Below are 55609 nucleotides of genomic sequence, written 5' to 3' on the forward strand. Positions count from 1 at the left end.
GCCGCTTGATCTCGGCAACGCGACTGGCAAGTGCCCGGTCGAGCTCACCGCTGCTCAGTGATCCCGGAGATGCACGGCCGGCCTCCTCGCGCACAGCGCGCGCAGCAACGTCCACACCATCGCTGGCGATCGCCTTGGCCTTGGGCACCAGGGCACGGACGTTGCGCTCGAAAAGGGCGACGCGGTCTTGCTCGTCCGGGCGCAGCGCCACGGCGCGACCGTCCGTGGCGAGGCTGCCATCGTGCATGCGCACACTGCGCGGAGCCACTTCCGGGCGCTCGAACAGAAGGGCATCCGAACGCACCGTAAGGTCGTAGCTGCTGGCGACCCCACAGGACATCTGGCCGACGTCCTGAGCCGCGACACTGCCCGCAACGCAGGCAGCGACGACAAAGGCGAATACGCGGGCGGTCATCCTGCTCACAAGGCGGGCTGAGCGAACTGCTGCCTCACGGACACGCGACCCAGCGTCCAGCCAAGCCAGGCCAGCACGGGTACGGAGACCGCCTTCAGCACGATCCCCACGACGAGGATCGATCGCAGCTTCACGTCACGGAGCAGCTGTTCGGGCTCGAGACCTCCCTGGCCGAGCTCCACTCCGATCGCCTGCCACTGCTGAAAAGCGATCACCGCCGTCACGATCGCCCAGACGGCCAGCACGCCGGCCGCGATGCGCATGGCGCTTCGGCCCCATTCGCGCCACCGCAGGGTCCCCAGCGCAACGACCATGACGACAAACGCCCCGAGGGTATTGCCCACCGACCATGCCAGGAAGACACGCGGATCGGGGGTACCCGCGGCTATCGCCTCGGCGCTGATGGAACGGATGGCACCTGCGGCGGCGACGATGCCAGCGGCGTTGATCACGAAGCCCACAGCCGCAAGCAACATCACCAGCCAGACCACGATGCGCCACGGCGCGAACGGACGGGCCTGCCGTGGCCCCTTCAGTGGTTTGAACATGCTCAGGTGCCCGAAGCCTTCAGCTGCGCGAGATCGGCAAGCACCTGCCCGGAGTTCTTTTCCGGATCCACGTCCTTATAGACCCTGGCGATCTTGCCGGTCGGGTCGATCAGAAAGGTCTCGCGACGGGCGTACTTGCTGCCCTTTTCGTCGCTGAGCACGTCGTACTTCGTCGCCATGGCGCCGTCTGCGTCCGAGAGCAGCGGGAACGGGACGTGGTACTTCGCGGCGAATTCGGCATGCGACTTCACGTCGTCCAGGCTGACGCCATAGACAACGGCACCGGCCTTGTGGAGCTTGACGATGTCATCGCGGAAGGTGCAGACCTCGGTGGTGCAGCCGCCCGTGAAGTCCTTCGGATAGAAGTAGACGACCAGCCACTTGCCCTTTTCGGTGTCCAGCGAATGCCACTCGCCCTTCTGGTCCTGCAGCTTGAAATCGGGCGCCTTGTCGCCGACCGCGGGGCCGGCAGGGGTGGCGGCCCAGGCAGAGACAGTGACCAGGCAAAGAGCGAGAAGCGTAAAGAGGCGACGCATGGGGAAACCTCGTGGGTGGGAATCAGGGAAGTGTACTCGTCCGCGTGAATGCGGGTTCCGTCCCTTTCGGTTGTGGCGGCGCGTGAGATTCGCAAAAAAAAGAGGCGCCCCGGAGGACGCCCCTTTGCTGACGGAAGCGGGTATTACTTGCCGATCCGCTCGATCTCGAACTTGCTCAGGTCGACGCCGAGGTTGAAGCCACGGCCCGTGCCGGTAACGGCCAGGGAGACTTCACCCTTGGTCATCGCCGCGCTCTCGGCGCTCTTCACGACACCGGCATTGGCGCCGCCGCTGGCGTATTCGCCATAGATCTCGCTGATGCCGTGGACGTGGGTGAACTCACCCTTGCCACCTTCGATGCTGAACTTGCCGGCGGTGAGGCCGCCACCACGAACGTGGATGATCACGTCGGCGCTCTGGCCGTTATCGCAGCGGACGTGGCCACGGCCATCGGCCTTCTTGTAGATCGCAGCCCAACCCGTGGTGCTGAACGTCATGTGGCATTTGACCTCAGCGTCCGACGCCGCCTTGGCGGGCTGCGCGGAGAAGGTACCTGCAGCGGCGAGTGCCAGGACAGCCAGACCGGTAATGCGCTTGATCATGTTCGTTTCTCCGTGGGTAGATGGCAGGAAGCTGCGAGACGGATTCTGTACTCACGAATGTGAAGAAACACGGAGGCTCCCGACACCCGTTCAGGAAAGCCGAGGATTCGTCGAGGACCCGTGAACCGGCTCCCCGGGTGGCATTAGGCGGCTTACTATCGATCCAACGCCGCTCCTTGAAGGGAAATCCCATGCCCAAGCACATCCTGGTTGGCTATGACGGCTCGGAAACCGCCCGCCGCGCCTACCTTTTCGCCCTGGAGCTGGCCGCCTGCGCCGGGGCGAGGGTCCAGGTGCTCTCGGTGCTCCAGATCGACAACGGTGCCGATACGGCGGCGCTGATGATGACGGACAACGGCAGGGAGCGCCTCGAGGCGCTGAACGCCGAGGTGAAGGCCTTGAGGCCCGAGGCCGGCGTACCGGTGGCCGTCGACCTCATTCATGGAAGCCCCGGCGACGCCCTGCTCTCGTACGTGGCCCGGCACGGGGTCGACCACATCGTCATCGGGCATACCGAGCGAGGCGCCCTGGCCCGCTGGCTGGTCGGCTCGACCTCGACCGACGTGCTGGCCAAGGCCCACGTGCCCGTGACGGTGGTGAGGTAGCCGCAAGGATGCCGCGTAGCCATGCTTGCCCGGCTTTGTCACAATTCGGTCAGATGCCCTCGGGGCGATAAGACAAAGCGATCGGGGAAAACGAGTGAGCTACGCCGCCACTTTGCCATGGACGCTCGAAAAACTGGACCTCTCGCGGATCGACATCGAGAAGGTCAGGCATAACGAAGACCTGTTCCTGCTGTTGTGCAGCTCCTCGTTCGTCGAGAGCGGCTCGGACCTGTACACGCATCTCCTGGTCGACCACTTCGCCGGCGACGAGACGCTGCAAGCGTGGCTCCGTGACCACTGGGAGCACGAGGAAATGCAGCATGGCCGCGCGCTGGCGGCTTATGTGCGCCACGTCTGGCCGGAGTTCGACTGGGAAACCGGTTTCCAAAGCTTCTTCGCGCACTACGGTTCGGTCTGCACGCCCGACGAGCTCGAGCCCAACCGTGGCCTGGAACTGGCCGCGCGTTGCGTCGTCGAGACGGGAACGGCGAGCCTGTATCGTGCACTCAACGAAGTTACCGACGAGCCGGTATTGCGCGAACTGACGAACTACATCAAGAGCGATGAAGTCCGTCATTACAAGAACTTCTACCAGCACTTCCGCATCTATCGCGAGCGCGACAAGATCGGTCGCTTCAGCACCTTGCGCACCTTGCTCAAGCGCCTGAGCGAGATCAAGAACGAAGACAGCGACATCGCGCTGCGTCACGTCTTCAACGTTCGCCATCCCGACAAGGCACATGACGACGCCGAGTTCCGCCGGGTCGCGGGTCGTGCGGAAGGTCTGCTCAAGAAGCACCTCCCCGCCGAGATGACGGTAAAGATGCTCCTGCGGCCCCTCGACCTGCCGGCCCGACTCAACACCATGCTCGAGTGGCCGCTCACGCGAATCACCGAGAAGCTGTTCCTACACTGAAGCCAGCTCAGCGATGCACAAGGTGGGCGCCATCTCATCGGCGATGGCGCACTTGCCATGTAGGAGCCGATTCATCGGCGATCGGGTGCTCGCGCAGGCGTCACTTCTTCTTCGGAAGCGGCGCCCACTTGTCCCCGTCAAAACCACCGGTCTCAAACGTCAGCGTCGTCTCACCACGACTGACGGTCACCACGTCGATGGTGATCCGCTTGGTCTTCGCCATGTCCTTGATGAACTGTGCGTCGTTGCGGAATAGCAGCGCCGGCTCGCCCGTGGGTGGGCGGAAGGCCTTCAAGGTCTTCGGTTTGCCGTCGAAGGTCGCCTTCAGCGTGCAATCGCCCTTGCAGACGAAACCCTTTCCCGCCGTGGCGTAGAGGAACGCGTTCTGGCCCCAGGCCGTATGCCGGCGCAGGATCAGCCGTACCGATGCCTCCCCCGTCGGGCTGCTGGACTGGATCGTCGCCGTGCTCTGCGTACCACCCTCCATGGGTGAGGTCTGGTAGAGCCACAGGGCTGTCAGGCGCGCCTTCTCGCTGGTGGCCTTGTAGTTGGTTTCGAGGTTGTCGAGCGTCTTCTTCACCTCGGCGGCTGCGGGCGTATCCGGGTACTGGTCGACGATCTCGTGGCCGAGCTGCACGGCGGGGCCGTCGTTATGCAGCTTCAACAGCTGTTGGTAGGTCTCGAGCTTCTTCGCCGCTTCGTCGGCCTGGTTGTTCGCCGGTGCCTGCTGTGCGGCCTGGGGCTCGGACTGCTGCGAACAGGCGGCCATCGTGGCGGTGGCAAGGAGAACGGCGAGCGGAGCGAAACGGCGCATGGCGATGGCATCCCGGAGAACGAACCCCTAGCTTCGCCCTTTGGCGCGGCTGCTGGCAAGGCGGGCGTAGAATCCCCCGACTCCCCAAGGACCACCCATGTCTTCGTCGTCCCCCGAAGCGGTATCCCTCCTTCGCCATCGCGCCTTCCTGCATTTCTGGTTCGCCAAGAACGCCTCCAGTTTCGGTTTCCAGATGATGTCGGTCGCGGTCGGCTGGCAGATCTACGAGATCACCCATCGTGCCCTCGACCTCGGCCTCATCGGCCTGGTCCAGTTCGTGCCCTCAGTGCTGCTGGCCCTGCCGGCCGGCCATCTCGCCGACCAGTTCGACCGGCGCCGCATCGTCACGATCTGCCAGTCCATCGAATGGCTGGCGATCGCCCTGCTCGCTATTTTCAGTCTCACGGGGCACATCAACGAGTTGGGAATCCTCGCCCTGGTGTTCGTGATCGGTGTCGGCAAGGCGTTCGAGTTTCCCGCCCTGCAGTCGATGCTCCCGGCGCTGGTACCTGCGTCCGTGCTTCCCCGTGCCATGGCCTCAACGGCCTCAGCGGGCCAGGCGGCGATGATCGCCGGCCCCGCCCTGGGCGGCCTGCTGTATGTCGCCGGCCCCGGCACCGTCTACTCGGTCTCGGCCGTGCTCTACCTCGTCGCTTTCACCCTGATGTCGCGACTGTCCTACGACCACCAACCACCCCGTCGCGAGCCGGCCACGCTGAAGACCCTGTTCGCTGGCGTGCATTTCATACGGCATCGCCCGGCCGTCTTCGGGGTTATCTCCCTGGACCTCTTCGCGGTGCTGCTCGGCGGCGCCACGGCGCTCCTGCCGATCTTCGCCAAAGACATCCTGCATACCGGTCCGTGGGGCCTCGGCCTGCTTCGCGCCGCGCCCGCGGTCGGCGCACTGCTGATGTCCGTGTGGCTGGCGCACAACAGCCTGACGCGGCGAGTGGGGCCGATCATGTTTGCCTCCGTGGCGGGCTTCGGGGTCGCCACCATCGTTTTCGCCCTCTCGTCCACGCTGTGGCTGTCGCTGGTCGCGCTGTTCGCCCTGGGCGCCTTCGACATGGTCAGCATGGTCATTCGCGGCGCACTGGTGCAGCTGGAGACGCCTGACGACATGCGCGGGCGGGTCAGCGCGGTCAATGCCATCTTCATCAACACCTCCAACCAGTTGGGCGAATTCGAGTCCGGCATACTCGCCGCCGCGCTCGGTGCAGTAAATGCCACCCTGATCGGGGGCATCGGCACCCTGGTCGTGGTCGGTCTGTGGACCTGGTGGTTCCCATCGCTGCGACGCCGCCAGGGCCTGGTGTCGGACCCCGAGCCTATCGAAGGGGCCAGCGGCACCATCTGACACGGCGCCGAAAACGTGCTAATAAAGTGGACGTCTATACCGCCAAAGGGGATGTCCACGATGAAGCGCCTGCTCGCCGCCGCCCTTCTCACCCTTGTCGCGCCGGCCTATGCCGCGCACGAGGGTCCTGCCAGCCTCGATGCCGCACTTGCCCAGGGCAAGCGCGAGCACAAGCCGGTGCTGGTCGATTTCCAGGCGGTCTGGTGTTACTCGTGTTACTACATGGCCAGCCATGTCCTCAACGGCAAGGAATGGGACGATCTCGGCAAGAAGATCGTTTTCTACGAGGCCGATGCCGATAAGCCGGCCGACAAGGCATGGATGAACAAGCTCAACGTCCATTTCCTACCGACCTATGTCGCCATCGGTCCGGACGGCGAAGAGCTCGGACGCATACTCGCCGAACAACCTCGTGAAAAGTTCTACCCGCAGATCGCAGCACTCCTCTCCGGTGACGCACGCCTCTCACACCAGAAAGACGAAGCGGTGAAGGGATCGCTCGCATCGGTGGCCGAGGTGCTCGACACCTACCAGCAGCGCTACCAGGGCAAGGAAGGCATGGCCTGGTTCGACACCTTGCCAGCCATGGTTCGTAACGTTTCCGATCAGGACAAGCGCGTCGCGCTGGCCAAGCAGCAGCTGTTGCTGCTCGAAGGCAAGGCCGACAAGAACGATACGGCCATCGCCGCGGCAGCGACCAAGGTGCTCGCCGGAAATATCGGCTGCGATCGTCCCTATGTGCTGGATGACCTGATTGCCGCGACCGCTGCGCAACCGCCGGCGACACGGCAGGCTTCGCTCTCTCCCCAGAAACCCGCCTTCGACGACTACCTGGCGACACAGATCTTCGTCGCCTCGCCCATCTGTGCCGACCAGCGCAGCGCCGTCCTGACTGCCGCCGACCTCGACGCTGCCATCGGCGACACGACGGGCGAGCAAGCGGTACTGCGCAGGGCGATCGACCTTAGCCGCGAGAAGTTACACGGCGACCTCAAGAGCGATCGCAACGTCGCCGACAACCTTCGCGTCTATCTTGTCCGGGCGAAAGCTGGCGACGAACTCGACACACTGGAGAAGCAGCTGATCGCCGCCTATCCGAATGACTACGTGTACAACTATCGTTACGGGCGTCGTCTCGTCGAGAACGGCAAGTTCGCACAAGGCTTGCCATACCTCGAGACAGCAGCGAAGAAGGCTTACGGTGCCAACACGATCAGCGTTGCAACGTATCGGGTGAAGGCATTGCACGCGCTGAACCGTGATGCGGAAGCACGCAAGCTCGTCGCCGCGACGGTGGCCGCGCAAGGCACCGCGTTCCCGGAGCAAGTGAAGAAACTACAGGAAACCTTGCCCGCAACGTAAGCAGACACCGCTCTTGTAGGAGCCGATGCATCGGCGAAAAGGCCCAGCTACGTAGCAATCCTTATCGCCGATGAATCGGCTCCTACAACGGCATGCGGTGCATCACGTCTGCGACGTACCGTAAACCACGGAATCAAGGTGCTCCACACGCGCAATGGTGTCCAACGACACCGTCGCAGACCACTCCGGCCGATCGTTGTCGATCAGCTTCACCACACCGTTGATCCCCTCGGTGCCATCGGCATCGACGAAGGTCTGCGTGGTGGGCACGACAGCGACGATGCCCTGGATCGTCGAACCATCCTGCAGATGGATGAGGACCTTCGCGTTATCGCGCAGCTCGTGGATCAACGCCTGCAGTCGCCCGATCGTGCCCTTGTCGGTATGAATCGTGTCGGCTTCGCGGCCCATGGCAGTGTCCTCGTGATGGCAGACCACTGACGCTACTCTCCGGCCGTCGATGGAATGTGCACGGGGCGCACTGCTACGCTGCGCCCTCTTCCACGCGCGGGCCAGCCATGATCACCGTCCATCACCTGAACAACTCGCGCTCCCAGCGCGTCCTCTGGCTGCTGGAGGAACTCGGCCTGCCGTACGAGATCGTGCGCTACCAGCGAGACGCCAAGACGATGTTGGCGCCCAAGGAGCTACGCGCCATCCACCCCCTCGGCAAGTCGCCCATCCTCCAGGATGGCGAGGTGACGCTGGCCGAGTCGGGCGCCATCGTCGAATACCTTCTCGAGCGTTACGGACAGGGCCGCCTGAAGCCTGCCGTCAGTAGCCCCGACTGGCTGCGCTTCATCTACTTCCTGCACTACGCAGAGGGTTCGGCGATGCCGCCCTTGCTGCTCAAGCTGGTCTTCGTCCGCATGGAGACGGCGCCGGTGCCGTTCTTTGCCAAGCCGGTCGCCCGGATGCTCGCCAAGGGCGCGCAGAAGGCCTTCGTCGACCCCCAGCTCAAGTTGCACCTGGACTACATGGAGGGCGAAATCGGCAAGTCCGAGTGGTTCGCGGGCAATGAGTTCACAGCGGCCGATATTCAGATGAGCTTCCCCTTGGAGGCCGCGGCCAGCCGGGGCGGTCTCGACGCATCGCGGCCGAAGCTGCACGCCTTCCTTGAGCGCATCCACGCGCGCCCGGCCTACCAGGCGGCGCTCACCAAGGGCGGCAAGTACGATTTCGCGTGATAACGACGAGCCTGAATCCCTGTTCAATCGGGCACTTGCCTGTTTACACGACCCTCACGACCCGGGCCGCAAAGTCGGTTCCCGTCAGCAACGCTTGAGAGGGAGCCATCCAATGAGCAGAAATCGTGAGTTCGCGCAGCAGGTCGAAAGCGCCGTCAACGGCGTCTCCGGCCGCGTTCGCCACTACGCGGATGAGGCGACCGGCGCAGGCAGCGACCTGCTCGAGCGCACCCGTCGCGTCACCAACAAGTTCGCCAAGCGCAACAGCGGCAGCAGCCAGAAGGTTCGCTACCTGGCCGAAGATCTCGCCGATGAAGCGACGTATCAGTACCGTCGTCTGCGCAAGCAGGTGCGTCGCAACCCGGGCGTGACCATCGGTATCGCCGCCGCGGCTATCGGGACGTTTCTCCTGATTCGTCATGCGCTTCGTGACGACGATTGATTGGCTTACCTAGGTAAGGATTGGAGGCCGGGAGAGATCCCGGCCTTTTTATTGGCGTGTCATCGGACATTAGGATTGACTCTAGCTTAGGATCTCTTTCTGCATACGAAGGTGCGGACTTGGCATCGACCACGTTCGCGGCAACGTACGCACAACCATCGGCTACCGTTGTCTTATGGAGGGCCGCTGCGAGATCGATCATCTGGTGGCGGACGCTGGTTTCCAGAATCTCCCGAGTGGCGGTCGTCATTGCAGCCATCTTCTCGGCGGAGAACCTGGATCCCTTCGTGATCTTCTCTGCCTGGGCAAACTCTGCCGCGTGATTGGCTCGGAAGGCACGCGCGTATGTTGCCAGGTTCACTCCCTCCGCCCGACAAACATCAGAAAAGCTATGGACGTTGATAGTGTAGAAGCCGAGGAAGTCCGCTGCGGCATACATCTTGAGGTCTGCCTCGGGCAGCGCGTACAGTTCCGCGTCGGTGATATGGGGCATTCCGAAGGATTTCACCGGCGCATGCCGTTGCCTCCCTAACGTTGCGGCTCTCTCATACACGTCCTCCACACTTTCTCGCGACGCTTGCTGGCCACTAACGTCCGCGTTCACGGTTACGACGGATGGTGGAGAAGAGGAATGGACAGCTGCGGAGATGAGCATCAGCGGCGCATACAGTAGTGCTGGTGTAACGTTTTTCTTCGACATAGTCGCGTACCTTGAAGCGGCGAAAGGGAACGATTTGAACCGAGAAGACGATTCGTCGGCGATACACTTGCGGAACCTCACATAGCAAGTCCCTGCTGCGCCATCTGGGCGCTCCGCTCCTGACTCTGCTGAGCGATCTGATCCATCTGCTGATCGAACTGCTGGATCTGCTTGATCGACTGCTCGGACTCAGGCGGGGGAGTGCTCATATCGACGACAGCAGGTGTTGCCGTAAGGCCATGCGAGTTGATCGTCAACGTCATGCCGTCGTAGTCCATATGCAGACCGCTGAGGTTGCCAGCGTTGATCCGATGCCGGTGGCACGCGGCAGTGAACTGCATCAGGCGCTCTTCCGTTGCTTCCGGGAGAGAATTCTGCAATTTGTTGTAGAGCGCGTGATCGGCGCTGTTCGGATTGCGTGGGTCGCTGCGGGAGGGCTGAGCCAACATTGCCGGCACGGATGCCCGCGACAGGGTGTCTTGCATAGGCGACTCGTACGCGGCCATGGCGGGCGAAGGCGTCGCGATCTGGGATACGCGAGCCTCGGCAGGCATCCTGACCTGACCCGGCTGCTGCAACTCTGCGATAAAAGCTTGCCCCTGAATCCTGTTGCAAGTCGCGTCATCGGCTTGCCCCGTTACTGGCAACGCATGACTGGACTGGAACCTCGCCACGGCCGTCTGTGTCGCCACGTCGTAAACGCCGTGGGTGGCCAGCGGGTCGCCAGCCATGTCACGGATACCGAGCATGTTGAGGTTTTTTTGGAGTGTGCGGATGGCGTTGCCGTCAGTTTGCTCGAAGGCGGCAGCCTGCGAGGGGCTTACGATTGGCGCGGGATGCACCGGCGCGGAAGCCGAAGGCTCCGGCACGAAGGGCTTGTCTCTCGACAGGGGTACTTCCTGCTCTCGACCAACAACCGCCCCCCTCCCGAGATTGAGCATGTGCAACTGCTGGTTTGAAACCTCGAGCGGAACCTCGAGAGCTTTCAGCGCATCGATGCTCGCCGTCCTGGATCGAGGATTGTCGATGTCGTCACCGAACACCTCAAACGCCCGGAGCGTCGGGCTCTCCGGACTAAAGTCCTTGCCGAACTGGACATCCTCGATGGCCGTCATGTCGCCGCGCTTGGCCTCGATGACGAGGCCAGCGGTCAGTTGATCGACCTGATCCCGATTGAGGTCAATGCCTGATCGAGCATGCAACTCCGCAAGCTGCACGCTGGCCGAGCGATACATGCCGTGATCGGGATGCATCGGATCGCTGAGTTCGCGGATGGCATCGGGACCATGGACGCCCACGGGATAACGTGGACCCACCTGATCCTCCAGGCGCGGATCGAACCTATCGGGTGGCGCACAGAGAATTATCTTGCGCTTGTCGTTGCAGTGCGGCGGCGAAGCCTGGGATCCCATGATGTCGCGGTAGCCGTCGTGCCGGAATTCCGACGTGCTGTAGATACGGAGGTGTTCCTCGGAGCGATGGATGACAAACATGCCCGGATCGGTCGGCACCATTAACCTGTGGGCGACCGCCTCACCCGCGAGCGCATTGACGTAGTCCGCAACGATGTTAAAGGTGAGGATCGAAAGGCCATTCTGGTGATAGCTTCCACCGATATCTGAATGAGCGCCGGGCAAGGTCATGCCGACGAACCGATCGTCGGCCGAACGTCCGGGCGGAATGATCTGAGTCGACGGAAACGCATTACGACGTTCGTCTTCGGCCGTAATCTGTATCCCTGACGCCATCGCGCTTGTAGGCTGTCGGTCATGATTGTTGGGCGCGCCTGTTCCGACAGGATCGTAGAGGGCCTCACTCATCAGAGTTTTGCCTGGCTCTCTCAGGGGCGGAAGGTGCCATTCGTAAGTGTCGGGACCGAACGCGTGATGGATTGCCTCTCGGCCCAACGGATTCTGGATTCCTCGCTCGTGGACCAAGCGAAGAAATCCAGCAGCTTGCTCCGCTCCGCGGCTGAAGCCTGTAGCCAGGATTCGGATGTCAGCATCGGGATCTGCGTCGAGCCACTTCTTCACTTGCGTGATGAACTCAAAGTACATCCACTCAATACGCTCGTCGTAAGACCCACCGGTTGCGCTGTCGATTGTCCTGACAATCGCACCTTCTTGGGTTCCTGCTCCCTTGATGTAACCCGAATGAATCCGAGGCTCTCGCTTACCGGTTTCTGCAAGCTGAAGATGAAGCTTTCCGACATTCGTCGCGTGCTCGGGATCCTTCCATAGGTCGTTACCCGTGCCGTCGAAGTTCGCGATGTAGAATCGAGAGTGCGGATCCGATGAATTGAACATGCGCGGTACAGACAGATCGCCAACTTCCTGGGCCGCCTTGGCATATGCCTTCCGATCGGCCGCCGTCACCGGATCTGTTCGCACGTCGTCGCGCAGGCGACCCTTGCTGTCACGCTTGTGTTTCTCTACCACGTCCATGTACTCCGGTTAGAACGTCTGCGAATACGCTATGACAGGATCGTGTCTGAAGTCTGAGTGCACTCTGCCGGGGAATCGCGGCCGAAGTAGCGGAATCCATGCCCTCATGTAGATGCGTATCGCACGGTCCTCGACTACGAGGATGATGTGCGGTGCGCTGGGAGGCACGCTGGTCTTTACGTCATTAACATCCAGGTCGGCTGGATAACGAACCAACCGAGAGTGGAAGATCTCGCCAAGATTGATCTTCTCGTCGTGGTTAGTACCGTCCTTCGATGTCCAGGAAACACGAACGACAGTAGGGAACTCGAGGTTTCCCCAACTCGCGTCTAGGTTGTCTCGATCGCGCTCAGTAAATGGCCCGCTCGGCGATCCGCTATTCACAATGTACGCGTTCTCGTAGAGCACGCGACACCTAAGCGTGTCGAAACAGCTAGCGCCGAAACTGTGGTCGTAGAACGGCATTTTCAGCACCCCATTTTCGACCTTCGACTTCATGTGCCACGACTTGATCCCCGAATGACACCCGCTCGTCACCGTCATGGCAGCTGCCATGGCCAGATATTTCATATCCATCGTTTCTTCCTCCCTTATATCGTTGCCATTCGTTTCGGCATTCGAGGGCGCATTTGGTAATTTCGGCCTCCGTTTGAACTCCACCGGAAGCCCACCCGCCGGCAGCCGGCCGAGTTCACGACGCGTCTGCGCATTGACTATCTCAAGATCGCGAAACAGCTGGAGGTCGTAGTGCCGATCTGCCGCGGTCAGCCGATGTACGGCTTGTAGCGACGAAGGCCGTGCGCCTTCGTCCTTATCGAACGCGTCATCTGCCACGGTGGCTCGCGTCGAGCCGATCATGCGGCGCGAGCTCGTTTCGGCGACTCAGTGAATGGATCCGTCGCTTTCGGCTTACCCGATGTCGTTGGAGCCATCGACTGCGACTGCGGGTGAGCCTGCTCCTTACCTCGGACGACCACGGGCGGAACACCCGCACGCTCCTTGAACATCTTGTCCTTAAAGAACCAGTTCTTCCTGGCTCGTATCGGTTTGCACCCTTCGTAGAAGATCAACTCCTCGTCAGCCGGCAACTCTTTGATCTCCTGCGGCAGCAGCAAGGCGCGGCGCTCTTCGCTGTGACTGGTAGATACCTGATGGGAGCCATTGCCGCGACTGGTGTTTCGATGTTCCTTCCGCACGGTCTTGAAGCCGAGCATCTCGCTGTACTGGTTGGCGTCACTCTGCTCACGCGGCGCAAAGACGATTTGCGCACCGTGGTTGGTGATGAAGTTCTCCGCGTCGTGGTCCCCGTAGGCGGCACGCAGCTGGGCACGGCTTTGCACGATGCAGAGGTCGCGCACGCCGTAGCTGGCGGAGATGGAGATACGCTTGGCCCAGACGTCCACCCGACCCATGGCCGTGAACTCGTCCATGAGCATCAACATCTGGTACTTGAGGTCGGGCTCCTCGCCAAGCTGCTTTCCCAGGTTGTTGCCGATTACCGTACTGAAGAAGATGTTCAGCAACTTCGCACTTTCGTCCAGCTTGTTCGTCGGGATGATGACGTAGAGCGTGGTCAACTTCTTCCGCAGGCTGGTGACATCGATGTCACTGGCGTTGGTCGCTGCGGCAAGGATGGGACTGAGGAATTGCTGCAGCGGCGCCTGCATGGAAGCGATGACCGACGAGAACGTCTGCTCGGCCAGGCCCGCCAGGTTGCCGAACACCGTTCGGGTCTGCGGTGTCATAAAGACGAACGTCGGGTCTTTGAGGACGGCATCGAGGAATTCCTTCGTTCCGTCCATGTCTTCCCCGCTGGAGAGGCGAAGGACGCGCTCGAAGCTCGGATAATCCGGAGACGCGTTGATGTCCGGGGCGTCCTGTGCGCCCGCGATGCAGCGCGCCACCTTGTCGTCCCATCGTTCGAAGAGGAAGGACGCAAAGGCAGTAAACGCCGCACGACTCTGCGACGTCCAGAACGGATCGCCGCCCGGCTGGTCGGGATACAGAATGGCGGAGATGGTCTGGATCTCACCGATGCGCTTCTCCGGGCTCATACCGGCGAGCGTCGTCATGGGGTTGAAGCGATGCGTGTTTCCGTTCTCGTCGTAAGGTGCCCAAACGCGTATGTCGTGGCCGAGCGCCTCGCGCCAGCCACTCGTCGCCTTGTGAAGCTCGCCCTTGAGGTCGAGCACGACCATCGACTCTTCATAGGACAGCAGCACCGGGATGGCGACACTGGTGGTCTTGCCCGAACGGGTCGGACTAATGGTGATGACGTGCTGCGCCCCGCCGAGCCACAGGTAGCGCCCCTTGTACTTGCCAATGAGGATGCTCTGCGACGTTTGCTTGAGCAGCCCCGCCTTCTTGAGGTCGGAAAGCTTGGCGAAACGCGCCTCGCCATGCATTGACTCGGGCCTGGCGCGTAACACCGGCATCAGCAGGCATAGCCAAGCCAGCAAAGGCGCACCGAAGCCGAAGGCCCCGCATAGTTTTATCTTCGTGACGTACGGTGCGACTTGAGGAAGCTCCAGCGCTCTGAAGTACTCCCAGTACGTCGTCGCCCCAAGCGGTACCTGCTTGAGTCCAAGGACCCAAAGCGTCAGAAACCCCGCCAGATACTCGCCACCCACCAGACCGAGCAGCCCGAGGACTAGCACGGTGATTGCCTTGATCTTGCCGCTCATGCGCTTGCCGTCCGCCACCGTAACGTTGATTTATAAGCATGATTCGAGTGACAAACGAATGAGAGGGCTAAGCTCGTATTGGGCGCACTTTTCCGATTTCTTCTATTCGCACCGTCCTCCGTTCTCACGCGCTGCCGCTCGCTCCCACGACATCCGCGCATGCGCGTCCGCCGTGCATTGCAGGCCCATGCGTGTCATCGCAGCGATGCTTTCAAGACCGATGGCCATGCGGCCGCAGTCGACGGCGTCCGATTCGTGGATGAGTTCTGCAAGCAGCTGTGTGAGACCTCGAGCGTATTGCAGCCACTCGGTCGCTTCGTTCAGCAGATCGTGAGGATTGGCGCAGGCATCGGCCCGACAACTCGTGCAGTTTTTGCGTGATGCGTTCATCGTGTTCTTCCTCTGAAGGGCCACGCGCGCCCGGAGGTGCGGCACGTCACGCACAGCGCAACGTGCCGCGGGTGGATACGGACTCGCGGGTTCATCGGCTGCCCGTGACCGGGCGCCGGGTGGCGTTATTGATGAAGTGGAGTGCAGCGTCAGCCTTGGTCGCTGACCCACGCGGCTACGCGCCGGATAGGACGGCCAAGAAAACCTCATGAAAGCGACTGCCGCTGCGGTTCGTCAACCGTGTCTGCGACGTAAGCAGACGTCCCGGTAACCGGTGGGTGTGTCGCCGAGGGGATTCGGCGGGCGAGCGACTGCCGTATGATGTGACGTAGTCAAATCAGCTCCAGAACAGTTGGTTTGATCAGCGGTCCGGGAGTGTTGATGCACTCTCGGGCCGCGCTTCTCACCGCATTGCGCGATGGTTGCCTGCGACGTGTTTTCGAATCGACAACGCAGGCAACGATGCGACCGTATCAAATCAACTTACGGTTGTCTGTAGTCGCCCCTCGACTTCTCTGAATCAGCGTATACGTAGCGACCTTCGTCGAGCTCACAATCAGGCGTATTGGTAGCAAACCACATCGGGTTGCGGCGCCTCCGGGTGAATTTTCAACCAGTCACCGAAGAGCTTGTCGATGCAGCAAGCTACCAGCCAGAAGAGTGGATCGTTGGGCGACAGGCCCGTACTTATGTCGCCTCCTACTCCTGCGAACACCCTTGGCACTACGCTATCCATCAGTCCCGCAGTAAGAGAATCGATGGTCTGGCTCTGTTGAAGAACTGCGGCCACCTCTTCCGGCGAAGTCCAAGGCGCGATCCTGTCGCCGTCATTGAACGCACGACGCAGAAAATGCCGCAAGGGCACGAGATCCAGTAGTCCCGGGTAACCGAGCGTCCAATGAGCAAACGATCCGTCTACTACCTCGGAGTGGGACCCCTGGCCATTGCCTCCCATGAGGTCAGGTGAAAAGACGAGAGACCTTTCCGGCGCCTGCGAGTCGAGCGGAAAGTTCCAGTACGGAAGACTCACCGAGGGATCAATCCGTTGAAGCTCTCGCTCGAAACGCATAAGGAACTGCCGCAGACGACTAAGCCCGCTTTGGGAATCGGCACCGCACGTCAGGAACGATTTCTGATATGTCGAGTACTCTTGGGCAAAGCCGTCGTACACCGTCGGCAACGGAAGACCAAGCCGAGGTCGATTCGTTCGCTTTAAGGCATCTACGAAGTTTGCCCGTTCGGAACTGGATAGCGCTAAGTAGTCGCGGCGCACGTAGATCGATGAACAGCTCAACTGTGCCTTTAGCGCTCCACTGCGGGTCGCGGCGTACGCGAAGGCGGCGGTGGCCATACCCTGGATGAAGTGACGTCGTTTCATGGTGCTCCTCTCCGTGGCTGATGAGCATCGACACGCGCATTCGTGAATGCCTGCGTGCAATGAACTCATGACTCAAGGAGGAGCCTCGCCCTTTGGAAACGGGCAAACAAGATGCCTACGTTGATAACCACGGCGCCGACGGCGGAATCGCAACGCCGTTCCGGCAGTTAGCATGGAAGCTGTTGAAATCGCTCACATGCTGCATTTTAAGTAGTGATTGGCAAGAAACCGACTCACGGCACCGGATGCTGCTCGACAATCTTGTCGACATGCCACGTCACCGGCGAAGCGTCAGCCGGAACATTCTTCGCATGCACCTCGGTGATCTTCACCAGGTACTCATTGCCCGGCTTCCAGTCGAGGCCTTCGACCGGCGCGTAGTTGATCTGCCAGGCGTCCTTCGGCGTCTCGCGGTACTGCAGGCATTCGGTCTTCATGACGCCATTCGTGCACGGCACCTTGCTGCCGGCGATGTACAGCAGGCGCGACCGCGAACCGTGGTCGGACGGCGTTGTCGCGCAGGCAGCGAGCGAGAGGACGGCGGCAGCAAGAAGGACGGAGCGCATGGCGGGAATCCGAAGTCGAATGCCCAAAGAGATACCAGCTTCGGCGTGGCAAAGCCATGGACACGATGTGACGTTGCGGTAGGAGCCGATTTATCGGCGATGGGTGCTTGCCGTGGGCTGGCCCGCTGGCGCGGGATCGCCGATGAATCGGCTCCCACAGGACACCAACAAAAAAAGGGGCCGGATTGCTCCGGCCCCTCTTCGTTTCCCTGCTATCAGGCGTACAGCGGGTTCGGCTTGTCGACGTCCAGCTTGTATTCCTTGATGGCGCGGCTCACATCCTTCGCGTTGACCTTGCCATCCTTCGCGAGGGCGGCCAGGGCGGCGTGGGCGATCCAGTAGCGGTCGACCTCGAAGTGGCTGCGCAGGTTGGCACGCGAGTCGCTGCGACCGAAGCCGTCCGTACCCAGCACCGTGTAGCGCATGCCGTCCGGCATGAACGCACGGACCTGGTCGGCGAACTCGCGGACATAGTCGGTCGCGGCAACCGCCGGGCCCTGACGTTCACCGAGCAGGCCGGTGATGTACGGCACGCGCTGCGTGGCTTCCGGATGCAGGCGGTTCCAGCGCTCGGCGTCGAAGCCTTCGCGACGGACTTCCGAGAAGCTCGGCACCGACCAGATGTCCGACGTCACGCCGAAGTCCTTCTCCAGGAGCTCCGCCGCGGCGATGACTTCGCGCAGGATCGTGCCCGAACCGAGCAGCTGCACGCGCGGCTCGTTCTTCTTCGCCTTGCCACCGTCCTTGAACAGATACATGCCCTTGACGATGCCTTCCTCGCTGCCCTTGGGCAGGTCGGGGTGGGCATAGTTCTCGTTCATTACGGTGATGTAGTAGTAGACGTCTTCCTGCTCCTGCATCATCCGGCGCGTGCCGTCCTGCAGGATCACCGCGAGCTCGTAGGAGAAGGTCGGATCGTAGGAGATGACGTTCGGGATCGCGCCGGAGAGCAGGTGCGAGTGACCGTCTTCGTGCTGCAGGCCTTCGCCGTTGAGCGTGGTGCGGCCTGCCGTGCCACCGATGAGGAAGCCGCGCGCGCGCATGTCGCCCGCCGCCCAGCAAAGGTCGCCGATGCGCTGGAAACCGAACATCGAGTAGTAGATGAAGAACGGCAGCATCGCCACGTTGCTGATGCTGTAGCTCGTTGCTGCAGCCAGCCACGCGCTCATGCCGCCGGCTTCGCTGATGCCTTCCTGGAGGACCTGGCCCTTCTGGTCTTCGCGGTAGTACAGCAGCTGATCGGCGTCCTGCGGACGGTACTTCTGGCCGAACGGCGCGTAGATGCCGATCTGGCGGAACATGCCTTCCATGCCGAAGGTGCGAGCCTCGTCGGCAACGATCGGCACGACGCGCGGACCGAGTTCCTTGTCACGCAGCATGAGGTTCATGCCACGGACGAGGGCCATGGTCGTGGAGATCTCGCGCTCGCCCGTGCCCTTGGTGATCTGCTCGAAGGCTTCGAGCGTCGGCGCGGTGAACGACTTGTCCGACTTGCGACGACGCTGCGGCAGCGAACCGCCGAGCGCGCGACGGCGCTCGAGCATGTACTGCACTTCCTCCGAGTCCTTGCCCGGATGGTAGTACGGCACTTCCTCGAGCTTGTCGTCGGGAATGGGGATGTTGAAGCGGTCGCGGAAGGCGCGGATCGCGTCCGTATCCATCTTCTTCTGGTTGTGCGCCGGGTTCTGCGATTCGCCCGCAGCACCCATGCCGTAACCCTTCACCGTCTTGGCGAGGACCACGGTCGGCATGCCCTTGGTATTCACGGCCGCATGGTAGGCCGCGTAGACCTTGTGCGGATCGTGACCGCCGCGGTTGAGGCGCCAGATGTCGTCGTCGGACATGTTGGCGACCAGCGCGGCCGTTTCCGGGTACTTGCCGAAGAAATGCTCACGCGTGTACGCGCCACCGAAAGCCTTGCAGGCCTGGTACTCGCCGTCGACGGTTTCCATCATCAGCTGACGCAGCTTGCCCGTGGTGTCGCGGGCGAGAAGCGGATCCCAGTAGCTGCCCCACGCCACCTTGATCGCGTTCCAGCCGGCGCCACGGAACACGCCTTCGAGTTCCTGGATGATCTTGCCGTTACCGCGAACCGGGCCGTCGAGGCGCTGCAGGTTGCAGTTGATGACGAAGATGAGGTTGTCGAGGCCTTCGCGGCCCGCCAGCGAGATCGCGCCGAGCGACTCCGGCTCGTCCGACTCGCCGTCGCCCATGAAGCACCAGATCTTGCGATCGGACTTCGGAATGAGGCCGCGGTGCTCGAGGTACTTCCAGAACTGCGCCTGGTAGATCGCCTGGATCGGGCCGAGACCCATGGACACGGTCGGTACCTGCCAGTAGTCCGGCATCAGGTACGGATGCGGATACGAGGAAAGACCCTTGCCCTTGCCTTCCACTTCCATACGGAAGAGGTCGAGCTGTTCTTCGCTGATGCGGCCTTCGAGGAACGAACGCGCGTACACGCCCGGGGCCGAATGGCCCTGGTGGAACACGAGGTCGCCCGGATGGTCTTCGCTGGGTGCGCGCCAGAAGTGGTTGAAGCCGACGTCGTACAGCGTGGCCGAGGAAGCGAAGCTGGAGATGTGGCCACCGAGGTCGCCCGGCTTGCGGTTGGCGCGCACGACGGTCGCCAGCGCGTTCCAGCGGATCAGCGAGCGGATGCGCCATTCGATGGCGGCGTTACCGGGGCTGCGCGCTTCCATGTGCGGCGGGATGGTGTTCACGTACTCGGTGGTCGGGTCGAACGGCAGGTAGCCGCCCGAGCGACGCGTGGAGTCGACCATGCGCTCCAGCAGGAAATGCGCGCGCTCGGTGCCGTCGTGATTGATGACGGCGTTGAGCGACTCGACCCATTCACGGGTTTCGGTGGGGTCGAGGTCCTGGTTCAGGATATCGTCGATCTGGTCCATGGATGCTCCGCTCGCGCGTGGCGCGCGCTTCATGAGGTCTGTAGAGCCCGCTGGGGTGGCGGGAAAACCTTTCCATGATACCGCGAAGTTTTCACATACGCGGCGGTATGGGGGTTTGTCTCGTGATAAATCGGTTTGGGACGGGGGGTTCGGCGAACTGGCCCGCTGCCGCGGGATCGCCGCTGAAGCGGCTCCTACCGAGCAAGGAGGGGCTTGCTGGGTGGGAGCCGATTCATCGGCGATGCGGCGCGAAGCGCCGCTCAATCAATCATTTACAACCGTACGCGGCTTACCGGCGCGAATCTGTGCCTCGACGCAGGCCACCGCGGTCATATTGACCACCCGGCGCACCGTCGCCTGCGGCGTCAGGATGTGGGCCGGCTTGGCCACGCCCATCAGGATCGGGCCGATGACCACCCCGTCGCACAGCACGCGGATCATGTTGTAGGCCGTGTTCGCAGCATCCAGGTTCGGGAAGACGAACACATTGGCCTTACCTTCCAGGCGCGAGTTCGGGAAGATCTTCTCGCGCAGCTCCGGGGTAAGGGCCACGTCGGCCTGCATTTCGCCCTCGACCTCGAGGCGCGGCGCTTTTTCGCGGATCAGGCGCAGGGCCTCGCGCATCTTCTTCGAACTGCGGGTTTCACGACCGCCGAAGTTCGAGTTGGACAGGAGCGCGATCTTGGGCTGGATGCCGAACAGCTTCAGGCGGAGCGAAGCCTGCAGCGTGGCCTCGGCGATCTGCTCGGCAGTGGGGTCGTCCTGCACATAGGTGTCGAGGAAGAAGAAGGTGCCCTTCTCCGTCGAGACCGCCGCCATGGCGGATGCCTCGGCGATGCCCTCGTCCAGGCCGATGATGTCGGTGATGTAGTCCAGCTTGCTGTGATACGTGCCGACCAGGCCACAGATCATCGCATCGGCTTCGCCACGTTCCACCATCAGCGCGGCGATCACGGTCGGACGCGAACGGACCACGGCCTTCGCGGAGGCAGGCGTGACGCCGCGGCGCTCCATGATCGAGTGGTAGAGGCGCCAGTAATCCTCGAAGCGCGGATCCGAGTGGATGTTGCACATCTCGAAGTCCACGCCCGGCTTCAGACGCAGGCCGGCGCGCGCGATACGGCGCTCGATCACGTCGGGGCGGCCGACCAGGATCGGCCGGGCCAGACCCTCGTCCACCACCGTCTGCACGGCGCGCAGCGTGGTCTCTTCTTCGCCTTCGGCGTAGACCACGCGCTTCGGATCGGCCTTGGCGCGATCGAACACCGGCTTCATCAGCAGGCCGGTGCGGAAGACGAAGCTGGTGAGCTGGTCGATGTAAGCCGGGAAGTCCTGGATGGGACGCTCGGCCACACCGGAATCCATGGCGGCCTGGGCGATCGCCGGCGGCAGCTGGATCAGCAGGCGTGGATCGAACGGCTGTGGAATGAGGTACTCGGGGCCGAAACTCGGCGGCTTGCCGCCATAAGCCCGTGCACTGACGTCCGACGCTTCACGGCGCGCCAGCTCGGCGATGGCTTTCACGCAGGCCACCTTCATCTGCTCATTGATGACCGACGCGCCCACGTCGAGCGCGCCGCGGAACAGGTAGGGGAAGCAAAGGGCATTGTTGACCTGGTTCGGGTAGTCCGAACGGCCCGTGGCCATGATGCAATCCGGGCGGACAGCCTTGGCGTCCTCCGGAAGGATCTCCGGGTTCGGATTGGCCAGCGCGAAGATGATCGGGCGCTCGGCCATGGTCGCGACCATCTCCGGCTTGAGGATGCCACCGGCGGAAAGGCCCAGGAAGATATCCGCGCCGACGACGATCTCGGCCAGCGTGCGCTTGTCGGTATCGCGCGCATAGCGCTGCTTGTCCGGGTCGAGGTCGGTACGGCCGGTGTGCAGGACACCGTCGCGATCGAAGGCCAGGATGTTGTCGCGCTTCAGGCCCAGCGTCACCAGCATGTCGACGCAGGAAATACCTGCGGCGCCCATGCCCGTGGTGGCGAGCTTCACGTCCTCGATCTTCTTGCCGGTGACCAGCAACGCATTGATGACCGCCGCGCCGACGATGATCGCCGTGCCATGCTGGTCGTCATGGAACACGGGAATCTTCATGCGCTCGCGCAGCTTGCGCTCGACGATGAAGCACTCCGGCGCCTTGATGTCTTCGAGGTTGATACCACCGAAGGTCGGCTCGAGGCTGGCAATGATATCCACCAGCTTGTCCGGGTCGTTCTCATTGATCTCGATGTCGAACACATCGATACCGGCGAATTTCTGGAACAGGACGCCCTTGCCTTCCATCACCGGCTTGCTCGCCAGTGCGCCGATGTTGCCCAGGCCGAGCACTGCCGTGCCGTTGGTGATCACCGCGACAAGGTTGGAGCGCGCGGTAAGCTCAGCGGCCTCCCGCGGGTCGGCGACGATCGCATCGCACGCCGCGGCGACGCCCGGCGAATACGCGAGGGAAAGATCGCGCTGGGTCAGCAATGACGTCGTCGGTGTGACCTTGATCTTGCCCGGACGGGGAAGGCGGTGGTACTCGAGCGCGGCTTGCCGCAGTTCCTCGGAGATGGCCATGGGGTCCTGTGGGAGCTTCAATGAAAAGGGACGAACAGCGGGCCTGCAGCCACGCCGTGAAGCGTCGATGTTAGCACCGCCATGGCGATTCGCCCGACCCGGGGTGTGTTGCATTGCGACATCCTGTGATATGAAAACGCTACATGTCAGCCATGCGGAATCCGGCAGATTGCCCACGCTGGCGCGCCTACCGTCGACGGTCCTTCTTGCACGTCGAGGATCGTCATGTCGCGTTTCGCTATCGTTACCGCCCTGGTCGGCGGCCTTTTCCCCCTCCTGTCACTGGCGAACGTCGTGGTCGACGAGCCGGCGCTGCGCCGGAGCCTGCTTCGACTGCCCCAGGACGCGAGTCGTAGCGTCGAGGTGACCCTCCCGACGAGCGCCACCTCGTCGTCGCGGTTTCGCGTGCGCGATTCGGGCACCCTCCCCGTTGCCCTCGCGAAGAAGTTTCCCGGCATGCGGAGCTTTCGCGGCAGCGATACGCAGGGGCGAACCGTTCGGCTGGACCTGTCGAAGGCAGGCATGCGCGCCAGCGTTCGCGACGGGCATGCCGAGTGGATCCTTCGACCCGGCGAGGTGGCAAGGATGGCGAACGTCGCGTCAGACGACGCGCCGGTTGCCCAGGCGGACGCGCTGGCCGCCACGCCGACAGAGGATTCAGGGCTTGCCGCAAGGATGACCGTGGCACGACGTGGAGGTGGCATCCGCTACGACTTCCGCCTTGCGGTCGCCGCAGACAGCCGCTATGTCGCGAAACTCGGTGGCACGGTCGAAGACGCGCTCGGCGAGATCGTCCATGCCGTGAATCGCGCCAATGAAGTCTTCGAAACCGATGTCGGCGTGCATTTCACCCTGGTCGACGACAACGACAGGATCATCCGTGCCGATCCGCGACATGATCCCTACCGACGCATGGACCCGGGCCCCGCCACGGTGACGCTGATCGACCGCGAGATCGGCAAGCGCAACTACGACATCGGCCATGCCGTAACGACGTTATTCGGTGGCGAGAGCCATATCGGCACCTCATGCAGTGACGATAGACGCGCCGATTTCCTTGCCACGCACAAGGCCGCGGCATGGAGCGGCCACGCGCATCCCGAGAGTGACCCGCATGCCATCGGGTTCATGATCCATGTGCTCGGCCGCCAGCTGGGTGCGTGGCCCACCGCCAACGGATGCAGCCGCCCGACCCTCCCCGATCGCGCGGTGGAACCCGGTAGCGGCAGCACGGCGATGGGCTATGCGCCCTCCGGCTGCGGCGGCGACGCGCAGGCGTTGCAGGCACGCTCAGACCTGTACTTCCATGCCGCGAACATCGAACAGATGCAGGCGTGGCTGGGGTCACGCGGTGGGCGCTGCGCCAGCAAGCGTATCAATCCGGTGTCCGCCCCATGGTTCGACCCCGAGCCGCTCGCCGAGGAGAAGGTCATCCCGGCCCGCACGCCCTTCGCTCTCGAAGGCATGGCGGAGCAGGAAGCGGGTGCGCGTCGCCTGACCTACACCTGGGAGCAGATGGATGTCGGCGACGAACAACGTGGTTCACTCACGGATAAAGGCAACGGCCCCCTGTTCCGTTCGTTCGCGCCCACACGTTCGGGCAACCGCAGCTTCCCGAGGATGGCCGCGGTGCTTGGCCGTGAAACCGCAGAGCCCGGCGAAACCCTGCCGACGACATCGCGCCGGCTCAATTTCAGACTCACCGTGAGAGACAACGGCGGCGAGCATGCGACGGTCGCCAGCACCGACACCCGGGTGCGCGTGGTCGATACCGGCCGGCCCTTCGCCGTGTTATCGCCGGAAGCGGCGGCGCGAGGCATCGGTGGACAGGCGTTGCGCGTACGCTGGGATGTCGCCGGCACCACGGGCGAACCGATCTCCTGTCACTTTCTCGAGATCGATCTTTCCGTCGATGGCGGCGACACGTGGCTCGCCACGCCCATCGCAACGGACGTGCGGAACAGCGGCGAGGCCGAGGTGATGCTGCCCACCCTGGAGACGCCGACCGACCATGCACGCATGCGCCTGCGCTGTGACTGGCGACCTTTCTTCGCCGTGTCGCCCGGCGATTTCACGATCGTGCCCGGCCCGTAACGGGTACGCGCTACAGGCCGAGGGAGATTTCCTCGGCCTCCACGCCCGCCATATGGATATGGTTGACGAAGAGTGAGAAGGCCAGCTTCCCGGCCAGGCCATGGACGTGCTGCATCCACGGTGGGAGATAGCGCGGCGCGACGATATCGCCGCTGGCGAAATGGGCTTCGAGGCTCATCACGTCATGCAGGGCGAGCTTGCCGGCGAACAGGTTGCGCAACAGGTCGAGGCGGCGCTGGCGCAAGGCCCAGCGGAAGAACGTGTGCACCGCCAGCAGGCCGGATAGGTAGACGTTGTCCTTGGCGAAGGCCGAGCCGCCGGTCAGCGGTACGCCGCGGAAGACCCGTTGCGCGGAATGGAAGCTGTCGCCCACGTTCTGCCCGCATTCGCGGAAATAACGGAACACGTCCACGAAGTCCGCGCCGTTCAGCGCCATGTCGATCGCAAGGATGCGCAGGCTGATGCGCTTGAGCCGCGAAATGTCGATCGCACCCGACATCAGCTCGGCGAACACAGCCAGGCCTTCCTGCGTGGCGGTGACACGCGGCGATGTACGCGCCAGCGAGGCGAGCACGGGCTGTTCGCGGCCGTTGAGCGCCGTGAGCGAATGGACGAAGGCCTCGTGCGCGAGCAGTTGGTGCCGATCGTATTCCGTGAAGTGGATGCCCCCACGCAGGCGGATGCGCGTCGCGCCAGCCGCGGCCTTGGCGGTGAGCTCGGGATCGACTTCGACCGAGATCGTTCCCGGCGAGAAGAAGGCATCGAGCATCTCGGACATGTCGCGGCGCAGTTCTTCGGCCGGAATCGTGCCCGTGGCGTCCTCGGTTTCCAGATCCGCACCCAACTCGTCCGCCAGGTCGACGAAATAGCGGGCGGCATCGAGGTTGCTGCGGTTGCTTCCGGGGATGGCGTCGCCCGGCTTGCCGTAAAGCGCCACCGAGGCGACGGTGACGCCATCGGTGCCGGCGGCATCGAGCATCTCGGTGGCCACGCGCCAGGATTCGGCCGTTCGGCGCAGGTACTCGGCAATCGGATGGTCTTCGCAGACCTCCCGCTCGATCGCTTCCAACTCGGCCCGGGTGCCCCCCAGATCGGGTGGCCGGTAACGGATATCCGGCAGCGAAAGGCGCCCGGCCCCGAATTCCTCGATCAGGCGCTCTTCGACCGATGCCGGCCAGGACACCGTCGGCAGGATGCGGATGGCACGGACAGCGGCCAGCAGCCGCTGGTCAAGCGCCGCATAGCGCCGCATTTCCGGGGTGAGATGGGGCGGGAGGACGTGGGCGTGCATGGGGCGGAAGTATAGGCCGGGGCGCCGTTTCAGCGCGAAGAGATGTATTTCTCGCGGCGGATGTGCTGCACCGACAGCCCATGCTCCTTCAGCGAGGCGAAGGCGGCGTCGACCATGTTCGGGTTGCCGCACAGGTAGGCGATGTCCTGCTCGCCGTTGGGCTGCAGCTCCGCCAGCATGTCCTGGACATAGCCGAGGCGGTCGTGGGGACGCGGGTTCGGCCGGGCGCCCCGACTCAGGCAGGGGTGGAAATCGAACCCCTCGTGAGTACGGGCAAACGCCTCGAACTCCTCGCCGTAGAGCAGCTCTCCCTCGTTGCGGGCGCCGTAAAGGAGCACGAAACGGCAGCCACGGCTGGCGATGAGGCTGGCGATCTGCGGCAACATGGCGCGGTAAGGGGTGACGCCGGTACCCGTGGCAATCAGGATGTAGCGCTGGTTCTGGTCGGCGTCCATCAGGCAGAAACGGCCATACGGGCCGCTCGCGTCGATCGTCTCACCCGCTTTCAGACCGCCTAGCAGCTTGGTTGCCGCCCCGCCATCCACGTAGCTCACCGCGATCTCGACCCGATCGACCGGCCCGGTTCCGTCCCCGATGGTCCCTACCGAATAGCTGCGCTTGGTCGGCTTGCCATCGTCGTAATGGAAGTGGACCTGGAGGAACTGCCCCGGCACGAAGGCCAGCGGCTGGCCGTCGGCACGCTCGAACGACAGGTGCCGCACCGAAGGGGCGAGCATGAAGCTGTCGGCGAGTCGGAGCTGGAATTGTTCGGCCATGGAAAGTCTCTGTTGACGTGCGGGAACAAGGTGGACAGACAAAGCCCGGTATAATAGGCGGCTTGTCATCCCGGCGCAGCCCATGACCACTCCTGCTTTAAACGTCAATAATTTACGGAAGACCTACGGCAACGGCGTGGAGGCCCTCAAAGGCATCTCCCTGACCGTCGAACCGGGCGACTTCTACGCCCTGCTCGGCCCCAACGGTGCCGGCAAGTCGACCCTCATCGGCATCCTCTCCTCCCTGGTCAACTCGACCTCGGGCGACGCGGAGATCTTCGGGGTGTCGATCCACAAGCACCGCAGCGAGGCGATGCGCCTGATCGGCCTGGTGCCCCAGGAACTCAACTTCAACCAGTTCGAGAAGCCCTTCGACATCTGCGTGAACCAGGCCGGCTTCTACGGCATCGGTCGCGCCGAGGCTTCCCTGCGCGCGGAGAAGTACCTGAAGGAGCTGCGCCTGTGGGACAAGGCACACGGCCAGGCACGGACCTTGTCGGGCGGCATGAAACGCCGCCTGATGATCGCCCGCGCCATGATGAACGAGCCGAAGCTGCTGATCCTCGACGAGCCCACCGCGGGCGTCGACATCGAGATTCGCCGCTCCATGTGGCAGTTCGTCAGCGGCATCAACGCTGCCGGCACCACGGTGATCCTCACCACGCATTATCTCGAGGAAGCCGAGCAGCTCTGCCGCAACATCGCGATCATCGACCAGGGTCGCATCGTGCAGAACACGTCGATGAAGAGCCTGTTGGCCACGCTGGACGTGGAAACCTTCGTGCTGGACGTTCCCAGCGCACCGGGCGTCCTTCCCGTCCTGCCCGGCGTGGTTCTCCGCACGCTGGACGATCACACCATCGAAGCCGAGATGTCCCGCTCCCACGACCTGAACTCCCTGTTCGCCGCGCTTTCCTCGCACGGTGTCACCGTCACTTCGATGCGTAACAAGTCCAACCGGCTGGAAGAGCTTTTCGTCCGACTGGTCGAGCACGGCAGGGAGAACGCGGCATGAGCGCTGCCACCAACCTCGTTGCGCTGAACACCATCGTTCGCCGCGAGATCGCGCGCATCCTGCGCATCTGGACGCAGACGCTGATCCCGCCCGCGATCACGATGACGCTGTACTTCGTCATCTTCGGCAAGCTCATCGGCAGCCGTATCGGCCTGATGCATGGCTTCACGTACATGCAGTACATCGTGCCGGGCCTGGTCATGATGAGCATCATCACGAACAGCTACGGCAACATCTCCTCCTCGTTCTTCGGCGCGAAGTTCGGCCGCTTCGTCGAGGAAATGCTGGTTTCGCCGATGTCGAACTGGGTGATCCTGCTGGGTTACGTCACTGGCGCAGTGACGCGCGGCGTGATCGTCGGTGCCCTGGTGCTGGTGATTGCGCTATTCTTCACCGACCTGCATGTGGCCCACCCGATCATCACCTTCCTCTCCGTGGTGCTTGGTGCAACCGTGTTCTCGCTGGCCGGCTTCGTCAATGCCGTATTCGCCAAGAAGTTCGACGATATCGCACTGGTGCCGACCTTCGTGCTCACACCACTGACGTATCTCGGTGGCGTGTTCTATTCGGTCGACCTGCTTGGCGAGCCCTGGCACACCATTTCGCTGGCCAACCCGATCCTCTACATGGTCAACGCCTTCCGCTTCGGCGTGCTCGGCGTGAGCGACGTGCCCATCGTCACTGCCTTCATCGTGATGCTGGTCTTCGTGGTCGGCCTCAGTGGTATCGCCTTGCGCCTGCTCTCGCGCGGCGTGGGCCTGCGCTCGTAACGACATGCGGGTCAACAAATACATCAGCGAGGCCGGCCTGTGCTCGCGCCGCGAAGCGGACGAACTGCTCGTCGCCGGTCGCGTGACGATCAACGAGGACGTGGTCGGCATGGGCGCCAAGGCCCTCGAGGGCGATGTGGTGCGCGTGGATGGCGAGATCGTCGTCGCGCGAACGATGGCCCCCGAGTCAGCAAAGAACCGCGGCGTCTATATCGCCTTGTACAAGCCGGTGGGCATCACCTGCACCACGGACCAGACCGTCGATGGCAACATCGTCGACTTTGTCGACCATCCGCAGCGCATCTTTCCCATCGGCCGGCTCGACAAGGATTCCGAAGGCCTGATCCTGCTGACCAGCAATGGCGACATCGTCAACGAGATCCTGCGTTCGGAAAACCGCCACGAAAAGGAATACCTCGTGGCGGTGAACAAGGCCGTGACCGACGAGTTCATCCGCGGCATGGCCAAGGGTGTGCGCGTACACAACCAGATGACCGATCCCTGCCGCGTGCGCAAGATCGCGAAATTCGGCTTCTCCATCGTGCTCACGCAAGGCCTCAACCGACAGATCCGCCTGATGGCTGCGGCGTTCGGCTATCGCGTGACCCAACTGCGACGCGTGCGCATCATCAACGTGAAGCTGGGGCATCTCAAGCCGGGGCAGTGGCGAAACCTGACCGAAGCTGAGCTCCAGGGCTTGCTGCCGGAACGCACGCGCTGGTAGAGCCGGCACGGCTCTGGCACGAACGCCTACAGCCTCTGCGTTTCCACTGACATAGCAAAACGAGATAGGACCACAACCGTCTGGGGCAACCCCGGCGGCGACCCGTCGTGCCTTGTCAGAAACTACGTGGGCCGACATGAAGACGGCACCGTGATTCAAACAAGGATGTTCCTCAGACATGAAGCCCCTCCTCCGGCTGGCGTGCCTCGCCGCCCTTCTTCCCGGCCCCGCATTGGCTGCAGGGCAAACAACCGTCGACGTCTATCGCGAACTCATTCGTTACCGCGCCGCTACGGTGGGTGCGGAGAAGGCATTCGGATACGACACGCACGCGTACGTTTCGAAGTTCCTCGACAACCCGGATTCGCTGTACAGCGATCTGCGGATCGATCCGCCCATCACCAATGAAATCTGGTGGTACGACTTCGTCGACAGCCTTCCGATCGACGCGACCGAGAAAAGTGACGCTGCTCTCGACATGTTGCAATGGCAGGGTGGCTTCACCAAGGCCAGAATCGGAATCGATGTGGTCGTCGACAAAGCGTCTGTCCGCGCCTATCGGGGCGAATATGCCGCGGCCAGTGCGATCAAGGCTGGCGTCGACGCCGACATCTTCCTGAAGGCCTGGGATATGAACGGGCGGATGACCACCATCGGCGCCGGCCACGCCGTCGCGCTGCAGTTGCTTCGCCATCAGGTCCGGAGCAACGCGCCGGAGACGTATGACGCCCTCGGGATCAAACCCGGCGTGCTGAGCCGCTATCTCCAGCAGAACAATCCGGAGAAGATCGACGCGTTTGACCAGGCCTACCTCGCCGACCTCCTTCGCTATGCCCTGTCCAGGCAGGACTTCACGATCGACACGGACGGACACAGGCAACTCCCGGCCGCATATCGTGTCGCACGCGTCGCCGCGGCCTTCGCGGATGCCGGAGGCTATCTCAATCCGCACGGCTACTGCCGGGGCAACGATCCCCATCCGGATGAACCGACCCGAGCGGACGCCATCGACGACAACCGTCCTCTTTGCTTCGTCGCCGCGACCGATCGTGCCGTGCAGTCGTGGTTCCGCCGCCAGATGCGCCACGAAGCATCCCTTATACGTAAAGCACATGAGAATCGCGACGAGACCGCCACGCGTCTGATGGCCTGGTTCAGCGGCGCACTGCTCCTGATCGATCTCGCAGGCTTTGTCGAAATGGGTGAAGCAGGCCTTCTCGGCGAGATGAGCGCTGAGGGCGCCATCCCCGAGGAAGAGGCGGCATACGCCGAAGAACGCGCCAATCAACTGACTTGCAGGCTCCGCTCATGATCAATCGTAACGTTCTCTTCTCTGTCCGCCTGGGCGCTTTGATGCTCGGCCTTTCGGCTTCGCTGGCATACGCGGGAAAGATCGAAACCGTTGGACAGTTCGCTTCCGGTGAGGGCGTCGTTGCCATGCTGGACGGCGAGTCGATCTTCTTCGCCGATGCCTATCGCGCGAAGCTCATCGACGCGCAGCTGGACACGGTTGGAAATAGCGGAACATGGGGTCGCGTGCGACACGGCATACATTCCCCGACCCTCGCACGGATGGAGTACGTGTACACCAAGGACGGACGCACGCTCCGGCGTGTCTATCATGCGCGCAGTGGCCCCGCGATGGAGGTCGTCCTGAGCCGGTATGACTTCTCCCCGTCGACAGATGCATCCGCGGGCGAATCGAGCGCTAACGAGTCCGAAGGATCCCGGCCTTACGAGATCTCCGATGAGGACATTGCGAAGGATTTCGCTGAGCGCGTGTATTACCCGGCAGACACCCCGTTCAACGTGCGCGTTCCTAATCTTCCGCTACGCAGCGACTCCGTCATCCAGTCGCGTCTCGTCGGCGGCAAGGACACTCATAAGGCAGACGCGGAGCTGAAAATTTTCCGGCAGATCGAAGCCGACATCAACGATGGCATCGTCACGCGTGGTGGAACACTCACCGGATATGTGAGCAAGGCGATGTGCGAATCGTGCGGTCCTGCCTCGGAAGACCTTGCCGAACACTTCGACATCAATGGCACGATTCAACAGTTAGTGGAGCGTGACAAGAACACGGTCGCGCTCGATCCCGCACTGGAGGCGAGCCACACGTCGTCCGAGGCGCTGAAGAACTCGCGCAAGGCGTACGCCAGCAAGCACTTCAGGCGCAATGCCGTCACGGACCCCGGGAAGCGATCGTGGATCGGCCTGGATAGCGTCAAGGCCCTGGAAGCCGAAGAGGCCGGATCGAAGGCCATCGAACCGTGTGGTGATTGACGTGCGCCATGGCATCCGCGCTCTCAGCGTCAGCCTCGTCGTGATCGGCAGCTCGTTCGCCCAGGCGACGACGATCGTCGATGTCGACGTGTGGTCGCACCTGCAGCGCGAGCGCGTCGCACGCGTTGGCGGTGAGCAGGCCTTCGCCGGATCGGAGAGCGAGCTGATGCTCCAGTTGCTCACCGACCCCGCATCGCCTTATTCGGAGACCGTGCGTGAACCCGACTTCACGAACGACGCCGAGTGGCCGGAGGTCCTCGCGGGTCTGCCGGGCAATCTCTCCACGGCCTCGGCGGTGGCCGTTCTCGACTGGGATCTCGGCCTGACGCGCGCCAGGCCCGGACACGACGTCGAGCCGCATCCAGGCTACAAGGACACCTTCGTGGCCGCGAGCGCGACGAAGGCTGACGTCGACGCCGACATCTTCTGGCACATGATCGACCTGACCGGCTTCCGCCATTCCGCTCGGGCCGCGACCTATGCCGTCGCCATGCAGATGCTGCGCGACCAGGTTCAGGCGACGATACCGGAACGTCGTGCCCTGCTCGGTATCGACGAAGCGGTCTTTAGCCGTGTCATGAAGGCTGCCTATCTCGATCAGGTTTCCACCTATGACATGCAGTACCTGTCCACGCTGGTTCAACACCGACTGATCCACTGGCAACCGGGAGAGCGCTCCCGATCGGGCCTGAGGGCACTCCCCACGGTCTACCGCGTGGCTCGCGCGGCCGCCGCGTATCGCGATGCGCAAGGGTATCTCGGTAGCTATCCCTGCCGACCCGATGCAACGCCCGTGGCCGGGCGCGCGGGAACCGGTGTCGAGGGGGACGATCGCCCGCTCTGTTTCGTCGCGGCAACCGATCGTGCCGTCCACCGTTGGTATATCGACGAAGCACAACGACAGGCGATCTGGGTACCGGAACGCGAGCACGATGGCATGCTGAGACTGGCGGGATTCGCCGCGGCAGTGCTCACCCTGCTCGACCTCGCGCCGCTCGTCGAGGTGGTCGAGGCCGTCGCCGCCGACGATCTCGTCACCGCCGAATGGCTCACGCCGGTCGAGGCCGACATGGCTGCCGAACGCGCTGACCATCTTTTCTGCCCCTTTCCGGAGTGACCGCCATGCGCCCCGCTCTCATTGCGACGCTTTCAGCCGCGATTTTCGCGTCCACCATTTCCTCAGCGTGCATGGGCGGTGTTGTGGAGACCGATCGAATCACCCTCGACGAGGGCAACGTCACGGCGCTCCTGGAGTCGACCAGCCAACACTACGTCGACGCCATGCGCTCGTTGATCAGCGAGCGCTACCAGGACGAGTATCGCGCCATTCGCTGGGAAGCCCTGGAGAATGTCATGCGCGATGCGCCCATCGCCCGCCTTGAATATCACTTCGCCGTCAACGGTGTCGCCAACGTCCGGGTGTACCACGCGATGGGCGGGCGCCCGCTGGGCTCGCTGGCAAAGTCGATCTTTGAAGGACCGACGCGTCCGGGCACGCCAGACACACCGGCCAGCCCCATGGATATCGAATCCGAGGACGAGGGTTCCGTGCGTGCCTTGCCGGCGGTGGACGAGGTCGCCGCGGACCTGGAGGACAACCGCTTCTACACCGAGTTCGATGAGATCAACGTGCGAGCCCCCATGATGGCCGACGATAGCTCGGCGCTGGAGGCGTTCCTCGTCGAAGGCGAGAACCGGGCCTTCGATCCCGAGTTCAAGGCCTTGCGTGCCATCGAGCGGGATCTTCGTACGGGAGTCATCCCAAGCGGCGGGAGGATTCAGGGCAGCGTCAGCGGCATGGCGTGCACGTCGTGCAAGTACGCGATGAAACGCTTTTCGGACACGTATGCTGTCGATGTCCGCCTCGCCCAGGTCTTCCCCTCCATGTCCCGTCATGCCCAGGCTGAGCTGATCGCCTCGGGCCGCGCCCGCTTGAGAGGGACCATGCTGGTCGATACGGTCACCGACCGCCCCCTGCTGGCAGCGGATCTCTTGCGGGGTGCTCGCGAAGGCCAGATCAGGCGGTCACTGAGCCCCCGCGCCATGGGCCGGTCCTTCAAGGGAATGCCCTGGGCCCGACGCTCGTTCCGGCTGAACCCGATTCGGTTACAGCGCGTCTCCGAGGGCTCATCCGAAGGATCTCCCCCACCGCGGCCCCGCGTTCCAAAAGACCCTGCCACCGGCTGCTGACCGCGTGAAGCGGCGGCGTCCGACCCGGCATGCGATCATGGGCACATGAATGCCTTCGCCCAGACCACCCTTTCGCCCGCCCTCCTTGCCGCCGTGGACTCCCTCGGCTACACCGAGATGACACCGATTCAGCGGGAAAGCCTGCCGCCTATCCTTGACGGCCGCGATGTGATCGCCCAGGCCCGGACGGGCAGCGGCAAGACCGCGGCGTTTGGCCTGGGGCTTCTTCAGCAACTGGATCTCACGAAGATCCAGCTGCAGGCGCTGGTGCTCTGCCCGACGCGCGAACTCGCCGACCAGGTGAGCAAGGCGATTCGCCGCCTTGCCATCAACCTGCCCAACGTGAAGCTGCTGACACTGTGCGGCGGCATGCCACTGGGCCCCCAGCTCGCCTCGCTCGAACACGACCCCCACATCGTCGTCGGTACCCCGGGACGAGTGCAGGAACATCTCAAGCGTGAAAGCCTGCACGGCGGCGGCATCAAGGTGCTGGTGCTCGACGAAGCCGATCGCATGCTCGACATGGGCTTCGAGGAAGCGATCGACGACATCGTCAAGCGCATATCGAAGCATCACCAGACCCTGCTGTTCTCGGCTACCTATCCCGATGCGATCCGTGCCGTTAGCGGTCGCGTGCAGCGTGATCCGGTCACGGTCACCGTCGAAGAAAAGCACGACGAGAACACCATCGAGCAGCGCATGATCGAGGTGGAACCGGCGAACAAGCCCGACGTGCTGTCGCGCATACTGACCCACGAGAAGCCGGAAGCCACCCTGGTGTTCTGCAACATGCGCAAGGACACCGAAACGCTTGCCGCGGAGCTCGATCGCCGTGGCTTCTCGCCGCTGGCCCTGCACGGCGACCTTGAACAGCGCGATCGTGACGAAGTGCTCGTCCGCTTCGCCAATCGCAGCTGCAATATCCTCGTCGCCACCGATGTGGCCGCGCGTGGCCTGGACATCATCGACCTGCCACTGGTGATCAGCTACGACGTCGCCCACGATGCCGATACGCACACCCATCGCGTGGGGCGCACCGGCCGCGCCGGCGCCAGGGGTCTCGCCATCACCCTGGTCGGTTCGCGCGAACAGCCGAAGATTCGCGCCATCGAGGAACGTCTTGGCGGCCCCATGCTGCGCTATCCGGCAAAGCCGGTCGGGGATGGCCGCAAGGTGCTGAACCTCGCGGCCATGAAAACCCTCGTGATCGACGCCGGTCGTCAGGACAAGCTCCGTCCCGGCGACATCCTCGGCGCACTCACCGGCGATGCCGGTCTCGAGGCCAAGGACATCGGCAAGATCGATGTCTTCGCCACGCGCGCCTATGTAGCCATCCGCAGGGATCTCGCGAACCGGGCCCTCGAGCGCCTGCGCGCCGGCAAGATCAAGGGCCGCAACTTCCGGGTAAGACCGCTCGGCTGATTCCCGAGCTACCTCAGTACGAACGCGGCACGGCGCAAAGACCCGAGGTTACGTCCCACTCGTCAGGGCATGTGGGAGAAATAACTCACCAGCAGCGTCGCCGCGACTTCCCGAATCTGCCGCAACGACAGGAACAAGGGTGTCCTTCTGCCATCGGCATTTTCACCGTCGACGTAGTTGACCCGTACCGTCGCACCGGTCTCGCTGGCGAAACGGCGAAGCGCCGGGCTGCACGATATGCAGGGCTTCTGGCTGACGAAGCCGACCAGCTCCCCATTCGCCATCTCGGGATTCAGGTAGATATCGTTCTTCAGCGTCTGCAGAATCTTGATCTCTGCATCGCTGGCCCGATTGGCCAGCGGATCGTGGCTCGGCCTGACCGATGAACCCGGCACCTCCACATTCGTCCTTGCGAAGCGAAAGACACTCACGTCGGGCAGGTAATCCGCCTCCCGCGTTCCCGGCACGACCAGATCCGAATCGCCGTGTGGTATGAGCCGCTCGAATTCGTGATTCGAACGCGACACGTAGACGCGCGTGTAGCGAACATCCCCGACGTGCCAGCTGTATTCGAAGAAGGCGAAGGTCGCCCTCATCAGCTGGTTCCGAAACCGCTCCATTGACGGCTCACCCACACCCCGGCTGCGGTCGCGCACGGCGTCGCTGATGTAGCCCTGCATGCCGTGCGCATAGACATTGATCAGGAAGCCAAGGCGATCGGTCATCGTGCCTTCGACATCCTCCGTATACCCGGCTTCGACGACCGTACCTGGTGAAGGGTCGGGAAGCTCCGTCGGCGCAGGCGTGGGCTTGGGCGCGGGCTTCCTACGGACGGCCGACGCGTCTGCGCCGCCGAAGCAAAGCACCACGGCAAGCGCCAGCCGTGCGGCAGACGTCATGGATGATGGGCGCATGACTAGTTCCCCTTCGCTTGCATAAGGTTGACGGCGCGACGGATCACCGGCAGCGACGCTGCGTAGGAGAGGTCGCCGTCGGCGACCAGTCGATTGACGATCTTCATCTCCACCACTTCCTTGCGCACCGCCGCGTGCAGCGACGCGCCGCCCAGCGATCGTTCGGCGAACTGGGTGTACCGGAAGGGGCCCGCGATCTTCTCCCGATGAGGATCGCCGATCTCAGATGGGCGCCTGGGTGCCATCTCGCGATGAAGTTCGTCGACGAACCATGCATAGACCGCGCGGTCTGTCGCATCGTTGAAGCACAACGGTCGCGGATCGCCACCGCCCTTGCCGGCCGTCGCCGGGTCGTGATCCCTCGCATTGAGGCAGGGGTCCACATCGAACGGCTGCTGGTCGCGATACGCCGCCGCCATGCGCCCGATGCGCAAGGCCACCGGCAAACGGGGAAGCGTGTTGTTGTGTGGCGCACCGATATCCCACTCGCGCATCGCACCGTCGAGCAGGATGGCGAGGTATTGTCGATCGAACTCGGTCGGTCGCCACTCGCGCGGGGTCGAGACCAGCCCTTGCAGGACCTCCGGGCGCAGTCCGAGCCGCCGCTGCTCAGCGACCGGCGTCGCGTCGAGCTTCTCCCGAAGCAGCTGTGCAGCAACCGCATACAACGCGCCGATAGCCGGATAGTCATGGCCGACCATGTCCCGCACACCGATCACGATGTTGGCATGAACGCCTGCCTTCGTATGACTGGGCACGCCGCGATACGTGTTGATAGGGGGACCGTAGTAGTCGTCAACGTCCGTCCAGGGCCGGCTCTTGGTGAAGCCCAGTTCGCGCTGTTTGCGCAGGCTCAGTTCACGCTGCCCGGGCACGCGGCCTTCGATGGCGAGCAGTTGTGCGGCGAGACGGACGGCGTCGTTCATGCTCGAGAGGTCGCGCTCCGCGGGTTCCGAATACGGCGACGACGGATCGACCAGTACCCAACGCGCGTAGCTCTCGTCGCTGCCGGAGAGAACGTAGGAAGCATCACCTTTCGTCCGTGCATACGCGCGGATCAGGGTCACCAGCGCGCTATGGGTCGACGGCCTGACCGCCAGCGGGAACGAGACGACGGGACGTCCCGCGACACACATGTCGGGGACCTTGCCCCGTGCCGGCGGTGCATGCGAGGGACGAAACCGTTCGCGGCCGATGAGCGAACTGCGCACGGTGGCCAGATAGGCCATTTGCTTGCCATGGAACAGTGCGCTCGCCTGCGAGCCACCCCACACGTTCTCGTTCGCCACCAGGCTCAGCTCATACGCATTGGCGAAGTTGTTCAATGCCTGATCGCAGGCCAGGCACAGCGGCCCGCTGACGAAGACAGTGGCAAGACCACCCTTCTCGACCGTCCCGTCTCTGAGGTCCGTCTCCAGCGTGCGCACGGCCTTCATTTCGGCGTCCTGCAGATCCCAAGGTGCTTCCGGTCGGATCATCGGCATCTGCCAGGGCACGCGCGAGTTGGCGCCGTCCTGTGAGGTCGCCATGACTTCGCCGGGCCACGGGTCCAGCCAGTCCGGGAGATCCGGGGTCAGCAGGGTCTCCGCTCGGCTGTCGACCGAGCCCCTGCTGCCGGACATGGCGTAATACGTTCGCGAGCGCGACACGCCATCGGCGCTCTGGTAGGTGTAAAGCAGGGTGACAAAGGTGGAGCCGATCATACGCTGCTCGAACGCTCGCCACGTCTGCCCGGTCGCAGGCGCGACGCCTTGGTTGGCCCGATCGATGTATCGCGCCGACAAACCATCGGCATAAAAGCGAAAGCCATTCATCAACGCGTTCACGACATTGCCGTTGGGATCGTCGTCTACCGAGCGCCTGCCGATAACGACCGCCGCAGCGGACAGGCTCGCGACCAGGCACGACACGGCAAATCCGGTATGGACCAGGCAACGCAGATTCGAGCGCTTCATAGCGCACTCCCTCGACACATTCGGTCGACGGCAAGTTCTTCCAGCGCGGCCTGGGCCTCCGCGGAGATCCGTCCTTGCCACACCAGTTCCCGGCCCACCGTCGCCGCGACGATGTCGGTATCCAGCGAGGCATCCTGGGTGTCGCCAACGAAGGCACCCAACCATGCGGGCCGCAGCCGGTCAATGGCTTCGATCAGAGGGCCGACCGCAGACACCATGACCTCGGGATCCTCGAGCTTTGCGGCGAGATCGTCGCGCAACGCGGCGCCGTACCAGGCGAGGACGCGGCGATCGATCATGTCCGTGAAGCAAAAAGCAGATTCCGTGTCAGCCAGGCTCGTCGACGCCACGCCGGGGACGAAGGCGCCATCGTCGGAACAGGGATAGGGCGCTGTGTAGTTTTCCGAGCGATACGCCGCCGCGGCACGCGCTACGCGGACGGCCGTGGGAACCGCGCGACTGCCATAGACGGAGAGGGGACGATCGCGTGATGAGGAAAGCTCGTTCTCGAGCAGTCGCATCAGATAGGAGGTCTCCACCGCGCTCAGCGCATGCGCCCGACGCGCAGCCACCATGTGTTCAAGCGGAGCGGACCACAGGCCGGCATAGATCTCGCCCGATGCCTGTGCCGCTTCGATCTTTTCGCGCAAGAGCTGCCCCGCCAGGGCCAGATTAGCCGCGATCAACCCATTGCCGGGACCGGCGAGCAGCCGCGCCTGGACGAACAGGTCACGGTCCACGCCAGCCTTGATGATGTTCGCGGCTACCCAGGGTTTCCCCAGTTCCTCCACATGCCGCAGCGGAGGCATTTCGATACCGGGGCGTGCACGGGTCAGACCGAGATCCCAGCGGAAAATCGCCTGGGTTTGCGGGAGCGGCATGGCGAAGCCGCGCTGTCCGAGGGACGTCCACGCCGCGCGCCATGTCGCGTCCATGGTCCTTTCGCTGAGAGGCGCCAGCTCGGTATACATGTTCGTCGGATCGACCAGCGAGAGTCGCTCCACATCGGAGTCGTCGTGGAGCGGCGAAGCGGACGGCGTCAGGCGCCACAAGCGCTCGCTCATCAACTCGGCAATGAAATCACCGGCAGGTGGCTGGAGGAAATGCGCGAGCGGCACGGACGTCTGCGCTGCCGCTCCCGCGCACCAGGCGCAGGCGATCCAGACCAGGTGACGCATGCGTCGACCTTGGCGTGCTTGGGGAACGTTCGTCGACGGCATACCAGGAACTCCTTGTCCGGTAGATGCGAGTAGACGACGTAGTTCAGCAGGGAGGTGGCTCAGGCAGTAGCGGCGCGCGCCGCTGCAGCGGCACGGCAATGTCCCGCGCGCGTGTCAGGTCCCGCGTGGTTTCGCGCGGTGCGTCGCCACGGCTGTCCACGGGTCGTCGGGCCAGGGATGCCGCGGATAGCGTCCCTTGAACTCCTTCTTCACTTCCGGATAGGTGCGGTTCCAGAAGCCGGCGAGGTCCTGTGTGACCTGGATCGGACGGCCCGCGGGCGACAACAGGTGCAGCATCACGGGCACGCGGCCGTCGCCTACACGCGGCGTATCGGCGAGGCCAAACAATTCCTGCAGTTTTACGGCGAGCACCGGCGGCGCACCGGCGTCGTCTTCGCGTGTGCCGTACTCCAGCCGACGGGTCATCCCGCTGGGCACTTTCAGTTCTTCCGGTGCATGCGCGTCGAGCGCGCGACGCTGCTCATAGTCCAGCATGGCCGACAGCGCCTCGGACAGTTCCGCCGCCTGCAGGGCTTCGAGCCGTCGCTTGCCGGAGAGATACGGCGAGAGCCAGGATTCCAGCGAACGCATCAGCGTGGCATCGGCGACGTCTGGCAGGTTCAACTCGGGACGCCATGCGTGCAGGGCCCCGATACGCGCACGGAGGCGCCGCGCGTTGTCGCTCCACGGCAGGCTGGCGATACCTCGCGCGCGAATCGCGGCGAGGAGTGCCGGCATGGCGTCATCGCCACGCACCGGAATGGCCTTGCGCGAGATCACCAGTGCATCGAAACGTCGTTCCTCGAAGGCTTCGGCGATCTGCCGCTCGTCGTCCCACCGCAACACGCGTTCGGTGATGAAACGATCCGCGTGGTCGCGCTCGAGCACGTCGGGATCGAAGGGCGCAGCGGCGAAGACCAGGCTGTCGCGAGCGTCCAGACGCAGGTCGAGGATGACCAGCCACGGCTCGCCGAGCAGCGCGCTCGCCTCGTGCAGGCGCGCACCGCGGCCGTTGGCGAGTTGGTAGCGCATCGGCTGACTATCGTCACGGCGGGCGACGCGATCGGGAAAGGCATGAACGAGAAGGTCACCGACCGCGTGCGCGTCGGGCACGCCGCTGGCGGCGGAACGAACGTCGAGTCGTCGACGCCAACCGGAAGAGGCCTTCTCGATCGCCGCGAGTGCGCCGATGTCGGCCGAGCCTGCGCGTGCACCGCGCGCTCCCGCGTCGCGCCAGAGATGCAGTGCGGCGACGCGCTGGCGGAAGTCGTCAGTGCGCCCGAGCTCCCCCCGCAGCGGCGAGCGGGCTTCGGTCAAGGCAAGCAGATCGGCGACCAGTGCGCGACGCTCCGGCGGCGTCCGCCATGCCGCGGCGGCCAGGCGCGGGGCCGCACCCAAGCCCAACATGTCGCGGCCTAACGCGGTGATCGCCGAGGTCTCGTCGAGTGCGCCGAGCCTCCGCAGCAAGTCACGCGCCTGGCTCATCGCGCCGGCCGGCGGCGCGTCCAGCCACGGCAGGTCATCACTACCCCATCCGGCCAGTTCGAGCGCGAGACCGGAAAGCTCGGCCTGTTCGATTTCCGCCGTGCGCGATGGTTCGAGACGGCGGCTTTGCGGCCATAGTCGGTAGGCCGTGCCTTCGGCGACACGACCGGCGCGACCCGCGCGCTGGTCCGCCGAAGCCTGGGAGATGTGCACGGTTTCCAGTCGCGTGAAGCCGGACTGGGGATCGAATCGCGGCTCCCTCGCGAGACCGGCGTCGACGACGGCACGGATACCCGGCAACGTGACGCTCGATTCGGCGACATTGGTCGCGAGCACGACACGGCGCACGCCAGGGTCCGCCGGCGCCAGCGCGAGTTGCTGCTCGGCCAGCGACAGCTCACCGTGTAATGCCACTACTTCGAGTGCGTCGTCGTGCTTCTCCAACATGCTGCGGGCGCGCTCGATCTCACGCCGACCCGGCAGGAAGGCAAGCACATCGCCGGGATTTTCACGCAGCGCCTGGAGCACGGTCCGCGCGAGGTGCTGCTCGGTGGTCTCCTGCGGTCGCGCAGGGGAATGCACGATGGAGACGGGGAAGCTCCGGCCGGGACTACTCAGCCGGGGCGCGTCGAGCCAGCGGGCGATGCGCTCACCATCCAGCGTTGCCGACATCACCAGCAGCCGGAGGTCAGGGCGGAGACTCGCCTGCACATCCAGCGCGAGCGCGGCCCCCAGATCGCCGGCAAGATGACGCTCGTGGAATTCGTCGAAGAGCACCGCGCCGATGCCATCCAGTGTCGGATCGTCCTGGATCATGCGGCCGAGGATGCCTTCGGTAACGACCTGGATCCGGGTACGGGGCCCCACCCGGGACTCGAAGCGGATCCGGTAGCCAACCGTCTCGCCAACCTGCTCGCCGAGCTGCGCGGCCATGAACGCCGCTGCGGCACGCGCCGCGATACGGCGCGGCTCGAGCACGATGATGCGGGCTCCCGCGAGCCACGGTGCAGCCAGCAGGGCCAACGGCACCTGGGTGGTCTTACCTGCGCCTGGCGGCGCCTCCAGGACAAGGCGTGGACGCTCCGCGAGCGAAGCGACGATGTCTGGGAGGAGCGGTGTGATCGGGAAGACGGGAGTCATGCGCCGGCTATGTTACGCAAGCCGACGCAGGATCGCCCGGAATCATCCCGCGCTGGCGGCTGGGGCCGATGCGGTCGCGGCCTCCGGCGTCGCCGCTTCGAGCGGTTGCAGCGAACGAAAGCGCTGTCGGTACTCATCGGAGACACGCTTCGCATCGTCGCCGCTGGCGATGACCTTCGGCGTGATCAGTACGATCAGTTCCGTCCGCATGAGATCTTCGTTGCGGCTGCGGAACAGGGCGCCCAGCAATGGGATGCGCGACAGTCCCGGCACCCCCGCTCGTCCACGGTTGTCGCGTTGCCTGATGAGGCCACCCAGCAACACGGTCTGCCCGCTGCGCACCGCCACCTGGGTATCCAGCTTGCGCTTCGCGATGGCGACGTTCTGTCCCGGCACAACGGCCTCGTCGGCCCGGCTGACCTCCTGGGTCACGTCCAGGTAAACCAGGCCACCCGGATTCACTCGCGGACGCACCTCGAGAATGACGCCGGTGTCCTTGTAGGTGACCTGGCCCACTTCTTTATCGCTACCCAGGCCGGGGTTGACGAAGGTCTGCGTGACGGGAATCTGGTCGCCCACCTGGATACGTGCCTTGCGGTTGTTCACCACCACCAGCGACGGCGCGGAGAGCGTCGTCGTGTTGCTGTCCGTTTCCATGGCGCGCAGCGCGACCTGGACGTTCTTGTTTACGAAGGAATAGAAGAGCGTGTCACTACCCGAAGGCTTGCCACCTCCGCTGCCTAGCGCCCACTGCTGCTTGTTGCCGGGCTGGCTCAAGTCACCGCTGCCGCCGGCGAGACCCTCGAGATACCACTGCACGCCAAAGCGGAAGTTGTCGCGAAGCACGACTTCCAGGATGCGGGTTTCGATCTGCACCTGGAGCGGAACGGCGTCGAGCCGCTCGACGGCCTGGCGAATATCGGCCCACTGCGACGGCCGCGCGTGAATCATCAACTGGTTGTTCGCATCGATCGCGGTGATGCGGATGTTGGACTTTCCATCGCCCGATGACGCCGCGGATGGCGCCTGGAAGAACGACGCGTCGCTGTCCGGGGCGACATCTGTTCCACCGCCACTGCCATCACCGAAGCCGTTGCCTCCGTCGCCCACGCTTCCTCCCAAGGCGATGCCATTGAGTCCGGGCCCTACTTGCGCGGATGAGGTGTCGCCACTGACGGCACCTCCGAAGATGTTGCCCACGTAGCGGGCCACATCCGAGGCGAGAAGGTTTCGAACGTCGTATACGAAGAGGCGCGGTTCGTTGCCGCCGCCACGGTCGATACGTTCGATCCACTCGCCCACCTGCTCGATGTGCGCGGCCTGCGTGGCGATCACGACGATCGCGTTGGTGCGTTCGATCGGGATGAACCGGATAAGCCCCGCGACAGGCGCACCGCTCTTCTGCCCGAATACGGAATCCAGCGCAGGCATCAACTCAGCCACACCGGCATTTCTCAGGCCGAAGACACCTACCGACATACCACTCACCCAATCGACATCGAAGGTGTCGATGGTTTGTGCCACGTTATCCAGTTCCTCACGCGTGCCCGCGACCACCAGGACATTCCTTGCGGGATCGGACAGGAGGATGGCGTCCGTCGCCGCGAACGGCGCGAGAAGCCTGGCCATTTCCGGTGCGGCGACGAAGCGCAACGGGAATAGCCGGGCACCGAGGCCATCGCGAGGGGCATTCGCACCGAGGGTTGGCGCGAGCCGCCCGGCGACGGCCTGCGACGTGGGCACGACCGTGTATCGACCGTGCTCCCTGACGAGTGCATTGCCCGTCCACGACAGCAGGTTCTCGAGGATCGGCAAGGCGTCTTCGCGCTTGACCGGCTTGGATGTCGAGAACGATACGGTGCCGCGCACGCCGGGGGCGAGCGAGTAATTCGCATCGAGGAGATCGCCGAGGATCGCCTTGACGACGGCCTCGATCGGCTGGTCTTCGAAGTTGAGTGTGACCGCTCCCTCGCCAGCCACCGTCTGGCGAGGCTCCTTCAGCGCCTGCGGGTGGATGAAGGTTCCGCTGCCGCGACTGATTTCCCTCTGGGCCCCGGCGGGCTGCGCCGTCGACGGGGGCGATTCAGAAGCCGGGGCCAGTGGCAACGGCTCCGGTACGGGATGGTCGACGCCGGCGAGGGCTTCACGCGCGATATCGCCATAGGTCGAGCGCGTCGCGTGGGGGGCACAGCCCGTCGCGAGCAAAGCCGCCGCGACGGCGATGCCGAGATTGAGTCGCTTCATGATGTCCTTCCTTCCGTGGTGGGCGCCTCATGCGCCCGCTACTGCGAGTCCTGCGCTTGCTGCCGCTGTTGTTGTTGCTCCATGCGGCGCTTCTGTACGGCTTGTTTCAGGGCTTCGATCCTGGCTTGCTGGAGCGCGCTGTCGTCCTGTCGGGGCGGTGCATCCCGCGCCGGTGCGGCAGGCGGACGAGGCAGTGCGGGGCCGGTCATGCCGGACGCCTGCTCCACGTGCACACCGCTGCCCGAAAGGCCAGGGTTAGTGCGCGGAGGCTGGGGCGACTGTCCCGCTGCCGGTACGGCTCCCTGCCGACCTGGGTCCTTGGTCAGTGCCTCGGGAGCGGCGACCTTCAGCGTCAATTCGCGGCGCTGGCCGCCGTTGTCGAACACGGCGCTGCGGGGCGTCAGCGAGGCGAGCGTCCAGTGACCGTCGGCGAGCGCGGCGCCTTCCTTGACGCGCACCGTCATGTCCTTGCCCCGATCGCGTAGCAAGGCCATGCGCAGGTCTGAGGTCATGATGATGCCGGTCAGTTCGAGATCTCCGATGTTGCTGGATGAATCGTCCGTGTCCGCTGCCGCCACGGGTTTACGGTCAGCCATGAACAGCGGTCGCTGCCAGACCTCGGCATAGCGATTCAGTGGCGAGGTGGGCGGCATCGCTGCGGCGCGCAGCTGTGGCAAGGCCTCCGGTGGCGCCGGATCGTCCCAGCGCACGCCCTGCCCTACGCCCATGGCAAAGGCGACAGCGGTGCAACCAAAGGCCAGCGCAATGATGGCGAGCACCGGCGTCAGCCGACGTTGACCGGCCGCGTTCATGTGGCCGCCTTCGCCGCGCGGGCGGCATGGATATAACCGGACACGGTGAACTGCACTTCCATCGGCGCAGCGCCACCGGCTCGCGCAGCAACGGGATTGCGATAGATGCTGAAGTCCTCGATGAAGAGGTACGGCGTTTCTTCCTCGATATCGTGAAGCACCGCGGTCATCGGCTGCACCTGGCAGCGCAGGCTGATATTCACGGTGACTTTCCGGTACGGATCACCGGCTTTCTCCTGGCTTGGTACGGGCATTTTCTGCACGACGTCGCAGGAGCCATCTTCTTTGTGGGCTGCGGCGACATCCACGATGCGCTGCATGAGCCCCGCCGCGGCAGCGTTCGTGTCGTCGCCGGCGAGAAAGGCATCGCTCCGTGTCTGGCCCTGTTCGAGCGTAGCCAGACGTTTCTCCAGCTGTGGTCGCTCGGCGATCGCGGCGGCGTAACGGCGTTGCGTGTCGCGCAGGTCATTCATGTCGCTGGCGATCGCCAATTGGGGCGATACGAACCACCAGTGGATCAACACGAAATAGCCGATGGCGATGGCTACGACCAGAAGCAGGATCGCGGCGACGCGAGATTCAGCGGGCTTCATGCGCACGGGCATCCTCCTTGATCGGGGCGGTCGGGGTCGCCGCTGCCTTCGTCGATGCGGCTGCCGGCGCGGGCGCGGACGCTACCCTTGCAGGTGCGGCAGTCACAGGCTTCGCCATCAACGCCTTCGCCTGCATGTAGAAGCGTTCCTTGCCGGACGTGGGATCCGTCTGGATGGTGCCCTGGAAGCTCGGCTCGGCAATGCTGCGCGCTCCCTTGAGCGCGTCGATGAGGCGGGCCGCTTGCGGGCTCTGGCCCTGAAAGCCGATCTGACCCGTGGCATTGAGCGTGAAGCGCTCCAGCCAGGTGTCGTCGGGCAGCCGATGGGTGAGTTCGTCGAGTACCGGCAGGATCGAAGGAGACTCACTCTTGCGACGGACGAGGAAGCCCGAGGCGCCCGCGCTATCCATAAGACGTTGACGCAGGGCCTTCACCCGCTGTGCATCGGACTGCATGGCATCGACGTCGGCACGCATGGTTTCGAGCGCGACGTTTCGATTGTGCAGCCATGCGCCCATGGCGCCAAACAGCAGGAGCACGATGGCCGCAACCAGGGCGAGGTTCAATCGGCGTCGACGATCCACGCGGCGCGGCGCACGCGCAGGCGGCAACAGATCGACACCGGCCAGTCCGTAGCCCTGGGGGACATCGACGCGATCGGGGGCAACCCGCAAGGCCGCGAGTTCGTCGAGAAGCGGATCGAGGGAGGCACGTGGCGTGGCGGCGAGCTCGGCAACGAAGCGGCCCTCCGGGCCACCTTCGCCCAGTTCGCGCACGCCGAAGTGGATGTCCTCAGCGCGGAAGGGTGTCTGCCGGTCGATGTCGTAGCCGACCACCTGACGCAGGTTGTCGCGTGCGGCGACCGGCAGCACCAGACGACGCCGGAGCACCTGGGCGGCCGGCATGAGCAAAGCGATACGGCGATCGGCGGGATCGCACTCGTCCAGGGCACGCGCCAGCAGGGCGGCACGGTGTTCGGCGGTGTCGGCGTCGAAGGCGTCCGCGATGGACAGACTTTCGCCGGCGCGACGAAGCTGCCAGACGTCGTCGCCGCGTTCGAGGACATACCAGCGCTCGCCACCGGCGAAGGCCTGTCGCCAGCGTACCGGCAGCAGCGCCGACAACTCGCCACCCCACCAGCGCAGAAAGCCCGGCAGCACGCTGCCGCGCCAGGCACGGCGCAGGCGGTCGAGCTGAAGCTGGGAGGCATCCTGCAAAGCGGTCATTCAACATCTCCTTCGCGCCAACGCAATATCGCGTAGGGCTGGTTACCGGATCTTATCCCACGCAGTCGGACGGTCGATGTAAGGAAACTCCGAGTTCCGTCGTCAAGGATGGCCTCCGCACGTATCGTGTGCGTGACACCGTTGCCCCCGGCGACCGACGCACCGTTGGCCTGCCCGCGGGTGGCCAGGATGGCCTGGGCACCCGCCTCGCCAAGTCCGGGAATCGAAGCCAGTGCGAGCGGCTGGGCGTGCTCGGTGTTCGGTCGCTCGCGACCGGACCAGATCGTCAGGACGGGCGCGACGGCGGTCCAGATGGCCGGATCCATGCCGAGCACCATGCGCGCCTCCTCCACCGTGGCGAAGGGCCCGTTGCGTGGCCCGTACCCGAGGCCCGCTGCTTCGTACTGGGGCTTCTTCGCGCCGTTGGGCGAAGCGGCATCGCCGGGGCGGCGCCAGTCCTGGACGGCGGCGGAAAGGCTCTTCGCCTTGTCGTCGTTGGCGCCGGCCGCCTTGAACAAGCCGGTCAGCACCTGGTCGGAGGCGGCGTTGAGGTCCACCTTGCCGTCTTCATCGACGACAGTGATGTTGACCTTGGCGTCATCGAACTCGAACACATAAGGGCGTCCGTCGGCAATCCAGCGCCCGTCGGGGTCGGTCGTCTGTAAACCCTCGATGGCGCGGACCATGCCTGCCTCCGCGGCATAGTGGGCACGCGTCTGGGCGAACTGGTAGCGCGCTTGCAAGCCCTCGGTTCGCGCCAGTGCGGCGAACCCGCCAAGCATGATGGCCAACAACGTGCAGCCCCACAGGACGATAAGCAGCGCGACACCTCGGTTGCGTTCACGATTCATCGAATCACCGGCCCGCGTGTGCCACGCGTCAGCGACAGACCGTTCCGCGATGCCGACGCGTCGATGCGGATGGGTGCGACGAGGGTCGGAAAGGTCACGTTGCCGCCGACATCGAGTTCGATGCGAACCAGCGACGGCGTGCGCCGCCCGTCATCCCAGCTGTCCTGCCAGTCGCCAGGGCGGTTCTGATCGTCCATGCCACGATATGAGATCGAGCCCTTGCGAATGCCACGAAGAAGGACTTCGGGCTCGCCGATCGGCTGCGGCGCTCCGCCATCCGGAGGCAACATCGCAAGAGTCACTTCGAGGCGATAACTCTGACGGCCATCGTCGACCAGCGAGACCGTCTGTAATTGCGGGCCGAGTTTCGACAGGTAACCCGGCATCGGGGCGACATACCGCAGCGTGCGCGAGGTACCGGAAAACACGATCGGATCGCCATCGTCGGTCTCGTCGAACGGCACGGCGAGCGCCTGGGCCAGTTCGCTGCGAAGAAACGTTTGCGCGGAACGGATCTCATCCATGCGCTCGATGGCCTGGTCGCCGCTACGGACGATGCGCGACGCCGTGCTGATGCCCGAGTAGACCCCGAGCAACACGATGGTCAGCAACGCCAGCGCCGCGAGCACTTCCATAAGGCTAAAACCGGCCGCGCGCCTCACGGTGAGCCGTCCGTGTTCGCGCCACCCATGCGCAGCGTTGAAAACCGCGCGTGCCGCTCGTTGTCGGCCACACCCCAGCTGACATCCAGATCCAGCCGATACACGCGGCTGGCGGTGCCGTCCGCCGGAGGTTTCACATCGGGGGTGACATAGCGCGTGACGTTCATGTGCCAGCGGTAGGTATCGTCGAAGCGCCCTTCGCTATCGCCTTCGCGCAGCGGCTCCATGACGAAGGCACCGTCAAGTAGCGTGCGCGCGCGCAGCGCCGCCTGGGTGCGTTCATTAGCGCGTGCCGTGAGGCTCATGGAACTGCCCGCAACCTGCATGAGCGCCGCGAAGGCGATCGCCAGGATGGCAATGGCGGCGATGATCTCGAGCAGGCTGAACCCGCGTTGGCGACCGGGATAGCTCACTTCGAATCCACGACGCTGACGGCACCCGTGAGCCAGGCGACGTTGACGTGCCATTCCCGTTGCCCACGCGTCAGCGTAACGCGACCACCCGTCGAACTGCCGTCGGGGAAGAAGCGGATGCGTCCGGTGGTGGCGTTCGCCTGGTCCTCGCGCGCACTTGTGATCGAGACGCGCATATCCTTCGGAAGGGTGACCAACGACTTGCCCGGCGGTTTGTATGTCGATGCCGACGTGTCCACCTCGAGGGCGAGGCTTTCGCCTTTGACGATCGACTGCGCACGGGTCCAGCGCAAGGCAGCAGCGAGCTCGCCACTGGCCGCATTCACGCGTGCGCTGGCGAGCCCCTGGGTAATAGGAATGGACACTGCCGCCGCCGCGATCGCGATGAGCAGGATCACGGCCAGCATTTCGAACAGCGTAAATCCGCGCGTATGCATGGCCGTGCCGGGTCGCTTACTGCCAGTTGCCGTAGTCGGCGGAATAGCCCTCGCCGCCGGACTTGCCGTCCTGACCATAGAACACGAGGTCGAAGCTGCCGTGTTCGCCCGGGTAGCGATAGCCGAACGGATGGCCCCACGGATCCTTCAGGTCCGACTCCTTCGCGTAAGGACCCTGCCAGTTCTGTGCATCGGCGGGCTTGGCGACAAGGTCGCCCAGATCGTGCGGCGGCGCGCCGTTATCGAGCGCGTAGTTTTCGACCTTCTGGCCCAGGGTGACGACCTGGGCCTTGCCCGCGCCGTACTTGCCCTTGTCGACGTTCTTGCCCACCTGGGTCACGACGATGGCGCCGATGATGCCGATCAGGACGATGACGGCGAGCATTTCGAGCAGCGTGAAGCCACGGGAGAGGCGGGGTCGAAGCGTACGTGTCGCGCGCATGGCAGAGCTCCTTGGAACGAATACGGTCAGTTGATGTTGCTGGTAAGGCTGAGCAGAGGCAGCAGGATCGCCGCCATGATGAAAGCGACCATGACGGTCATGACGATGGTGAGTGCCGGGACCAGCGCCGCCAACAGGCGATCGATGGCGCGCTTGGCTTCGACATCGAAGGTATCGGCGACCTTGAGCAGCATGGTATCGAGCGCGCCGGCCTCTTCGCCGACCTGGATCATCTGCAGCGCAAGGCGGGGGAAGCGCTCTGTCTGGGCGAGGGAGCTGCCGAGACCGGCGCCGCCCTTGACACGTTCAGCGGCCTGTTCGAGCGCCAGGTCGAGCGCGCGGTTGCCGGTGACCTGGCGTGCGATGGCCAAGGACGAAAGCAAGGGCACGCCGTTCTTCAGCAGGGTACCCAGGGTGCGTGCGATACGTGCGGTCTCGACCTTGAGTAACAACGGCCCGGATACCCGCATGGTGAGCAGGCGCGCGTGGAAGGCCAGCTTCGCGTCGGGATCACGAAGGCGCAGGCGGATGAAGACGCCCAGGACGAAGAGCGCGAGGCCAAGCGCCCACCACCAGTCACTGATCACCGTACCCAGGGCGAGCACGACCTTGGTGATGAGTGGGATCGGCACCTGCATGTCGGCGAAGATCGGCACGAACTGCGGCACGACGTAAGCCAGCAACAGCACCAGTGAACCGAGCACGCCGACCATCAGGAAGGCGGGATAGATCAGCGCGTTGATAATGCTGCCGCGGAGCGCCTGTGCCCGTTCCAGGTAGTCGGCCAGGCGGCGCAGCGTTTCGTCGAGCGAGCCACCGGCTTCGCCCGCCCGCACGAGGCTGATATAGAGACGCGGGAAGACCCCGTTCTCTTCGTCGAGTGCCGTGGACAAAGTCGTTCCGCCGCGGACGCGGTCACGCACGCGCTCGACGAGGTTCTTCGCACGCTCGCCTTCGGGAAGGTCGAGCAGGATGCCAAGCGCACGATCCAGTGGCTGGCCGGCGCTGAGCAGGGTGGCGAGCTGGTGAGTGAACTGGGCGAGCTGATCCCCGGTGAACACCCCCTTGCGAAACAACGCCGCGAATCCGCCACCGCTCGCCGCGCCGTCGGCGGGTGCGGCTTCCAACGGCGTGTGGCCCTGATCCTGGAGGCGCGCAACCACGTCTTCAACGGACGCAGCTTCCATCCTGCCGGTGAGCGCTTCGCCGGCGGCACTGATAGCTCGGTAACGGAACTGGCTCATGGGAGGGCCTAGGATTCCTGGGTGACGCGAAGGACTTCTTCGATCGTGGTAACACCGGCCACCGCCTTGGCGAGGCCGTCTTCGTACATGGTGCGCATGCCCTCGGCCCGCGCCTGCCGTTCGATTTCGCCGGCATCGGAACGCTGCATCACGAGGCGACGAAGCGGATCACTCATGACGAGGAATTCCATGATCGCGCGACGGCCGCGGTAGCCGGTCGGGTTGGTCGCACTGGTTCCGGGCTTCCACAAGCGGATCGGCCGCTCGTCGGTGTACTTGTGCAGCTCGAACTGTTCAATCACCTCGGGCAGAGCCTCGTACGCGATCGCCGTTTCCGGATCCAGCCGGCGAACAAGGCGCTGGGCGAGGATGCCATTCACGGTCGAGCCAAGCAGATAATCTTCCACACCCATGTCGAGCAGGCGCGTGATGCCGCCCGACGCGCTGTTGGTATGCAGCGTGGACAGCACCAGATGCCCCGTCAGCGCCGACTGGATCGCGATGCGGCAGGTTTCGAGATCGCGCATTTCGCCGATCATGATGACGTCCGGATCCTGTCGGACGATGGAGCGAAGCGCACCGGTAAAGTCCAGGCCGATCTGCGGCTTGACTTGGATCTGGTTGATGCCTTCGATCTGGTACTCGACCGGATCTTCGACCGTGATGATCTTCACGTCCGGCGTATTGATCTGTGACAGCGCGGTGTACAGCGTCGTCGTCTTGCCGGAGCCGGTCGGGCCGGTCACCAGCAGGATGCCGTGCGGGCGGTCGAGCACTTCGACGAAACGATCGCGGAAGTTGTCGGTGAAGCCCAGCGAGGCGAAATCGAAAATGATCGATTCGCGATCGAGGATACGCATGACCACCGATTCGCCGAAGCTGGTCGGCACCGTGGACACGCGCAGGTCCAGCTCCTTGCCTTGCACGCGCAGCTGAATGCGGCCGTCCTGCGGTAGTCGCCGCTCCGCGATGTTGAGACGGGCCATGATCTTCACGCGCGAAATGACCGCAGCGGTGGAACTCGACGGTGGCGCTTCCACTTCGTGCAGCACACCATCGATGCGGTAGCGGACCTTGAGGTGGTTCTCAAACGGCTCGATGTGCACGTCCGACGCCCGCTGTTCTACGGCGCGCTGGAGAATGAGGTTGACCAGGCGAATCACCGGCGCTTCGGAGGCGAGATCGCGCAGGTGCTCGACATCGTCCTCTTCGGCCGCGCTGCCATCCAGGCTCTCGACAATGCTGCCCATGGCAGAACGGCCCTGGCCGTAATAGCGCTCGATGAGTCCGTCGATCTCCGAACGCAGTCCCACCCGCAGGGGCAGGTCGCGACCCGTGGCGAGCCGGACAGCCTGCAACGGGTACGGGTCGGCGGGATCGGCAACCAGAAGCGCCAGACCGCCCTCGCCTTCGCGAACGGGAATGACGTGGTACTGCTTGAGGAAGCGAACCGACAGTTCGATATCGGCCGGGGGCAGGTCCGGGGCGTCTTTGGCTGCCAGCAGCGTCAGACCGAGCAATTCGGCCCAGGCATCGGCCAGATCGCGCTCCGACACCAGGCCAAGACGGGCCATCAACGAGGTAAGCGTACCCTCCGGCGTCTCGTCATGCAGGCGCCTGGCCCGCGCGAGGTCGGTGTCCTTAAGGCGGCCATGCGCCACCAGGTGCGCACAGACGTGAGCTTCTCCCGGTTCCCCGGTCAGCATATCCCTATGCTCAGTCATTGCAGACATGCCTTCCTCACGGTCCGTTAAAGCGGTCGATCCACGCGATCGATCCAGACCACGCGGGCCGCTATTGGTAGCACATACCGTGCGTCGACGGCGACCGTGAATCCCGTGTTCCGCGACATGGCGCAACAAGCGAAAGCCGACGTCATCGCCGGCTTTCGCGCCCTTCGGGCTGACTCGTAGGATATCGCCGGGCTGATTACCAGCCGATGCCTACACCGACACCTCCTGAAGTCTCACCGCCGCTGATCGCGGCGCCGAAGGTGAGAGTCGCCTTGGGACTGAGGCTGCGCGAGTAGCCAACCGACATCGCGCCTTGACCCTTGTACCCACCGACGCCCACGCCAAGCCGGTTGTCCCCGCTGACACCCTGGGTGCTGAACGCCATTTGCGACATCGCCGCACCCATGGCGCCTACCTTGTTCAGGCGGTCGTTGAGGTCGTTGAAGCGGTGGTCGACCTGGCTCTTGTACTCGTTGAAGGCCCCGCCGCTCACGACATCCCCGAACTTCTGGTCCGTGTACTGCTTGGCGCTGTTGAGGGTGGCGGCATCGCCCTGGTCGGAATAGGCCTTCGCAGTCGCCACGGCCTGATCCACCTGCCCGACATTGGCCCCGTCCGTGGGCGCGGTGCCGGCGGCGACGTTGGTGATGCGCCGTTCGGCGCCCACCGCACCCACCGACACCGTGTTGGCCTGGTCAGCGACCGACCCGGCGCCAAGGGCCACGCTGTTGGTCGCTGCCGCCGTCACCGTCGCTCCGTTGCCGACCGCCGTGCCGTTATCGGCGCCGACGCTGGCGTTGTTGCCAACCGCGATGTCCGTTGGGTCTTTCGCATAGCTGCCGGTACCGATCGCGATGCCGTTGCCGGTCCCTGGCACGACGGCCTGGGCCGTCACCGGCGGCGCTGCCGCAGCAGCAGATACGACAGGCGCCACGGCGGCCGATGTGACAGCCGGTGTGACGGCGGCCGCCATGACGCCCGGACTGCTGACCGATGCCGGTGCTGCAGCGACCGCATCACGCCGAATCGGCGTCGTTCCGGTGCCGGAACCGCCTGCCGACTTCGATTCCAGACTGCCCACACGGCTGTTCAGCGATGTCAGGGCGCCGTCCAGCGCACCGACCGCGCCACCCACCGTACCGTACGAGCCCCCCTGCACCCGATAGACCGGGCCGACGAAGCCATTGGCGCCCATCGTTGCGCCACCACCCAGGGCCATCGCCATGGCGTTTCCCGCCACGTTCGAGCTGCCCGAGAAGGCGCTTGAGAGTGCCGTGTTCAACTGGCCGACGTTCACCGCGTCGTTGGTCTGCGTACCCGATGCCACATTGGTGATCTGGCGGTTGTTCCCCGCACTGCCCACCGACACCGTATTGGCTCGCGTCGCAAGCGATCCGTTACCGAGCGCGACCGAATTGACGCCCAGGGCCCTGGCACTGTCGCCGATGGCCGTGGCACCCGCCGCTCCGGCATTGGCCGAGGCACCGATCGCCGTCGACGACTCTTTGCTCGCGGTGGCGAAGGCACCGTTGGCGGTCGACAGGTCGCCGCTCGCGCTGCTCCCCGCCCCGGTCGCGATGGCCAGTTGGCCCGTGGCGCTCGCATCGTCCGAGCCGTCGGCCGCGCCCGTCGCCGATACGTAGTGGCTGGCGCTGCTCACACTGTCGGACAGGGTATGCAGCTGCTGTACGTTGACGGCATCCGTACCCTGCACGCCCGCTGCGACATTGGTGATCTGCCGTTCGCTACCGCGATCACCCACCGACACCGTATTCGCGCGGGTGGCGAGCGAGTTCGAACCCAGCGCGACGCTGTTCGCGCCCAAGGCGGTCGAGAAGTCACCCACCGCGACACTGCTGGCACCGGATGCCCAGCTATTGATACCCAGCGCGGTAGCATTTCCGCCCGGCGCGTAGGCGAAGTAACCCAGCGCCGTGCTACCGACGCCCTCGGCAGCGGCCACGCCACCGAGCGCCGTGGCGTAATCCGCCGTGGCCTGCGCACCCGCGCCGAACGCGGCGGCACTGTCACCCGTCGCACCGGTATAGATCAGGCCCACACCCGGCAGGTTGCTCGGTCCACCGACGGCTACCGAGCCCGCACCCGAAGCCGTCGTCGATGTACCCACGGCCGTCGCGTAGTCGCCGGTGGCGTTGGCGACGGCACCCAGGGCCGTGGACTGTGCACCACTGGCGTAGGCGCCGACACCGACCGAGGTCGCTGCGAAGCCGCCTGCCTGGGAGCTTGCGCCAACTGCCGTACCGCCGACGCCTGCGCTGGTCGCGCCGGTGTCGACGGGGTTGCCATTGCTGTCTGAGATAAGGGGGTTACCGTCCTCATCGACGGCATTGCCTCCGACCGCGACGCTGCCGGCACCCGTCGCCTGCGCACCCGCACCGAAGGCAGCGCTGTTCATTCCACTGGCGGTGCTGCCGTAACCGTTCGCCGTGGCGAACTGGTTCACCGCATTGGCGCCCGCACCCGTCGCCGTCGCACCGGTACCCGACGCGAAAGCGCCCGACCCCGCCGCCGTGGCCAAATCACCCACCGCCTGCGCATCGTCGCTACCGTCGTTAAGGCCGTTCGCCTTGAAGTAGTGGCTGGCGTCGATTACGCCACCCGCCACGGCATCGAGCTGGCCCTTGTTCACCGCATCCGTGGTTTCGGTACCTGCGGCGACGTTGGTGATCTGACGCTCGCTACCCGCACTGCCTACCGAGACGGCGTTCGCGCGGTCAGCCAGTGAACCGGCACCGAGGGCGACCGAATTTGCCGCCGACGCGTAGGATGACTCGCCGATGGCCGTGCTACTCGCACCTTCGGCCTGCGCAACGGCGCCATACGCAGCGCTGTTCTGCCCCGTGGCGACGCTGCCGTAACCCGTCGCTGTCGCGTTGACGCCCGTCGCTACCGCACCACTACCGGTCGCCGTGGCACCATCAGCGCCGGCGAGAGCACCGGAACCCGAAGCCGTTGCGTACTGGCCAGTTGCTTGCGCATCGTCGCTGCCGTCGTTCAGACCGTTCGCCTTGAAGTAGCGCGTGGCGCCACTCACCGACGAATCGAGCTGGCCCTTGTTCACCGCATCGGTGTCTTCCGTTCCTGCGGCAACGTTCGCGATCTGCCGTTCATGGCCTGCGGTGCCTACCGACACCGTGTTGTCACGATCGGCCTGCGAATCCGCGCCGAGCGCTACCGAGTTTTCTCCCAGCGCCCAGGCATTCGCACCGAGCGCCGTCGCGTTATTACCCAGT

Annotated in this window: 48 protein-coding genes (1 of these 48 cut by a window edge); 15 read left to right on the forward strand and 33 right to left on the reverse strand. The window is 64.2% G+C overall.

Going from position 1 to position 55609, the window contains the following annotated elements; genetic code table 11:
- From HB634_RS19690 to HB634_RS19705, 4 genes are all read right to left on the reverse strand, one after another.
- On the reverse strand, nt 1-415 hold the 5' portion of the coding sequence (locus HB634_RS19690; protein WP_213949812.1) for a DUF2884 family protein. It extends 341 nt beyond the left edge of the window; the window shows 415 of its 756 coding nt (coding positions 1-415); its start codon is at nt 413-415; its stop codon lies off the left edge, out of view.
- Between the two features lie 5 nt (nt 416-420).
- Entirely contained in the window at nt 421-963 is a 543-nt protein-coding gene (locus tag HB634_RS19695; protein WP_213949813.1) for a hypothetical protein, read from the reverse strand.
- Nucleotides 964-965: 2 nt separating this feature from the next.
- The gene (locus tag HB634_RS19700) at nt 966-1499 is read right to left on the reverse strand and encodes a peroxiredoxin (RefSeq protein ID WP_063570524.1); all 534 of its coding nucleotides are present in this window, start codon (nt 1497-1499) and stop codon (nt 966-968) included.
- Between the two features lie 143 nt (nt 1500-1642).
- Complete coding sequence (locus HB634_RS19705; RefSeq protein WP_213949814.1) at nt 1643-2101, reverse strand: hypothetical protein; 459 nt, start codon at nt 2099-2101, stop codon at nt 1643-1645.
- 191 nt (nt 2102-2292) lie between these two features.
- On the opposite strand from HB634_RS19705, the gene HB634_RS19710 reads away from it, so the two are divergent.
- Both HB634_RS19710 and HB634_RS19715 read left to right on the forward strand, forming a co-directional pair.
- Complete coding sequence (locus HB634_RS19710; RefSeq protein ID WP_063570522.1) at nt 2293-2706, forward strand: universal stress protein; 414 nt, start codon at nt 2293-2295, stop codon at nt 2704-2706.
- 94 nt (nt 2707-2800) lie between these two features.
- Entirely contained in the window at nt 2801-3622 is an 822-nt protein-coding gene (locus tag HB634_RS19715) for a ferritin-like domain-containing protein (RefSeq protein ID WP_063570521.1), read from the forward strand.
- Nucleotides 3623-3722: 100 nt separating this feature from the next.
- On the opposite strand, the gene HB634_RS19720 is transcribed toward HB634_RS19715, so the two are convergent.
- Nucleotides 3723-4436 (reverse strand): hypothetical protein, encoded by a 714-nt coding sequence (locus HB634_RS19720; RefSeq protein WP_213949815.1) that lies wholly within the window; start codon nt 4434-4436, stop codon nt 3723-3725.
- 97 nt (nt 4437-4533) lie between these two features.
- Here HB634_RS19720 and HB634_RS19725 point away from each other — a divergent pair, with 97 nt between their 5' ends.
- Both HB634_RS19725 and HB634_RS19730 read left to right on the forward strand, forming a co-directional pair.
- On the forward strand, nt 4534-5793 hold the full coding sequence (locus HB634_RS19725) for an MFS transporter (protein WP_063570519.1): 1260 nt from the start codon (nt 4534-4536) through the stop codon (nt 5791-5793).
- A gap of 60 nt (nt 5794-5853) precedes the next feature.
- Nucleotides 5854-7155, forward strand: a complete 1302-nt coding sequence (locus HB634_RS19730) for a thioredoxin family protein (RefSeq protein ID WP_213949816.1) — start codon at nt 5854-5856, stop codon at nt 7153-7155.
- Nucleotides 7156-7257: 102 nt separating this feature from the next.
- On the opposite strand, the gene HB634_RS19735 is transcribed toward HB634_RS19730, so the two are convergent.
- The gene (locus HB634_RS19735) at nt 7258-7566 is read right to left on the reverse strand and encodes a DUF3247 family protein (protein ID WP_063570517.1); all 309 of its coding nucleotides are present in this window, start codon (nt 7564-7566) and stop codon (nt 7258-7260) included.
- Nucleotides 7567-7673: 107 nt separating this feature from the next.
- Between HB634_RS19735 and HB634_RS19740 the strand changes: the two genes are divergently transcribed.
- Both HB634_RS19740 and HB634_RS19745 read left to right on the forward strand, forming a co-directional pair.
- Nucleotides 7674-8342, forward strand: a complete 669-nt coding sequence (locus HB634_RS19740) for a glutathione S-transferase (protein ID WP_213949817.1) — start codon at nt 7674-7676, stop codon at nt 8340-8342.
- A gap of 112 nt (nt 8343-8454) precedes the next feature.
- Nucleotides 8455-8784: a hypothetical protein gene (locus tag HB634_RS19745; RefSeq protein WP_063570515.1), complete on the forward strand. Its 330-nt coding sequence runs from the start codon at nt 8455-8457 to the stop codon at nt 8782-8784.
- Here HB634_RS19745 and HB634_RS19750 read toward each other — a convergent pair.
- The 9 genes from HB634_RS19750 to HB634_RS19790 form a co-directional block, all read right to left on the reverse strand.
- Nucleotides 8735-9484 carry a hypothetical protein gene (locus HB634_RS19750; RefSeq protein ID WP_157503823.1) on the reverse strand — a complete coding sequence of 250 codons (750 nt, stop codon included), beginning with the start codon at nt 9482-9484 and terminating at the stop codon, nt 8735-8737. The genes HB634_RS19745 and HB634_RS19750 overlap by 50 nt on opposite strands.
- Nucleotides 9485-9561: 77 nt before the next feature.
- Nucleotides 9562-11922, reverse strand: a complete 2361-nt coding sequence (locus HB634_RS19755) for a DUF2235 domain-containing protein (RefSeq protein ID WP_213949818.1) — start codon at nt 11920-11922, stop codon at nt 9562-9564.
- Nucleotides 11923-11937: 15 nt separating this feature from the next.
- Nucleotides 11938-12786 (reverse strand): hypothetical protein, encoded by an 849-nt coding sequence (locus tag HB634_RS19760; RefSeq protein WP_213949819.1) that lies wholly within the window; start codon nt 12784-12786, stop codon nt 11938-11940.
- Nucleotides 12783-14612 (reverse strand): type IV secretory system conjugative DNA transfer family protein, encoded by a 1830-nt coding sequence (locus HB634_RS19765; RefSeq protein ID WP_213949820.1) that lies wholly within the window; start codon nt 14610-14612, stop codon nt 12783-12785. The genes HB634_RS19760 and HB634_RS19765 overlap by 4 nt, the downstream gene beginning before the upstream one ends.
- Nucleotides 14613-14714: 102 nt before the next feature.
- Complete coding sequence (locus HB634_RS19770; protein ID WP_213949821.1) at nt 14715-15002, reverse strand: hypothetical protein; 288 nt, start codon at nt 15000-15002, stop codon at nt 14715-14717.
- Between the two features lie 556 nt (nt 15003-15558).
- Nucleotides 15559-16380, reverse strand: coding sequence for a tyrosinase family protein (locus tag HB634_RS19775; RefSeq protein WP_213949822.1), 822 nt, complete (start codon nt 16378-16380; stop codon nt 15559-15561).
- 233 nt (nt 16381-16613) lie between these two features.
- Nucleotides 16614-16946 carry a DUF4377 domain-containing protein gene (locus HB634_RS19780; RefSeq protein WP_063570509.1) on the reverse strand — a complete coding sequence of 111 codons (333 nt, stop codon included), beginning with the start codon at nt 16944-16946 and terminating at the stop codon, nt 16614-16616.
- A gap of 215 nt (nt 16947-17161) precedes the next feature.
- On the reverse strand, nt 17162-19855 hold the full coding sequence (gene aceE, locus HB634_RS19785) for a pyruvate dehydrogenase (acetyl-transferring), homodimeric type (protein ID WP_213949823.1): 2694 nt from the start codon (nt 19853-19855) through the stop codon (nt 17162-17164).
- 264 nt (nt 19856-20119) lie between these two features.
- Nucleotides 20120-22420: an NADP-dependent malic enzyme gene (locus HB634_RS19790; protein ID WP_218625554.1), complete on the reverse strand. Its 2301-nt coding sequence runs from the start codon at nt 22418-22420 to the stop codon at nt 20120-20122.
- A 225-nt stretch (nt 22421-22645) separates the two neighbouring features.
- Here HB634_RS19790 and HB634_RS19795 point away from each other — a divergent pair, with 225 nt between their 5' ends.
- Nucleotides 22646-24514 carry a zinc-dependent metalloprotease gene (locus HB634_RS19795; RefSeq protein WP_213949824.1) on the forward strand — a complete coding sequence of 623 codons (1869 nt, stop codon included), beginning with the start codon at nt 22646-22648 and terminating at the stop codon, nt 24512-24514.
- A gap of 10 nt (nt 24515-24524) precedes the next feature.
- On the opposite strand, the gene HB634_RS19800 is transcribed toward HB634_RS19795, so the two are convergent.
- Both HB634_RS19800 and HB634_RS19805 read right to left on the reverse strand, forming a co-directional pair.
- Complete coding sequence (locus HB634_RS19800; RefSeq protein WP_063572881.1) at nt 24525-25805, reverse strand: flavohemoglobin expression-modulating QEGLA motif protein; 1281 nt, start codon at nt 25803-25805, stop codon at nt 24525-24527.
- Nucleotides 25806-25834: 29 nt separating this feature from the next.
- A complete protein-coding gene (locus HB634_RS19805) occupies nt 25835-26581 on the reverse strand; it encodes an FAD-binding oxidoreductase (RefSeq protein ID WP_213949825.1) in 747 nt (248 codons plus the stop codon).
- A gap of 82 nt (nt 26582-26663) precedes the next feature.
- On the opposite strand from HB634_RS19805, the gene HB634_RS19810 reads away from it, so the two are divergent.
- The 8 genes from HB634_RS19810 to dbpA all read left to right on the forward strand — a co-directional run bounded on the left by HB634_RS19810 (nt 26664) and on the right by dbpA (nt 34985).
- Complete coding sequence (locus HB634_RS19810) at nt 26664-27596, forward strand: ABC transporter ATP-binding protein (protein WP_213949826.1); 933 nt, start codon at nt 26664-26666, stop codon at nt 27594-27596.
- A complete protein-coding gene (locus HB634_RS19815) occupies nt 27593-28366 on the forward strand; it encodes an ABC transporter permease (protein ID WP_063572878.1) in 774 nt (257 codons plus the stop codon). Before HB634_RS19810 ends, HB634_RS19815 begins: the two co-directional genes overlap by 4 nt.
- Nucleotides 28367-28370: 4 nt before the next feature.
- Nucleotides 28371-29090, forward strand: coding sequence for a pseudouridine synthase (locus HB634_RS19820; RefSeq protein WP_213949827.1), 720 nt, complete (start codon nt 28371-28373; stop codon nt 29088-29090).
- A gap of 178 nt (nt 29091-29268) precedes the next feature.
- Entirely contained in the window at nt 29269-30402 is a 1134-nt protein-coding gene (locus HB634_RS19825) for a hypothetical protein (protein WP_213949828.1), read from the forward strand.
- Nucleotides 30399-31373 carry a hypothetical protein gene (locus HB634_RS19830; protein WP_063573214.1) on the forward strand — a complete coding sequence of 325 codons (975 nt, stop codon included), beginning with the start codon at nt 30399-30401 and terminating at the stop codon, nt 31371-31373. Before HB634_RS19825 ends, HB634_RS19830 begins: the two co-directional genes overlap by 4 nt.
- 1 nt (nt 31374) lies before the next feature.
- Nucleotides 31375-32490: a hypothetical protein gene (locus HB634_RS19835; RefSeq protein WP_213949829.1), complete on the forward strand. Its 1116-nt coding sequence runs from the start codon at nt 31375-31377 to the stop codon at nt 32488-32490.
- A 5-nt stretch (nt 32491-32495) separates the two neighbouring features.
- The gene (locus HB634_RS19840) at nt 32496-33563 is read left to right on the forward strand and encodes a hypothetical protein (protein ID WP_213949830.1); all 1068 of its coding nucleotides are present in this window, start codon (nt 32496-32498) and stop codon (nt 33561-33563) included.
- A gap of 45 nt (nt 33564-33608) precedes the next feature.
- Nucleotides 33609-34985, forward strand: coding sequence for an ATP-dependent RNA helicase DbpA (gene dbpA / locus HB634_RS19845; protein ID WP_213949831.1), 1377 nt, complete (start codon nt 33609-33611; stop codon nt 34983-34985).
- A gap of 62 nt (nt 34986-35047) precedes the next feature.
- Here dbpA and HB634_RS19850 read toward each other — a convergent pair whose 3' ends face one another.
- The 16 genes from HB634_RS19850 to HB634_RS19925 form a co-directional block, all read right to left on the reverse strand.
- A complete protein-coding gene (locus HB634_RS19850; protein WP_213949832.1) occupies nt 35048-35899 on the reverse strand; it encodes a hypothetical protein in 852 nt (283 codons plus the stop codon).
- A 2-nt stretch (nt 35900-35901) separates the two neighbouring features.
- On the reverse strand, nt 35902-37854 hold the full coding sequence (locus HB634_RS19855; RefSeq protein ID WP_213949833.1) for a hypothetical protein: 1953 nt from the start codon (nt 37852-37854) through the stop codon (nt 35902-35904).
- The gene (locus HB634_RS19860; protein WP_213949834.1) at nt 37851-39032 is read right to left on the reverse strand and encodes a hypothetical protein; all 1182 of its coding nucleotides are present in this window, start codon (nt 39030-39032) and stop codon (nt 37851-37853) included. Before HB634_RS19860 ends, HB634_RS19855 begins: the two co-directional genes overlap by 4 nt.
- A 156-nt stretch (nt 39033-39188) precedes the next feature.
- A complete protein-coding gene (gene hrpB / locus HB634_RS19865; protein WP_213949835.1) occupies nt 39189-41699 on the reverse strand; it encodes an ATP-dependent helicase HrpB in 2511 nt (836 codons plus the stop codon).
- 42 nt (nt 41700-41741) lie between these two features.
- Nucleotides 41742-43943, reverse strand: a complete 2202-nt coding sequence (gene gspD, locus HB634_RS19870) for a type II secretion system secretin GspD (protein WP_213949836.1) — start codon at nt 43941-43943, stop codon at nt 41742-41744.
- Nucleotides 43944-43981: 38 nt separating this feature from the next.
- Complete coding sequence (locus HB634_RS19875) at nt 43982-44755, reverse strand: hypothetical protein (protein WP_063570372.1); 774 nt, start codon at nt 44753-44755, stop codon at nt 43982-43984.
- Entirely contained in the window at nt 44752-45348 is a 597-nt protein-coding gene (gspM, locus tag HB634_RS19880) for a type II secretion system protein GspM (RefSeq protein WP_231873815.1), read from the reverse strand. The genes HB634_RS19875 and gspM overlap by 4 nt, the downstream gene beginning before the upstream one ends.
- Complete coding sequence (locus tag HB634_RS19885) at nt 45335-46573, reverse strand: type II secretion system protein GspL (protein ID WP_213949837.1); 1239 nt, start codon at nt 46571-46573, stop codon at nt 45335-45337. The genes gspM and HB634_RS19885 overlap by 14 nt, the downstream gene beginning before the upstream one ends.
- Nucleotides 46570-47424: a type II secretion system protein GspK gene (locus HB634_RS19890; protein WP_063570375.1), complete on the reverse strand. Its 855-nt coding sequence runs from the start codon at nt 47422-47424 to the stop codon at nt 46570-46572. The genes HB634_RS19885 and HB634_RS19890 overlap by 4 nt, the downstream gene beginning before the upstream one ends.
- The gene (locus tag HB634_RS19895; RefSeq protein ID WP_063570376.1) at nt 47421-48086 is read right to left on the reverse strand and encodes a prepilin-type N-terminal cleavage/methylation domain-containing protein; all 666 of its coding nucleotides are present in this window, start codon (nt 48084-48086) and stop codon (nt 47421-47423) included. The genes HB634_RS19890 and HB634_RS19895 overlap by 4 nt, the downstream gene beginning before the upstream one ends.
- On the reverse strand, nt 48083-48499 hold the full coding sequence (locus HB634_RS19900) for a prepilin-type N-terminal cleavage/methylation domain-containing protein (RefSeq protein WP_345777515.1): 417 nt from the start codon (nt 48497-48499) through the stop codon (nt 48083-48085). The genes HB634_RS19895 and HB634_RS19900 overlap by 4 nt, the downstream gene beginning before the upstream one ends.
- Nucleotides 48496-48936 carry a GspH/FimT family protein gene (locus HB634_RS19905; RefSeq protein ID WP_063570378.1) on the reverse strand — a complete coding sequence of 147 codons (441 nt, stop codon included), beginning with the start codon at nt 48934-48936 and terminating at the stop codon, nt 48496-48498. Before HB634_RS19905 ends, HB634_RS19900 begins: the two co-directional genes overlap by 4 nt.
- Before the next feature lie 16 nt (nt 48937-48952).
- Nucleotides 48953-49378 (reverse strand): type II secretion system major pseudopilin GspG, encoded by a 426-nt coding sequence (gspG, locus tag HB634_RS19910; protein WP_082878826.1) that lies wholly within the window; start codon nt 49376-49378, stop codon nt 48953-48955.
- A 26-nt stretch (nt 49379-49404) separates the two neighbouring features.
- Entirely contained in the window at nt 49405-50622 is a 1218-nt protein-coding gene (gspF, locus tag HB634_RS19915) for a type II secretion system inner membrane protein GspF (protein ID WP_213949839.1), read from the reverse strand.
- Between the two features lie 8 nt (nt 50623-50630).
- The gene (gspE, locus tag HB634_RS19920; RefSeq protein ID WP_255548700.1) at nt 50631-52346 is read right to left on the reverse strand and encodes a type II secretion system ATPase GspE; all 1716 of its coding nucleotides are present in this window, start codon (nt 52344-52346) and stop codon (nt 50631-50633) included.
- A 205-nt stretch (nt 52347-52551) separates the two neighbouring features.
- Nucleotides 52552-55609: YadA-like family protein (locus HB634_RS19925; RefSeq protein ID WP_213949841.1), on the reverse strand; the 3058-nt coding region annotated here is incomplete at its 5' end.

It is taken from the genome of Luteibacter sp. dw_328, from assembly GCF_018449605.1.
GTDB lineage: Bacteria > Pseudomonadota > Gammaproteobacteria > Xanthomonadales > Rhodanobacteraceae > Luteibacter.

Excerpts from the sequence above, each read along its gene's own strand:
- HB634_RS19695 (WP_213949813.1), bottom strand. The coding sequence starts at position 963 with ATGTTCAAACCACTGAAGGGGCCACGGCAGGCCCGTCCGTTCGCGCCG.
- HB634_RS19700 (WP_063570524.1), bottom strand. The coding sequence starts at position 1,499 with ATGCGTCGCCTCTTTACGCTTCTCGCTCTTTGCCTGGTCACTGTCTCT.
- HB634_RS19705 (WP_213949814.1), bottom strand. The coding sequence starts at position 2,101 with ATGATCAAGCGCATTACCGGTCTGGCTGTCCTGGCACTCGCCGCTGCA.
- HB634_RS19710 (WP_063570522.1), top strand. The coding sequence starts at position 2,293 with ATGCCCAAGCACATCCTGGTTGGCTATGACGGCTCGGAAACCGCCCGC.
- HB634_RS19720 (WP_213949815.1), bottom strand. The coding sequence starts at position 4,436 with ATGCGCCGTTTCGCTCCGCTCGCCGTTCTCCTTGCCACCGCCACGATG.
- HB634_RS19725 (WP_063570519.1), top strand. The coding sequence starts at position 4,534 with ATGTCTTCGTCGTCCCCCGAAGCGGTATCCCTCCTTCGCCATCGCGCC.
- HB634_RS19730 (WP_213949816.1), top strand. The coding sequence starts at position 5,854 with ATGAAGCGCCTGCTCGCCGCCGCCCTTCTCACCCTTGTCGCGCCGGCC.
- HB634_RS19735 (WP_063570517.1), bottom strand. The coding sequence starts at position 7,566 with ATGGGCCGCGAAGCCGACACGATTCATACCGACAAGGGCACGATCGGG.
- HB634_RS19740 (WP_213949817.1), top strand. The coding sequence starts at position 7,674 with ATGATCACCGTCCATCACCTGAACAACTCGCGCTCCCAGCGCGTCCTC.
- HB634_RS19745 (WP_063570515.1), top strand. The coding sequence starts at position 8,455 with ATGAGCAGAAATCGTGAGTTCGCGCAGCAGGTCGAAAGCGCCGTCAAC.
- HB634_RS19750 (WP_157503823.1), bottom strand. The coding sequence starts at position 9,484 with ATGTCGAAGAAAAACGTTACACCAGCACTACTGTATGCGCCGCTGATG.
- HB634_RS19760 (WP_213949819.1), bottom strand. The coding sequence starts at position 12,786 with ATGATCGGCTCGACGCGAGCCACCGTGGCAGATGACGCGTTCGATAAG.
- HB634_RS19765 (WP_213949820.1), bottom strand. The coding sequence starts at position 14,612 with ATGAGCGGCAAGATCAAGGCAATCACCGTGCTAGTCCTCGGGCTGCTC.
- HB634_RS19770 (WP_213949821.1), bottom strand. The coding sequence starts at position 15,002 with ATGAACGCATCACGCAAAAACTGCACGAGTTGTCGGGCCGATGCCTGC.
- HB634_RS19775 (WP_213949822.1), bottom strand. The coding sequence starts at position 16,380 with ATGAAACGACGTCACTTCATCCAGGGTATGGCCACCGCCGCCTTCGCG.
- HB634_RS19780 (WP_063570509.1), bottom strand. The coding sequence starts at position 16,946 with ATGCGCTCCGTCCTTCTTGCTGCCGCCGTCCTCTCGCTCGCTGCCTGC.
- aceE (WP_213949823.1), bottom strand. The coding sequence starts at position 19,855 with ATGGACCAGATCGACGATATCCTGAACCAGGACCTCGACCCCACCGAA.
- HB634_RS19790 (WP_218625554.1), bottom strand. The coding sequence starts at position 22,420 with ATGGCCATCTCCGAGGAACTGCGGCAAGCCGCGCTCGAGTACCACCGC.
- HB634_RS19795 (WP_213949824.1), top strand. The coding sequence starts at position 22,646 with ATGTCGCGTTTCGCTATCGTTACCGCCCTGGTCGGCGGCCTTTTCCCC.
- HB634_RS19800 (WP_063572881.1), bottom strand. The coding sequence starts at position 25,805 with ATGCACGCCCACGTCCTCCCGCCCCATCTCACCCCGGAAATGCGGCGC.
- HB634_RS19805 (WP_213949825.1), bottom strand. The coding sequence starts at position 26,581 with ATGGCCGAACAATTCCAGCTCCGACTCGCCGACAGCTTCATGCTCGCC.
- HB634_RS19810 (WP_213949826.1), top strand. The coding sequence starts at position 26,664 with ATGACCACTCCTGCTTTAAACGTCAATAATTTACGGAAGACCTACGGC.
- HB634_RS19815 (WP_063572878.1), top strand. The coding sequence starts at position 27,593 with ATGAGCGCTGCCACCAACCTCGTTGCGCTGAACACCATCGTTCGCCGC.
- HB634_RS19820 (WP_213949827.1), top strand. The coding sequence starts at position 28,371 with ATGCGGGTCAACAAATACATCAGCGAGGCCGGCCTGTGCTCGCGCCGC.
- HB634_RS19825 (WP_213949828.1), top strand. The coding sequence starts at position 29,269 with ATGAAGCCCCTCCTCCGGCTGGCGTGCCTCGCCGCCCTTCTTCCCGGC.
- HB634_RS19830 (WP_063573214.1), top strand. The coding sequence starts at position 30,399 with ATGATCAATCGTAACGTTCTCTTCTCTGTCCGCCTGGGCGCTTTGATG.
- HB634_RS19840 (WP_213949830.1), top strand. The coding sequence starts at position 32,496 with ATGCGCCCCGCTCTCATTGCGACGCTTTCAGCCGCGATTTTCGCGTCC.
- dbpA (WP_213949831.1), top strand. The coding sequence starts at position 33,609 with ATGAATGCCTTCGCCCAGACCACCCTTTCGCCCGCCCTCCTTGCCGCC.
- HB634_RS19850 (WP_213949832.1), bottom strand. The coding sequence starts at position 35,899 with ATGCGCCCATCATCCATGACGTCTGCCGCACGGCTGGCGCTTGCCGTG.
- HB634_RS19855 (WP_213949833.1), bottom strand. The coding sequence starts at position 37,854 with ATGAAGCGCTCGAATCTGCGTTGCCTGGTCCATACCGGATTTGCCGTG.
- HB634_RS19860 (WP_213949834.1), bottom strand. The coding sequence starts at position 39,032 with ATGCGTCACCTGGTCTGGATCGCCTGCGCCTGGTGCGCGGGAGCGGCA.
- hrpB (WP_213949835.1), bottom strand. The coding sequence starts at position 41,699 with ATGACTCCCGTCTTCCCGATCACACCGCTCCTCCCAGACATCGTCGCT.
- gspD (WP_213949836.1), bottom strand. The coding sequence starts at position 43,943 with ATGAAGCGACTCAATCTCGGCATCGCCGTCGCGGCGGCTTTGCTCGCG.
- HB634_RS19875 (WP_063570372.1), bottom strand. The coding sequence starts at position 44,755 with ATGAACGCGGCCGGTCAACGTCGGCTGACGCCGGTGCTCGCCATCATT.
- gspM (WP_231873815.1), bottom strand. The coding sequence starts at position 45,348 with ATGAAGCCCGCTGAATCTCGCGTCGCCGCGATCCTGCTTCTGGTCGTA.
- HB634_RS19885 (WP_213949837.1), bottom strand. The coding sequence starts at position 46,573 with ATGACCGCTTTGCAGGATGCCTCCCAGCTTCAGCTCGACCGCCTGCGC.
- HB634_RS19890 (WP_063570375.1), bottom strand. The coding sequence starts at position 47,424 with ATGAATCGTGAACGCAACCGAGGTGTCGCGCTGCTTATCGTCCTGTGG.
- HB634_RS19905 (WP_063570378.1), bottom strand. The coding sequence starts at position 48,936 with ATGCATACGCGCGGATTTACGCTGTTCGAAATGCTGGCCGTGATCCTG.
- gspG (WP_082878826.1), bottom strand. The coding sequence starts at position 49,378 with ATGCGCGCGACACGTACGCTTCGACCCCGCCTCTCCCGTGGCTTCACG.
- gspF (WP_213949839.1), bottom strand. The coding sequence starts at position 50,622 with ATGAGCCAGTTCCGTTACCGAGCTATCAGTGCCGCCGGCGAAGCGCTC.
- gspE (WP_255548700.1), bottom strand. The coding sequence starts at position 52,346 with ATGACTGAGCATAGGGATATGCTGACCGGGGAACCGGGAGAAGCTCAC.